Below are 55272 nucleotides of genomic sequence, written 5' to 3'. Positions count from 1 at the left end.
GCGCTCGCCGGAAGGGGTAGCAGCAGCACCCCGACAACACCCGCCGCACCCGCGGCAACCACCTTGCGCCCCCGCCGTCCGCGACCGGCCGCTGATTCGGTGGCCGCGGCAGCGGAAGGAGACTCGGCGCCTTCACATGCCGCATCGACCCCGACGGCTTCCGACCGCGGCATAATGCGCGTCGCATCGACCGCGCCGGCTTCCGACGGTCGCACGGTGTACGTCGCATCGACTGTGGCGGCTTCCGCCGGCCGGGTTGCGCGCGTCGCATCGACTGTGGCGGCTTCCGCCGGCCGGGTTGCGCGCGTCGCATCGACTGTGGCGGCTTCCCCCGGCCGGGGTGCGCGCGTCGCATCGACTGTGGCGGCTTCCCCCGGCCGCGTTGCGCCCACCGGATCGACTGCGGCGGCTTCGAAAGCGCTGGTCGCGACTTCCGACGCCCGACCCGCCCCGGCGAATGCGGATGCCCGGGCAGATCTTGCGGCCAGCATGCCCAGCCGCAACCCCCGCCCGAACATGACGATAGCGGGCACTCCGGTCATCCAGCCTCGCAGCGAGCGAGCAAGCCGGGTCGATTGCGCAAGATCATCCGGTACGGGCGCGGCGCGCGTCATGAAAGTCCTCCCCCAAGGATGCCGCGGCGAGCGGCGTCTACGGGACTGCCCAACGAGGTTCGATGCGGGGGGTTGCGCGTATCTATGTAGTTCTGTGGCGTTTCGCACGCCCGGTCCGTCGCCGTAGGGTGGGTGCATGGGCATGCTGTGCGCGGTCAGCTTCAACCGGTACGGCCGCCTCTACTACCTCGATCCGGGCGAGTTCTCGCCGCAGGTGGGCGACCGGGTGCTGGTCCCGACCGACGACGGACCCGAGGTGGCGGAGTGCGTCTGGGCGGCGCAATGGGTCAGCGAGGACACGAGCGGTTTCCCCAAGGTCGCCGGCCTCGCGGACGATGGTGACCTGCGCCGCGACGAACTCCTGAGGAAAAAGAAGGCCGAGGCGAAGGTCGCGGCCAAAAAGCTGATCAAGGCACACGAGCTTCCGATGAAGGTCGTCGCGGTCGACCACGTCCTCGAGCAGGGCGGCACCGGCGGCGCCCGCACCACGATCTACTTCACGGCCCCGCACCGGGTCGACTTCCGGTCCCTGGTCCGCGACCTGGGCGCCACCCTGCACTGCCGCGTGGAACTGCGCCAACTCTCGGCCCGCGACTCGGCCCGGGTCCAGGGCGGCATCGGCTCCTGCGGCCGAGACCTCTGCTGCGCGACATTCCTGACCGACTTCGAACCGGTCACCATCCGCATGGCCAAGGACCAGGACCTCCCCCTCAACCCCCTCCGCATCTCCGGCGCCTGCGGCCGGCTGATGTGCTGCCTCAAGTACGAACACCCGCTGTACCAGAAATTCCAGGCATCGGCGCCGGCCATAGGCAGCAGAGTCACCACCCCGGAAGGCGACGGACGCGTGGTCGGCCACAGCGTCCCGAAAGACGCGGTCGTGGTACGCATGGACGCGGACGGGTCGCGCTGCTCGTGCAGCCGGGCATCGGTCTGCGGCCCCCGCCAGGCACACGAGGAGCAGTACAACTGACGGCTCAGCCGGTGCGCCGTGATCACTCGGGCTGAGCGCCGTTGGACGCAGCTGGCGGTCTCAGGCGGCCCGGACCGCAGGAACCGACCTCGGCAGTCACCGCTCCTTTCCCTAGGGAGTTGAGCTCTGCGACGGAGTTAGGCTCCCTGCCCGCAAAACACGCCCAGATTGCATTCGCCCGTGTCGCGCCGGCCTGCCCGGAAACCCATTCCGCCCACGTCGACCCGCATCGCTCGACCCGTCGCGCCGGCCGGGCGTGCGCCCCGCGTGGGCGTGCGTCGGGTCGGCCCGCTCTCGGGCCCGCGCCGGCCCCGCGTCGTTTCGACCCCTGCCGGTCCATCTCGACCCGCGTCACACGGGCCGCCGAGCCAGTGCCCGGGGAACCGCGCCGCGCCGGCCCGCGCCGCCCCGCGCCGCGCCGGCCCGCGCCGCCCCGCGCCGCGCCGGCCCGCGCCGCCCCGCGCCGCGCCGGCCCGCGCCGCGCCGGCCCGCGCCGCGCCGGCCCGCGCCAGCCTGCATCGGCCCGCGCTGCGTCGGTCCGCGCCGCGCCAGCCTGCATCGGTCCGCGCTGCGTCGGTCCGCGCTGCGTCGGCTGTCGGCCGTAGGCGTCGGACGGGGATCGGCTTTGATCAGGCGGTTGCCACATCACCTTTCGAGGGGACTGCCCTGCCCGTAGGCCCGTTGAGCACGATGGCCGGCTCGATCAGGTGCGCCGTCAGCGGCTCGTCCGGCAGCAACCACGGGCTGTGCGGCGCACCGTCCGGATCGGCGTGCCACTTCCGGCAGACTTTGTCCACGCCGAACGGGTAGATGGTGAGGGTGCCGTCCGAGGCGATGTGCATTCTCAGGAAGCTCTTCGAGTCCTCGATGCCCTGACCTGCGAACAGCTCGTTCACGTTGACGTCGAAGAGGCTGGCGACCATCAGGTACAGCGCCAGGAGTTGGGTGGCCAGGAATGCGATCACCGGGCCGTACAGGATGGCCGCCAGGATGAGGGGAGCCGGCCAGGTCCAGTCGTGGAACGGGAGTCGGAGCCAGACCCAGGTGCCGCCCACCGCCAGGGCGATGTGGGCGAAGCCGTGCACCAGGCCGATGATCCAGTGCCGGGCGTGTTTGTTCTGGTTGGCGCTGGGCGGCTGGGCGAACAGCACCGTGCCGGCCAGGATCACCACCAGCATGAAGACCAGCGGGATGCTGAAGAGCCGCTGGAAGATGCCGCCCTGACTGGCGGCTCCCGCCATGGCCAGCATGGTGAGGGTATGGATGATGCCGAGCATGGTGGCGAAGCCGGCGTTGCGGGCCGGGACCCTGCGGAAGACACCCCAGCTCATTCGCCGAGAGTCGGCCGCGCTCGGATAACGGGAAGCGATCTGGTACTCCCGGCTGGGGCTGGCACTGCGCGTCAGTGTCTCCTTCGGCGGCACGGTGAGGCTGTCCGGCAACTGGTGGGTTCCCAACAGGTACGCCCCACCGCCACCGCATGTGATGAGCTCGCGGTCAGCGCCGGTGTAGCGGGCGTAGTGGTGCAGATCCCCGGACACCAGCACCCGCACCTGCGCCCCGGTCGGCGCCAGAATCGTCCGGATGAAGTAGTCGACCGAGTCGTATGCCTCCGGCTTGTTCGCCGCTTTCACCCACGTCGGCGACGGCGTCGCGAGAATCACCCGGTCGTCGGGGCCCAGCGCGGCGGCGGCTTTCTCGAAATACAGCAGCTGCGGGTCGTCGATATACGCGCCGAACTGCTCGTCGATGGCGAACAGCCACCAGTTCGCGGGTAGCCGCACGGCGAAGTAGGACCGGCGCTGCTGGGTGCGCCAGCCTCCGATGTGGCCGTCCTTGCGGCGGGCGAAGAGGCGCAGGAACGCGGTCAGGCCGTCGTACCAGTCGTGGTTGCCCGGCAGGGCGAAAAGCGTGGGCCGAGGACCGTCGGCCGGAGGCTCGGGGAGCGCGGCCCGGTAGGGACCCTTGGTCCGGTTCTCGTATCGGTCGCCGCTGGCGACCGGGTAGACCTGGTCGCCGCCCATGAGCAGCACCTGGCCGCGCGGCAGCATCCGGCCACCGGCCTCCAGGCCGGGCTGCGCCAACAGGTACGCCACCGAGTAGGTCGCGTTGAACCCGTCGCCGAGGTCGGCCACGTAGTCCAGCCAGAGCTCGCCGTCGGTGCCCGGCTGCTCGAAGGACTCGCCGGACAGGGCGTTCTGGAGCTCGCGCTTGTCGAGATAAGCCCCGAACAGGATCGCCAGCAGCGTCCGCAGCCCGGTGTTGAGCAGCAACAACGGCGCCAGCCACCCGACCGGCCGCTGCGGCGTGAAGCCCAGCTGCTGCGGATCCATGCTCACCGGCCGGCGCGCCCGGGAGGGCTCGGCCTCGGCGGACCGTGGACGGAGATGCCGGGCGGGGTCGTGATCGGTCACGAGTCGCAGACTAGCCCGGAGGTATGACAAGGATCGTCCGGTTACGGCGCGCCGCGACCCCCACCCGTGGCGGGAACCGGGTCCGGCATGCCGTACACTCAACTACCGTTGCCGCCTTAGCTCAGTCGGCTAGAGCGACGCACTCGTAATGCGTAGGTCGACGGTTCGATTCCGTCAGGCGGCTCCATGATGAGGCCCCGACCAGCGGGAACGCTGGCCGGGGCCTCGCTTTGTCGTGCGGCGTTAATCGCCCCGGAAACGCCATTGCGACCAGGATCGGCCCACCGGCGCCCTCCGGATTGGGTTGACCGGCACCGGGATGGCGATGCGCTCCGAGACAGCGACGTGGTGCCGAGTCACGCGGGGCTGGGGCCGCTGGGCGGTACGGCCGAGGTGCTCATCGAGGCGCTCAAGGCGTCCAGAAGCCTTCACCCGAATGAGATCCGCGCCGGATGGATTCCCGTCGTACCACCGAGTCACCCACCGCGACACCCTGAAGGTGAGCGGAGTGCACGCGTCGACCCATGCGGATCGGGTGTGCCCGGCAATTCGAAGGGATGGCTGATGTCTCCGTCACGGGGGAATGGACCGAGCTTGTCATGGCGGCGGACCGTGCCCGTCAGTAGCATGTCGCCTACCGATGGTCGCGGGTCTGGAGATGCGCCTCCGGCCAGACGGCGGTGCACGGAGGCGAGGCCGCGATGGCGCTGGCGGAGATGGGACTCACGGTTGGCCGCGAAACGGTAAAACTGGCTGTCAAATCTTGGACCGGGTTACGCGGTAAGCGTGTGGAGCGCAACTCCCAGCTGATCGATCTGCTCGTCGACAGCGTTCCGGACGCCGTGAAGCGCCGGCAGCTCGCCCGTCGCTTGGAGGACATCGTTGAGCATGTCGCCGTACGAATCCGCCCCTTCTACGATGTCGAGTTCCACGATCTACCGGAGAATGAGAAGCGTGCGGCCCTAATCGCCGCGACGGACACCCTCACCTCCGCCGACCTGTCAGACACCGCTCTCTTCGAAGCCCGGTTCGACTCGCGAGCCATCGCCCGGACCGTACGTGACCGACTCCCCATCATGGATGACCGGCAGTTCGGCGACCGGGCGGCCGCCATCCTGCAGCTGAGTGACGTGCCGGTCGGTCTGCCCTCGCTGGACTCGAACCAGCACACGGTTTCCGGGCTCAGCACTAAGGCGTTCCAGCTCTACCTGCGGGTCGTGGACGACGCGTGCCTGTCCGTCGTCAAGATCCTCCAGCAGCTGCCGGCCTTCGAACCCCGCGCCTTGAGCCATCTGATCAAGGACGTAGGCGAGGCCTCCGACGCGATCGAGGAGGTGCTCGAGCGGCTTCCCAGAACCACGCTCGATGCTCCGGGCGGCACCGAGGAGGACTGGAACTTCCGCGACCGCTACATCGACCACATCAGCGGGAAGCTCGACGGGCTGGAGATCTTCGGCGTCGACATCCGCCGCTATCGGCCGCACACCCGGGTCAGCGTCGCGTACCTAAGCTTGCGCGTCACCTCCGACACCCCTGAGCATGACTGGGGCCACAACGGGACGGCAATCGGCGTCGAAAGCGCGCTGGCGTTGGCGCCGCGTACCCTCGTGCGGGGCGAGGCCGGCTGCGGTAAGACGACGCTCCTACAGTGGATCGCTGTCAACGCTGCTCGTGGCACCTTCGTCGGTCCGCTGAGCGCATGGAACGACCACACCCCCGTGCTCGTGCGGTTACGCCGCTATGCCGAGGGAGACCTTCCCGTCGGCGATGCCATGCTCGGTGACGTAGCGCCCGTACTTCTGGACATCCAGCCGAAGGGCTGGGTGCACAGGCAGCTCAAGTCCGGGAAGGCGGTGTTGCTCGTCGACGGCGTGGACGAGCTGCCGCCGCGCCGGCGCAAGGCCGTTCGGGGCTGGCTGCAGGACATCCTGCGCGAATACCCGACCATTCCGATCGTCGTCACGACCCGGCCCGCGGCGGTGGACGCCGCATGGCTCACCGCGGAGAGTTTCGCGAGCGTCTCGATCGAGCCCATGACGGTTCGTGACATCGAAGTCTTCTGTGGACGGTGGCACGAGGCCATCCGCGATGCCACCCGCCGCGGCATGACGAATCTGCCCTGCGAGCCGGCCGATCTGGTGCACTACGAGCGTGCATTGCTCCGGCATCTCGACTCCCGCAACCATCTCAAGGCACTCGCCGCCAGTCCGCTGCTGTGCGCCATGCTGTGCGCGCTCAACCTGGACCGCCGGATGCATCTGCCGCCCGACCGTATGCAGCTGTACGAGGAGGCGCTGAAGCTCCTTGTCAACCGTCGCGATCTCGACCGTGACCTGCCCGCCGACACCGTGCTGACCGCGTTGAGCGTCCGTGCCAGGTTGGAGGTGTTGCAGCACCTGGCGTGGTCCGCAATGCTCGCGGGCAAGGCGGAATTCTCGTTGGACGACGCCCGCATCTTCGTGGCGAATGCCTTGCGCCGGATGCCGGACATCGACGTCGAGCCGGGCGTCGTGATGTCGCAGCTTCTCGAACGAAGCGGAGTCGTCCGGCAGCCCACGGTCGGCCAGGTCGACTTCATCCACCGCACCTTCCAGGAGTACCTGGCCGCCAAGCAGGCCACGGATGAGCATCTGATCGACATGCTGATCGCCCGGGCGGGTGAGGACCAGTGGCGGGAGACGATCGTGATGGCGGTTGGTCATGCCACTCCGCCCAACCGCGAACGGCTGCTCGTCGGAATCCTGCGCCTGGCCGAGACGCAGCCACGGCAGGCTCGCCGGTTGCATCTGCTGGCGGCCGCCTGCCTGGACACCGCGACGGTGGTCGCTCCCGAGGTCAGTAGCCAGATCGAGCACGAGATGACCCGTCTCTTCCCGCCCCGGAGCTCGAGTGAGAGCCGCATCGTCGCCTTGGTCGGTGAGCGTGGCCTGAGCTACGTCCCGCGCCTGCTGAGTTCCCATCCCGAGGAGACCGCTACGGCGTGCGTGGAGCTCGCCGGCTACATCGGCGGTGGTGCGGCTTTGGACCTGCTGGCCGGGTACGCGATCGACGAACGGCCGGCCGTGCAGCGTGCGATCATGCGGGCCTGGAAATACTTCGCCGGTGAGGATTTCGCACGGCGAGTGCTGAGCCGGGCCCACCTTGTCGACGGTGGTCTGATCATCGAAACGGCAGAGCAGCTCAACGATGCCGCGGTGATCGACCGGCTGATCCACCTCGAGATCGAGATGCTGAACGGCGCGCCGGTGAAGGACCTGGGGTTCCTCGACGCCGCGAGCAATCTCCGCACCCTGGCCGTCGAGACGTCACACGGGGTCGGCTTGACCTCACTCGGTAAGCACACCGGCCTGCGAAGGTTGGCAATCAAGGGCGCCGGCGTGGTGGACGGCTGGGAGGCGTTGGCGAACCTGACCGAGTTGACCTGGCTCGAGCTCGACGGCGCGCCGGCCGACTGCGTTCTGCGCCACGCCGGAAGCCTGGGGAATCTGAGGGTGCTGCGCCTCGTCCGCGCACATCAGGTGACCGACCTCGAGCCGCTGGCGCACATGCATCACCTCGCCGAACTCTCCCTCAAGGGCTGCGACCGACTGCACGACGTGTCGGCCCTGGCCAGGCTGCCGCGGCTGCGTCGCGTCGAGATCAACCACGCCTTTCTCCCCGGCGGCCTGTACGCCCTGCGCGACACGATCCCCCAGCTGGACACTTTGGTGCTGGGGAACGTGCCGACCATCAACTCCCTCGATCCGCTGCAAGGCAGTCGGTTGCGCCACTTGGAATTGGACGGCAGGCACCTGCGGGATCTCCGGCCGCTCGGTGCGATCGACAGCCTGGAGCATCTTGCTATCCGCGACAATGCCGCCGATCTGGACTGGTCTCCCCTACGTAAGCTCGGGAATCTCCGTGTGCTCGACGTCCGCGACTCCGCCATGATGATCGACGCGCGGCTGTTCCGCGATCGCGCGCGCCGTCTCGAGTTGATCGTGCGTCCGTCCCAGCACGTCGCCTACAGTGACGCCGTCGGCGAGAGCGTCAGGGTTCGCGTGCTGTGATCACGGCCTGAGGGTGACCCTTCGAACTCCGGCCTCGGTTCGACATTGCCTTACGGACGAAATGCCGGGCTCCTGCGGCATCACCGCGTACGCTGCGCACGCGCCATCTAACGGTTAGTAGGCGGCGGCTGATTCGTATCAGGAGTGGCGATGCAGCATCTGTACGCGCGGCGCCTCGTGGGCGCGCTGGGGGTAGCCGGGGTTCTCCTTGCCACCGCGGCCGGGCCGGCGCAGGCCGGGGGGATCAAGAACGGCGATCCGATCTCGGCGGCCTTTCCCGACATCGAGGTCCCCGTAGGTGGCACCGCCGTTGACCCGCTGGGACCGAGCCTCTGGTCCACCAAGGGTCCGATCAAACTCACGGGCGCGAAGGTCAGCTATCGCCTGAGTGGGGTCGCCGGGGTTCGGATCACCCCTGGCGACGGCGGTGGCGTGTGCGTCAAGCCGTCACCGGCCCGGGTGGTCTGCACCGATCCGCGGGTGCTCTCGTTCGAAGGGGAAACGATCGAGCTCTACCTGCCCGTGCTGGTGAAAGCTGCCAGGACCGCCAAGGCGGGGGACACCGGGACGGTGAGCATGACGTTCTCTGCCAAGGGAGTGGCGCCGATCACCGGCAGGAGCAAAGTCCGCGTCGTGGGCGGTCGTCGGAGCCTCGCCACCACCGGCGCGGGGGCTGGTCGGCTCGGTGGGATCGGCCTGCTGGTAATCGCCGCCGGTGTGGTGACCGTGCTGGCCGCCCGTCGCCGCCGCGCCCGCCCGGTCGTCTAGGACCCGAACGAGGACTGTCTCTATTCGAGTGCGTCGTCCGGAAAGGTATACCTCAGGAACGCCGGGGGATCGGTCCGCCAGCGCGGTATGTCCAAGGAGTCGAGAACGCTCCGCAGCTTCTTCTCCTCGTACCGGAAATGGGTTTCCATGATGGCGGTCATCGAGTCGAGCTCGGCGCGGAAGCGGGTGGCGTCCGCCGGGCTCGGCTCGTCCGGCAGCTCCTGCAGCAGCTTCTCGAGGTTGTGCATCGTCCACTCGATGCGGTTGTGGTCGGTGCGCAGCTGGACGATGAGCCCGTGCAGCTCCGGGAAGTGCGTGAGGATCTCGGGAAACGCCTCCTGGTCCTCGCCGGTGTGGTGCCGGCGCAGGCCGGCGCAGAAGGCGAGGCAGTGCGTCCGCAGGTCGCGGGGTGGCCCCCCACGGCCGGCGAAGTAGGCGTCGACGTTGTCGCGCAGGTCGGCCAGCTCGTCGCGCAACAAGATGTGCACTTCCATGAGCTGGTTGCCGAAGGCAAGCAGTCGGTCGTGCGGCTCGGGATCCGGCATGGTCCTCCTCGTCGAACGGCGGTGGGGGCCCGATGCGCCGGGCCCGCACCATGATGCCCAGCCGCCACCGCGACGGCGCCCGACTACTCGTGATCCGGATGACTTGAAACGGATCGAGGCAGGACGGGGATCAGGCAGGACCGGCTGTGACCGCGGGTACGCGATGAGCCCCGGCCGACCGGGCAGCCATGGCGGCCATGGCGTCGATCCGCTCGACGAAACGGTCGCCGTGTGCCGCGTACAGCGCGCGGATGACGGCTCCGGTGGAGCGGTCGTCGAACCGGTAGCCGCGCCGCCGAAGGTCGCACCGAAGCTCGTCGCGGTTGTAGATCTCGCCGTCGAAGACCGCGCTGGTCCGCGCGTCGAGCCCGTCCGACCGGGGTCGTGCCGCCGCCGTCGGCGGTCGTCAGGAGGTTGGTGCCGAGCCCCCAGTCGGGACCCCGGGTGAGGACCGCTCACCACCGGTGGCCGGCACGTCGTCGTCGGGGTGACCGCCAAGCACACGAGCGGTCCGCCGAACTTCGTCGAGACCGGCCACCTCTTCCCCGCGCCCGTACGCGACGACGAGCGCGCGGCGATGGAGGCGGCGGTGATCGCGTTGCTCGACGCGACCGGCTACCGCTTCGGCCCCGGACACACGGAGGTGATCCTCACCGCGGCCGGGGACCGGATACCCGTGCTCGTGCACCCGCACGCGTCGAGGGAGGTTCGGTGGTGCTCAGGCGTGCTGTTCCTGATGAGCGCCCTCGGCGATCTCTTCGAGGAGCTTGTCGCAGAACGCCGGCAGGTCGTCCGGCTTGCGGCTGGTGACGAGGCCCTGGTCGACGTAGACCTCCTCGTCGACCCAGGTCGCGCCGGCGTTGGCCAGGTCGGTGCGGAGGCTGGGCCAGCTGGTCAGGGTGCGGCCGTCGACCACTCCGGCCTCGATCAGCGTCCAGGGGCCGTGGCAGATGGCTGCCACCGGCTTGCCCGCCGTGAAGAAGTCGCGGACGAAGCGGACCGCGTCGGGGTCTGTGCGCAGGAAGTCGGGATTGGCTACGCCGCCCGGCAGAACAAGGGCGTCGTAGTGGTCGGCGTCGGCGTCCTTCACCTTCTTGTCGACCGGGTACGTGCCTGCCTTGTCCATGTGATTCACGGCCTGGATCTTGCCGTTCTTGAGGGAGACGAGGTCGGCTGAGCCGCCTGCCTCTTCGACGGCCTTGCGGGGCTGCGTGTACTCGACTTCTTCCACGCCGTCGGTCGCGAGGAAAGCGACACGCTTGCCTTTGATCGAGGTGGGCATGATCGGTCTCCTTTCAGTACGTGCGGTTCCCGGCCTGGGCGCGGGCAAACGTGGCGGCCCGGCGGTTGACGAGCTCGCCGCCGTACCAGGCGCCGAAGACCGCGCCGGCGAGGGCGAGGAGTTCGACGGCGAGGAGGCCGCCGCCCGCCACCCGGTCGGGGGTGCGCATGCGCAGCATGAGGATGACCGCGAAGAGGATCAGGACGCCCATGTTGGCGAGGCCCTGCAGGACGCCGACGCGCTTCGCCGGGGTGCCGTTGCGGACGAACATGAGGTCGACCGCCCCGGCCAGGGCGGCCAGGATGCCGCCGATCAGGCCGGCGAGGATGTTCCAGTACGCGAGGGCGCCGAGGATGTCCGGTCCGCCGAGCAGATTGCCGACGTCGAAGAGGACGGCCATCGCGAAGAGCCCCAGCGGGAACATCACCAGGACGGGCTGGACCGCCTGGCCGGCGATCTTGAGTCGGCTCTCCATGCTGGTCTTCACCCTCCTTGAGCTGCTTTTTGTCCGGTTCTCGGTTGGCCTACCCGGTCGTTGTGCCGGTGAAACGCGTCGATGGGCGAGTTGATCGCCAGGGTGAGCCGCATGAAGCCGGTCGCGCAGATCCTGGTGGGCCTGGTGGCCCTGATCCACGTCTACATTCTCGTGCTCGAGATGGTTCTCTGGCGGACGGACCGGGTGCGTGCCGTTTTCGGTACCACTGCCGAGTTCGCCGCGGAGAGTGCGCCACTGGCTGCGAACCAGGGTCTGTACAACGGCTTCCTCGCGGCGGGATTGGTGTACGGCCTCATCGCGGACGACCTCGCCTTCATCGTTTTCTTCCTGTGCTGCGTCATCGTCGCCGGAATTTTTGGCGCCGTAACGGCCAACCGCAGGATCCTGTTCGTGCAGGTCCTCCCTGGTGCCGTGGCTCTCGCGGCGGTGCTGGCGGCGCGCTGAGACGCGTACTTGGCTCGTACGCAATCTGCGATATGGCAGGTTGATGTGTGGCGGAGAGCCGGGTGGCGTGCTGTACTGAGGTCAGGCAAGACGAGTGGAGCTGAGGCGAACGGGCAACGGCACCCGGCGGCAACCGGGTGCCGTTGTTGCCTCTGAAGCTCTGCGGCACACGAGCGAGGCGGGGAATTCTCTCTGCGCCAATGGTGGCTCGCCTTTCCTCTCCTCGCAAGGAGTCGGAAGGGGGGAGTTCGTCATGCGCATCTATTACCGTGGGCCCGACGCGACGGTGACCAGCGAGCATTTCGTCCACCGTACGCCCACCACGACGAAGGCCTTTCTGGTGCGGGACCTGCGGAACGTGGGAATCGCCAGTGTGGACGGCGCGGGCCTACCGACGGCCCTGCCGCTGGGTGGCGGCGCGGTCGCTCTGGTGGCGGCGTGGCCATTGTGGAAGCTGTCGCCGCTCTTGGCGATCGGTGTCGTGGGCCTGGCGGGCTTCGGGATGGCGGCGGCCGCGCTGCTGCGGCGGAGCCGCCCGAGGACGTGGTTGCTCCAGGCGATCTACCGAGGTCAAACGGTCGATCTGTACGGGTCGGCCGACGCGCGCATCTTCAACCAGGTCAGTCGCGCGTTGCGGCGGGCCATCGAGGACGCCCGGCCGCCCTCCTCCTGGGACGACTCCGCCGCCGCCTGAGACTGCTTGTTCGCAATCTGCGAGGTGGCATGTTGAGAGGTAGCGCTCAGGATGGTGGCCATGCTGTACTCATCGCAGGCAGTCAGGGCGGACAGAGTGAGGGGAGACGACATCACGGCACCCGGCGGCAACCGGGTGCCGTGCTTGCCTCTCGTGCATTCTCCGGCCCGTTCGAGCGAGACGGGAATTCTCTCCGCAACGCCCTTTCCCTCTCGCGGAAGAGCATGGAAGGGAGTTCGCAATGCGTACCTACTACCGTGGCCCCGACGCACGCGTGACCGACCAGCACTTCATCCGTCGTACGCCCTCGGTGGAGGCCGTCTTCGCCGTTCGTGACCTCCGCAACGTCGTACGGGTGCAGGGTGCTCCCGCCCCCGACGGCATGGGCGGACTGCTCGCCGCGGGCGCCGGGATGGTGGCTCTGACGGCGGCGAGCTGGTCGCTGATCGGCCCGGCTGCCGGTTATGCGGTGGCCGGCGTGGCGGTCATCGTCGCCGTGGTGATGGTGGCGGCGAGACGCCGTAGCGACCGGTGGTGGCACGTACGGGCCACGTACCGGGGTGCGGAGATCATTCTGTACTCCTCGGCCGACCAGCAGATGTTCAACCAGGTGGCCCGGGCTCTCATGCGAGCCATCGAGGATTCGGGTTCGGTTCCCGAGGTGCGCCGTCTCGCGACCGCCTAGGAATCACCGAGAGTTTCGGGTCTGTGACTTGTCTCTTTTCGGAAACACTCGGCCCCGCCTGTCCGGTTCTGATAGGACAGTGGGTAGGCTGATGCGCGACCTCGCTGGGTGCCGTCTGGCAACCAGCGAGGTAGCACTTTGATGCGGTATGACACTGAATCGACGTTGAGGACTCATGGCTGAGGGTGACTCGCCCACGGTTGCACGCAGACGCGTGCGTCTCGTGCTGCGCGAGGCGCGGGAGGCCGCCGGCTACACCCAGCTCGACGTCGCGGAACAGATGGAATGGAGCCTGAGCAAGGTCATCCGGATCGAGAACGGCGACGTCACCATCGCGCCCAACGATCTGCGACCGCTGCTCAACTACCTCAACGTCAAGGACCGTGCGCAGGTCGCCGATCTCCTTGCCACCGCGAAGATCGCCCGTACGCGGCAACGCCAGGCCTGGTACCAGAAGCCTGAGTTCCGCGAGTACCTCACCGACGGACTCCGCCGGCTCATCGAATATGAGACCGAGGCGACGTCGATGCACAGCTACTCGTTGTTCCACATTCCGGCCCTGCTGCAGATCCCGTCGTACTCCAAGGCACTCATCGAGAAGTGGCGTGACGAGATCTCCGAGGAACAGCGCCACTTCCGGCTCGAGGCCCGCAGGATCCGGCGGGAAGCGGTGCTCCAGCGCATCGGTTCCCTGCGGATGACCGCGCTCCTGGACGAGTCGGTGTTCATGCGCGCGGAGGGTGGTCCCGGCATCTTCGCGGACCAGCTGGAAGAAATCCTCCGCCTCGAGGAACAGCGGCTGGTGTCGATCCGGATGTTCCCCTTCTCCGCGGACGCCGCGCTCTCCTACAACGCCGGGTTCGACATCCTCTTCCTCGGCAGCGAGGAGGAGGAGTCGGACGCCGGCGACAAGGTGAACGCCGTCATGTACCGCGAGACCGGGACGACGGACGAGATCGTCGAGGACAAGGCTGTGACCACGCGGCACTTCGCTCGGTACCGGAAGCTCTGGGAAGCGGCACTAAATGAAGATGAAACCGTCGATTTCGTGAGGAAACGCATCAGAGAGCTGCGCTGACGGCGAAAAAAATCTAGCAACTTTCCAGAGGCCGAAAGGTTAATCGACTCGACAGCTGTTTTCATCCGGAAGGTTCAACGGTGAATCCCACTCAGACCGCTCAGTGGCGTAAGAGCAGCCGCTGCAGCACCAACGCTTGCGTCGAGGTCGCCCAGTTCCCGGACCGCGTCATGGTCCGTGACTCCAAGGACCTCACCGCGGCGCCGCTCACCTTCACCCGGGGTGAGTGGACCGCCTTCGTACTCGGCGTCAAGGCGAACGAGTTCGGAGGCGAATGACGTCACTGGCTTGCGTGCGGCCAGGCGTCGTGCGCAACTCAGTGGGATTCACGCGACCGTCCGCGACCCGCATGACGGGACTAACGGAGCTTTTCGCCCCTTAGTCGGCGAAAGGCCCCTCCTGCCATGCTTTCACTCATCTTTCCTCCTGTAGCCGCGAGCGCGAGTCTCGTACCGTGGGTCGGGAAACCGTCACGGAGGAGCAAGCATGACCAAGAGGACGGACAACTCAGTCGTGTGGCGTAGGGCCGGCCGGTGCTCGACGGGCGCATGCGTGGAGGTCGCCAAGGTCGGGGACGAGTTCTGGGTCCGCGACAGCAAGAACCCGGCGGTGGAACCGCTCCGATTCTCCGGGGCCGAATGGGCGGCCTTCGTCGAGGGAGTGGGCTCCGGCGACTTCAGCTTCTGAGATCCCGTCCTCGGCTCGGGCCGGGCGCGGCATACTGCCCAGGTGGGCGACGGGAGGGGACGGCCGGATCACCGCGCCGTCCGGGCCGGTGAGCGTGGGCGGTTCCAGGTGCTCCACGACGCCGCGGAGCGGCTGCTCGACGAGCTGACCGAGCGATACGTCGTGGACCGGCGCGAGGTCAAGGAAGCGGTCGGCCCGCAGCCCGACGCCGAGATCGTCCGTACCGTACGGCTGGTGCCCAGATATCCCGGGGCGGGACCGTTCGCGATCACCTTCACCGACTTCCCGGGGATCGTGCTCCGCCTCGGACGGTGGTTCGTCGAGGCGATGCCGGACTGCGGCTGCGACGACTGCACCGAGGACCCGGACGAGCTGGTGGCCGACCTTCGCGCGCTGTCCGCGGCGCATGTCGAGGGCGGCCTCTGGGAACGCGTACGCCGGGGCATGACCGGCTCGTGGAGCGAGACGCGCCTGATCGGCCCCGGGCTCCGGGCGAGTCGTCAGATCCCGCTGGACAGCCGGGAGGCCCGGGACGCGCGGCGGGAAGGTTTCGCCGCGGCGGTGCAGTGGGCGCCCTGGCCGCTGCGCGCGCCCGAGGATGGGGATCGCGACTCGTAGTCTTGAGGGCTCACCGCGCGGCCGGGAGCGGGCGGATCGCGCCGGCGACGGCGGTGGCGAGCGCGAGCAGGGCAGCCACCGCCGTCAGCGCCTTGAGGACCGTGACGTGGTCGCCGAGGAAGCCGACAAGTGGCGGTCCGCCGAGGAAGGCGCAGTAGCCGATCGAGGCGACGACGCTCACCCGGGGTGCCGCGCGGGACGGGTCGTCCGCTGCCGCGCTCATGCCCACCGGAAAGCCCAGGGAGGCGCCGAGGCCCCACAGCAGCGCTCCCGCGAAGGCTGTCGCGGTCGTCGGGCCGAAGACGAAGATCGCCAGGCCGAGGAAGCTGAGGGCGGCCAGGACGCGTACGACGGGGACGCGGCCGTAGCGGTCGAGGAACGCCGGCCCGAACCAGCGGCCCACGGTCATGGCGGTCAGGAAGAGGGCGAAGCCGAGCGTGCCGGTGGTGGCGGCCGTGCCGTAGCCGTCGATCAGGGCGACGCTGATCCAGTCGATCCCGGCGCCCTCGGCGAAGGCGAACGCCAGGACGAAGAGGCCGATGAGGAGGGTGCGTGGCTCCCGCCAGGTGGCGAACGTCCCGGCGACGGTGTGCTCCTCCGCGACGGCGTGCTCCGCTGCCGGCGGCTCGGCGTTGTCGGGGACGAAGTTGCGGACCGACACGATGACGGCGACGGCCACGAGCGCGGCCGAGACGATCAGGTGGGCGGTCACGGGGATGTGCGCCGCGACCGCTCCCGCTCCGGCGAGGGCGCCGGCGACCGTACCGACGCTGTAGCCGGCGTGGAAGCGGGGCATGATGGCGCGTCCCAGGCGGCGCTCCACGACGGCGCCCTGCACGTTCATGGCCACGTCCCAGGCGCCGTTGGCGAAGCCGAAGAGGAACAGGCCCGCGAGCACAGGGGGTACGCCGTACGGGTAGCCGAGGCCGACGACCGCGAGCGCAACGGCAAGGACGGCGGCCATGGCGGTGACGGTGCGCCGGGAGCCGAGTCGCGCGACGATCTGGCCGGCGAGCACCAGCGACACGATCGAGCCGGTGGCGATCGCGAGGAGGACGAGTCCGAGCCGCGACGGTGTGAGGCTCAGGCCGTCGCGTACCTGGGGGATGCGGGTGGCCCATGACGCCATGGCGACGCCGGCGCCGATGAAGGCGATGTAGACCGCGCGCGTGGCGGCCCGCACGTCGGTGCCGGGCGTGGCGGTGGACATGGGGGTGGTCACGAGTGGCTCCCGGCGGTGGCGGCATCGGCCAGGCGGGCGATGATGTCGTGGGTTTCGGCGCGCGTCGCGCCCGACGTGGTGGCCAGGACCTTGTGCATCACCAGGCCCTCGATGAGGGCGTCGACGCCGCGGGCCGTGGTCGGGTCGATGAAGCGTTCGAGCACCGACCGGCTGGCTCGCATCCACGACTCCGTCACCTGGCGCAGCGCCGGGTCGCGCAGCGCGGCGAGGTAGAGCTCGTACGCCACGGCCCAATCGCGGGAGTCGGCGTCCGCGTCGCTGTGGATGAGATCGGTGACGGCGTCGACGAAGTCCTCGGGGGTGCGTACCTCGGCGAAGGCCGCGGCGTAGGAGACCGACATGCGTTCCGCGTGCCGGCGGAAGGCCTGCGTGAGCAGGTCGTTCAGGCCGTCGAAGTGATATGTCAGCGACCCCAGGGGTACGTCCGCAGCCGCCGCGATGCGGCGGTGGGTGGTTCCGGCGACGCCGTGCTCGGCGATGATGTCGACGGTCACGTCGATGATGCGGGACCTGCGGTCGGGGTCGTGACGGCGCGCGGACCGGGCGGAGGCGGTCACGGCTCGACCTCGCGGATGATGCGGGCGGGGTTGCCGACGGCCACCACGTTGGCCGGGAGGTCGCGGGTGACGACCGCGCCGGCGCCGACCACCGTGTTCTCGCCGATGGTGACCCCGGGAAGGACGATCGCGCCGCCGCCGAGCCAGACGTTGTCGCCGATCGTGATGGGGCGGGCCGCCTCCCACTTGTCCCGGCGGGGGCGGGCGGCGACCGGGTGGGTGGGGGTGAGCAGCTGCACGTTCGGGCCCATCTGCACGTCGTCGCCGATGGTGATGCGAGCGACGTCCAGACATATGAGGCCGAAGTTGGCGAACGTACGGGCGCCGATGAAGGTCTGGTAGCCGTAATCGCACCGGAATGGGGGCCTGATCTCGCTGTCCGTGCCGAACCCCCCGAGGAGCTCCGTGAGCACGGCTCGGCGACCGGCCACGTCGGTGGGGTCCATGGTGTTGAGGCGGTGGCTCAGGGTGGTTGCCCGCTCCATGTCGCGGAACAGTTCCGGGTCGTCGGCGATGTAGAGCTCGCCGGCCAGCATCCGGTCGCGCATAGTCGGCTCCGTCATGTGTACAAGCGTACATATGTTGTGTACGTCTGTACACAACAACGCCTGGATAGACTCCGGTCGTGGTGGCGGAGTGGGACGTGGCCGTGGTCGGCGGAGGTCCGGGCGGCCTGGCGGCGGCCTGTGCGGCGGCGTCGGCCGGGGCGAGAACGATCGTGCTGGAACGCGCGGAACACCCGCGCTACAAGACCTGTGGCGGCGGGCTGATCGGCACCTCGCTGGAGATAGCGGGCCCCCGGATCTCCGTACCGGCGCGGGACACGGTGGACGCGATCACCTTCACCGACCGGGGGAGGCGCGCGTTCACCCGCCGGAGCGCGCATCGCCCGCTGCTCACCATGGTGCGTCGCGACGACTTCGACTTCGCCTGGTACGGGACCGCCGTCGCCGCCGGCGCGCACGTCCGCCAGAACGCCCAGGTCCGCGCGGTCGACCAGGACGCCGGCGAGGCGCGGGTGACCCTGGCCGACGGAGAGGTGATCACCACGCGGACGGTGATCGGCGCGGACGGCTCCGCTGCGGTGACCTCACGGTACGTCGGCGTCACGTTCGACCAGCAGGATCTCGGGCTGGAGGTCGAGCTCGCCGCGACGCCGGAGGACCGCGCCGCCTATCGGGGGCGGGTGCTGCTCGACTGGGGGCCCGTACCCGGGTCGTACGGCTGGGTCTTCCCCAAGGACGACGAGCTGACCGTCGGCGTGATCATGGCCAAGGGCCGGGGCGCCGACACGAAGCAATACCTCTCGGACTTCCTGCGGCAGCTCGGACTCACCGACCGCAAGGTGGTCCGCGACTCCGGCCATCTGACCCGCTGCCGCAGCGCGGACGCGCCGGTACGCCGCGGGCGGGTGCTCGTCGTCGGCGACGCGGCGGGCCTGGTCGAGCCGTGGACGCGGGAGGGCATCAGCTACGCGCTGCGCTCCGGTTCCTGGGCAGGGGAGGTGGCCGCCCGGGCCCGCACTCCGGAGGATCTCGCCGAGTACGAGCGGCTGGTGGAGGCGCGTCTCGCCCCGGAGATGGCGGCGGGGCGCCGGCTGCTGGGCGTGTTCTCCCGGTATCCCGGGCTGATGCACACGGCGATGCGGATGCCGCTGGGCTGGCGGGCGTTCCAGGCGTTCTGCCGCGGCGAGCTGTCGATGGCCGAGGTGCTGCAGCGCAAGCCGATCCGGCTAACCGTCTCCCTTGTCGGCGGCCGCGCCTGAGAAGGAGCGGGATGCCCAGGCCTCGTCCTCGGCCTTCTTGCGTGCCATGCCGTCCTTGCCGTCGTACCGGACGAACCTCGGCAGGCTGAGCGCCAGTGCGGCCGTACCGATGATGCAGAGTGCGCCGCCCACCCAGATCGAGCCGCCCACCCCCAGGCGGGTGCGGGCCATCAGGCCCGAGCGCAGCTGCCCGAGCAGCGGGCCGGTGGTGTAGGAGAGCATCTCGATGCCGGCGAGGCGGCCGCGGAGGTGGTCGGGGATGGTCTGGCTCCAGATGATCGAGCGGAAGATGCCCGACACCATGTCCGCCGCACCGGCGAAGGCCAGGCAGCAGAGCGTCAGCCAGAGCGTTTCCGACAGGCCCACGCCGACGATGCCGACGCCCCACAGGGCCGCCGCGACGATCACCATCAGGCCGTGGCGGTGGACGCGGCCGGTCCAGCCGGAGCTGAGGGTCGCCAGGAGGGAACCGACCGCCGGGGCCGCGTAGAGCAGGCCCAGGATCCGCGGGCCGCCGAGCTGGGTGGCGAGGAACGGGTAGAGGGCCTGGGGCATGCCGAAGAACATGGCGTTGATGTCGACCAGGTACGTGCCGAGCAGCTCGGGGCGGCTGCGGGCGTAGCGCAGGCCGGTGACCACGGACCGCAGCGACGGGCGGTCGGCGTCCGGTGGCGGCGGCACCGCCTTCACCAGGGTCAGGCAGGTCACCGAGACGGCGAAGGTGAGCAGGTCGAACGCGTACACCAGGGACAGGTCGACCGACGCGATGAGGACGCCGGCCAGCGCGGGGCCGCCGAGCTGCGCGATCTGCATGCCCAGCGAATTGAGGGCCATGGTCGCCGGCAGCTCCTCCGGCTGCACCAGCCGCGGGATCATCGCCTCGAGCGCCGGGCGTTGCAGGCCGTCGACCGTGGCCGTCAGGGCGGCGATCACGAACAGCAGCCACAGGTGCGGCTCGGCGGACAGCGCGTTGAGCAGCAGCACCCCGCAGAGTGCCGCGAGCGCCAGTTCGCCGCCGCGCACCAGCAGACGGCGGTCCAGGAAGTCGGCGAGGGCGCCCCCGACGAACGCCATGACCAGCAGCGGTACGAGCTCACACACGCCGAGCAGCCCGACCATCAACGGGTCGTCGGTCAGCGCCGCCACCTGGTACGGGATGGTGACGTACGTGATGAACGACCCGAAGCCGGAGACCGCCCCGCCGGCGAAGACGAGGCGGAAGTCGCGGGAGGTGCGCAGCGGGGTGAGGTCCATCGAGCGTCGATCCTGCCCCGGCCCGCCGCCGGGCGCGACGCTATTTCAGGACCATGCGGCCCGTGCTCTCGAACGTCGCGAGGTCGGCCAGGGTCTCCTCGATGATCCGGGACCGGGGGCCGGGCAGCGCGTCCAGCGGGAAGAAGCCGGCGTCCACCGACTCGTCCGTCACCTTCTGCAGTTCGCCCTCCCACTCGTGGATCCGGAACGACATCAGGATCTGCTGGTAGGTGTGCCCCCACTCGTTGGTATACGTGTACGCGCTGTAGAACGCGAACGGCGTCAGTGAGGTGGCCCGCAGGCCGGTCTCCTCCCAGACCTCGCGGATCGCGCAGTCCTGCATGCTCTCGCCGAGTTCCATCGCGCCGGCCGGAATGGCCCAGCGCCGGTTGTCGGAGCGCTGGATCAGCAGCAGCCGCCCCTGCTCGTCGAGGATCACGCCGCGCGCGCCCACGAACAGCAGGGTGTCGGCGTCCCCGACGCTCGTGCGAACCCGACCCAGATAAGACTCAGCCCACGTCAATCCCACGCGGACCAGTTAATCAGGCGGTTTTCTTCGTCGCCTTCTTCGCCGGCGTTGCCTTCTTCGCGGAAGCCGTCTTCTTCGCAGGCGTCGCCTTCTTCTTGGGCATCGGCGTCGCCTCGACGGCGCGCGCCTGGTCCTCCGGCTTCTCGCCGCGGGCCTTCTTCGCCCGCTCGACGGAGGCCTTCAGCGCGGCCATGAGATCGACGGCGGCCGCCGGAGCCTCCTCGGCCTCTTCGGGCGCGACGATCTCGCGGCCCTCCACCTTGGCGTCGATGACCTCCTGCAACGCCGCCCGGTAGTTGTCGGTGAACTCCTCGGGCTTGAAGCTGCCGGCCATCGAGTCGATCAGCGACGACGCCATCGCCAGCTCGGCGGGGCGGGTCTCGATGTCGTCGTCCAGGAAGCCGAAGTCGGGGGTGCGTACCTCGTCCGGCCACAGCATGGTGTTGAGCACCAGGACGTCGTCGTGAACCCGCAGGGTGGCGAGCTGCTCGCGCTGACGCAGAGCGATCTTGACGATCGCGACCCGGTCGGCCTCGGTCAGGGCGTCGCGCAGCAACACGTACGGCTTGGCGGCCTGGCCCTCGGGCTCGAGGTAGTACGCCTTGGCGAACAGCAGCGGATCGATCTGGTCGGCCGGCACGAACTGCAGCACGTCGATCGCCCGGGACGTGGTGAGCGGCAGCTCGGCGAAGTCCTCGTCGGTGAGGATGACCATCTCGCCGCCGCCGATGTCGTACCCCTTGGCGATGTCGTCGTAGCTGACCACCTCGCCGTCGATCGAACAGGTGCGCTGGTACTTGATCCGGCCGCCGTCGGTGCGGTGCACCTGGTGGAACCGGATGTCCTTCTCCTCGGTGGCCGAGTACAGCTTGACAGCGATCGACACCAGGCCGAACGAGACCGCGCCCTTCCAGATCGCCCGCATTGTCGCCTCCTACCCCCCGTGAGCAGCCGCTCGATCAAGGATTGCATCACCGAGACGCCTGCGTAAGGTGTTCGTGCCTGCCTATGGTGATCAGGTGCCGGGTGCGCCGTTGTCTCCCATGCTCGCGACGGCGGGGCCGCTCCCGCTCGGCGCGGGCTGGAGCTATGAGTTCAAGTGGGACGGCGTCCGGGTCCTCTCCTCGTTCTCCGGCGGTGCGCCGCGGCTGTGGGCCCGTTCGGGCACCTCCGTGAGCCTCGCCTATCCGGAGATCGCCCCGCTCGCTTTGCCGCCCGATTCACTCCTCGACGGCGAGATGGTGGTCCTCGACGCGGCCGGACGGCCGTCCTTCACCTCGCTCGCCGAGCGCATGCACGTCCGGGATCCCGGCAAGGCGGCGCGCTTGGCGGTCACGTTGCCGGTCACGTACATGATCTTCGACCTTCTTCGGTACGGGGGTGAGTCGCTGCTCGACCTCCCGTACGAGCAGCGGCGCGCCCGCCTCGAGGAGCTCGACCTGGGCCCGGGCCCGTGGATGGTGCCGCCGGCTTTCACGGACGGGCCGGCCACCGCCGCGGCCGCGCGCGAGAACAGCCTCGAGGGCGTCGTCGCCAAGCGCCTGGACACGCCGTACGTGCCGGGCCTGCGCTCGCCCGACTGGATCAAGGTGAAGTTCGACCGGACCGGCGACTACGTGATCGGCGGGTGGCGGTCCGGGGCCCGGCGTCTCGGCGGCCTGCTGGTCGGCCTGCCGGGACCGGGCGGCCGGCTGCGCTTCCGGGGCCGGGTCGGCGGCGGGATCGGCGGGGCGGCGGAACGCGAGCTGCTGTCCGTGCTGGCGCCGCTCGCCACCCGGGAGTCCCCGTTCGCGGCGGGGGCGGTGCCCAGGGAGGATGCGCGCGGCGCCCACTGGGTAAGCCCGGACCTGGTGGTCGAGGTGCGCTACGGCAACCGTACGCCGGACGGCCGGTTGCGGTTCCCGCGCTTCCTGCGGCTGCGCCCGGACAAGACGCCGGACGAGTGCGTGGAGGAGGACGACGATGGCGGGTGAGCGCTTCGCCGTCCAGATCGAGGGCCGCGACCTCGAACTGTCGAACCTGGACAAGCTGATGTACCCGGCCGCCGGCTTCACCAAGGGTGAAGTGATCGACTATTACACGCGCATGGCTCCGGTGCTGCTGCCGCACCTGCGCGACCGCGCGCTCACCCGGATCCGCTATCCCAACGGTGTCCAGGGCGCCCACTTCTTCGAGAAGAACGCTCCGGGCGGAACCCCTTCATGGGTACGCCTGGAGACGCTGCCCGTACCGGGGTCCACCAAGTCCCGGGAGACCATCGACTTCGTGGTCGTCGACGAGCTGGCCACCCTCGTGTGGGTCGCGAACCTGGCGTCGCTCGAGCTGCACACCCCGCAGTGGCGGATCGGCGAGCACCCGGACCTGATGGTGGTGGACCTCGACCCAGGTGCGCCCGCCGGGCTCCAGGAGTGCTGCGCGGTGGCGATGCTCATGCGTGATCGGCTGGCCGCGGACGGGCTGAGCGCGTACCCGAAGACGTCGGGCAAGAAGGGCATGCAACTGTGCGTGCCGATCTCCGGCACCCAGGACTCCGAGACGGTCTCGGGATACGCCAAGAAGGTGGCCGAGGAGTTGTCCGCGCAGGTGCCGGGCTCGATCACGGCGAAGATGGCCAAGGCGATCCGGCCCGGCAAGGTGTTCATCGACTGGAGTCAGAACGCCGCCGCGAAGACGACGGTGGCGCCGTACTCGCTGCGGGCCCAGGAGGCGCCGACCGCCTCCACGCCGCTCACCTGGGACGAGGTGGCCGCGATGGCGCTCGGGGACGAGCCCGCGCGGCAGTTCGGCGCCGCGGAGGTACTCGAGCGCGTCGATACGCACGGTGATCTGCTCGAGGATCTGCTGGAGCCCGGCCCGGCGCTGCCGTGACTTCTTGAGGTACCTTGCGACGCAAGGTACCGTGTGCCGCATGGCAGACGTGGCGCAGCTCTCGACCGGCCTCCGGCGCGGGACCCTCGAGTTCTGCGTGCTGGCCATGGTCGAGCACGAGGACCGGTACGGCACCGAGATCGTGCGGCGCTTCGGCGACGAGGTGAACCTCGCCGCCTCGGAAGGCACGATCTACCCGTTGCTGTCCCGGTTGCGCCGGGTCGGCTGGCTGGACAGCAAGTGGAGCGAGTCGCCGTCGGGCCCACCCCGGCGCTACTACGCCCTCACCGACAGCGGCCGGGCGGCGCTGGAGCACTTCCGCACGGAATGGGTTTCGTTTCGACAGACCGTCGACCGTCTCGTAGGGACCGGTGGGGAATGAGCAGCGACAGAATCGACGACGTCGTCGCCGAGTACCTGACGGAGATCGAGCAACGCCTGCACGGCCTGCCGGTCCTCCAGCGCCGCGAGCTGCTGGGCGACCTCGAGGCGCACATCGTCAACGAGCGCGCCGAGCGCGGGGTGTCCTCGGAGACCGAACTGCTCGCCGTGCTGGAACGGCTCGGCAGCCCGGAGGTCGTGGCCGCGGCGGCGTACGAGGAGGCCGGGCTGCCGCAACCGGCCGACCCGGTCGACCGGGTCTTCGCCGGGACGGTGACCTTCTCGTCGTCGCGCTTCACCGGACGGGCCGAGCGGACCGCGCCGGTGGACACGTCGGAGGTGGCCGCGATGGTGGCTGCCGCGGGTGCGCCGACCGCCGGTCTCCCGGCCTCGGCGCCTCCGGTTCCGGCCGCGGCCCCGGGCCTCGCGGCTTCGGCCCCGGGCCTCACGGCGGCGGCTTCAGCCGCGGGCCTCGCCGCTGCGGGCGCGGCTCCGGCATCGGCCGCACCGGCTTGGGTGCCGCCGTCGGCGCCCGCGCCGCAGGCTTATGTGCCGCCGGCGCCCGCGGCGGTGATTCCGCCGCCGGACGATCTGCGGCGGACCCGGCCGGGACCGTTCCCGCCGAGCGGGCCGGGTTTCCGCCCACCGACGAGCGCGCCACCGCCGTTCGTGGGCGGACCGCCGATGGCCCCGCCGCCGCTGCCCCGCCGGCCCGGGACCGGCGGCGGTTCGTGGGCGCGGGCGCTGATCGCCGGGGCGGTCGCCCTCGCGTTCGTGGTGTTCCTGGGCTGCCTCGGCGGCGCATTCCTGGTCAGCAGGGACGGCGGCCCCGCTTCGGAGCCCGCCGTGGTCGTGCCCGCGCCGGTGTCCTCGGAGTTCCCGCCCGACCCGCCCGCTGTCCCCGATGAGCAGGCCACCGAGGCAACGCAGCAGGCCCCCGAGCCGACTGATGCGCCCACCGGGCGGCCCACCGCGCCCACCAGGCCGACAGCGGTCGCGACGGAGTAGGCGCCGGCGGGTCAGTCGATCTGGGGGAGCGGCGGGCCGAGCACGTCGTCCGCGTCGACAATCGTGTACGCGTACCCCTGCTCCGCGAGGAACCGCTGCCGGTGCGCCGCGTACTCGGTGTCGATCGTGTCCCGGGACACCACGGTGTAGAAGTGGGCCTGGCGCCCGTCCGCCTTCGGCCGCAGCACCCGGCCCAGCCGCTGCGCCTCCTCCTGGCGGGAACCGAACGTGCCGGACACCTGGATCGCCACCGCCGCCTCGGGCAGGTCGATGCTGAAGTTGCCCACCTTGGAGATGACCAGCGTGCGGAGCTTGCCCGCGCGGAACTCGTCGAAGAGCCGTTCCCGCTCCTTGTTGGTGGTCGAGCCCTGCACGATCGGGGCGTCGAGATACTCGCCCAGCTCGTGCAGCTGGTCGATGTAGCCGCCGATGACCAGGGTCTGCTCGCCCGCGTGCTTCTCCACCAGGGCGCGGACCACGGGCAGCTTCGTACGGGCGGTGGCCGCGACCCGGTAGCGCTCCTCGGCGTCGGTCACCGCGTACGCCATGCGCTCGGCGTCCGTCAGCGTGACCCGGACCTCGGTGCACTCGGCCGGGGCGATCCAGCCCTGCGCCTCGATGTCCTTCCAGGGCGCGTCGTAGCGCTTCGGGCCGATGAGCGAGAAGACGTCGCCCTCGCGGCCGTCCTCGCGGACCAGGGTCGCGGTGAGGCCCAGGCGGCGGCGGGCCTGCAGGTCTGCCGTGAAGCGGAAGATCGGCGCGGGCAGCAGGTGCACCTCGTCGTAGATGACCAGGCCCCAGTCGCGGGCGCCGAAGAGGTCGAGGTGGGTGAAGGCGCCGCCGCGGCGGGAGGTGAGCACCTGGTACGTCGCGATGGTGACCGGGCGGATCTCCTTGCGCTCGCCGGAATACTCGCCGATCTCCTCCTCGGTGAGCGACGTGCGGGCGACGAGCTCGCGCTTCCACTGCCGGCCCGCGACCGTGTTGGTCACCAGGATCAGCGTCGTCGCCTTGGCCGTGGCCATCGCGGCGGCACCGACCAGCGTCTTGCCGGCGCCGCACGGCAGCACCACCACGCCGGAGCCACCGGCCCAGAAGCCCTCCACCGCCTCCTGCTGGTACGACCGCAGCGTCCACCCGTCCTGCGCCAACTCGATCTCGTGCGCCTCGCCGTCCACGTACCCGGCCAGGTCCTCGGCCGGCCAGCCCAGCTTGAGCAGCGCCTGCTTGAGGCGGCCGCGTTCGGAGGGGTGCACGACGATCGTCTCGTCATCGATGCGGGCGCCGAGCATGCCGGCGAGCTTCTTGCTCTTCGCCACCTCCACCAGCACGATCTTGTCCAGCCCGCGCAGGACGAGCCCGTGCGTCGGGTCGTTGACGAGCTGGAGGCGGCCGTACCGATCCATGGTGTCGGCGACATCGACCAGCAGCGCGTGCGGCACCGGGTAGCGGGAGAACTTGATCAGGGAGTCGACGACGCCTTCGGCGTCGTGACCGGCGGCCCGGGCGTTCCACAGGCCCAGCGGGGTCAACCTGTAGGTGTGGACGTGCTCGGGCGAGCGCTCCAGCTCGGCGAAGGGTGCGATGGCCATCCGGCAGGCCTGGGCGTCGGGGTGGTCGACCTCCAGCAACAGGGTCTTGTCGGACTGCACGATCAGGGGTCCGCCGCTCACCAGGGTGCCCTTCCACGAACGAGAGAAGACCCTCCAGTCTGACACGGCCGGGCGGAAACCTTGACCGGTCGTGCAACCCTGCTGCACAGGTAGGCGTTTATCGATAAAGGACACGGCGGCGGATCGCGCGCAGCGGGGGAAACGGGGGCGCGCGGTCCCGGCCGTCACTCCTCCAGCACGGCCGCGGTCACCCGGTGCAGGGCGAACGTGTGCAGCGTCTCCGTTCGTTCGTCCTCGGCGCGCAGGTAGCCGGCGCTCAGGGAGACCGCGCGTACCAGCCGGGACAGCGTCGCGCCGTGCGCGTCCACGTACCCGACCCAGACCCGGGCCTTGTCCCGGACCGCCTGCTGCAGCACCGCCATCGCCTGCGTGTGCGCCTGCACCGAGGTGAGGCCGGGAACACTCTGCCCGTTCGCGGCCCGCACGGTGACCGGCGCGCGGCGGGCCGCCCGGGTGGCGATGTCGCCGCGGCGGATCTGCTCGACCACCCCCGCCAGGCGGGGGCCGGTCAGCAGCGGTCCGGCGGGCTCGGCGATCCGGGCCGAGACAGGGGTACGGCTGGCAGCCCGGCGGACCTTGGGCCGCGACAACACGGCAGCACCCGCGGCATCCTCGGCGACCGGGGCGAAACCGGCCTCCCGCAGCGCACCGAGCAACCGGGTCAGCTGCAGCGGGCTGACCAGCACCGTCGGGGCGAGCCGGCGCAGCGAGGCGGTGCTCAGCCGCTTGTCCGCGAGCACCTCGGCGATCAGCGCCTCGTCGTCGCTGCGGACGTACGAGCCGGCCGAGCCGCCGCGCAGGCCGCCGTGCTTGCGGGCGGCGTCGTCGATCAGGTACGTGAGCGCCTGCGGGATGGGGGTACGGGACCGGCGCTGGAAGAGGGCGTGCAGGTCGGTGGCCGCGTACCCGACGTCGAGGGCGCGGCGCACGCTCGCCGCGGTGACCCGGTGGACGCTGGCGCCGCCCGCCGACTCCAGCTCGGCGATCACCTCGAGCTCCGCCGCCAGCTCCGGCTCGGGCGGGCCCGGCACCACCACGGACAGGTCGGCCTGCACCAGCACGTGGTCGACCGGCGCGGGCAGGAGGGCGTCGAGGGCCCGGACCGCCTCGGACGCACCCGGCAACCGCTCGCCGCCCGGCCCGGCGCCCAGCGGGTCGGCCTCGGCCCGGTCGTCGCCGGACTCCAGCAGCCGGCCGTACGAGGTGAGCGCCCCCCGCCCGGTCAGGCCCAGGGTCGCCGCGCCGGCGAGGGCGTCCCGGTGCGTCTGCTCCCGGCCCCGCGCCCGGCGTGGTGCCTGCCAGGCGAGCAGGGCGAGCACGTCGCCGGCCTCGGGCGCGGTGCCCGGCGCCAGCTCGGCGAGCGCGGCCAGCACCTCCCGGCGGGCCTGCGGCGCGCCCGCCCGCTCGGCGTCCGGGGAGAGGGCGTTGATCGGCTTGTCCCGGTCGTCGCGCTGCCCGACCAGCCCCGGCTGGCGGGTCATCACCAGCCACCCGGTGGCCAGCGCCCACCAGCGCTGGGCGACGCTCAGCGCCCGCCAGAGGTCGTACGCGCCGGTGGGGAGGAAGATCTCGTCGGCTGTGCCGGTCGCCCGGCTGGTGGTCACGCCGCGGCCGGTGCCGGCCGCGTCGGACTCGCCGAGCAGGCCGGCGGCATACGCCACCTCGAGCAGCAGGGCGGCGACCGGTTCGTCCACACCGGCGGCGCGGGCGAGGCGCTTGAGATCCCGTACGCCCAGACCACCGGTCTTGAGCACCGGGGCCGGCTCGGCGCTCAGCGCCTCCAGCAGCGCCTCCGTGGTGCGTACGGCCTCCATGACCTGGCCGGCGCCCGCCGAGTCGACGGACTTGACGTCCCGGACCGGGCCCTGCGGCGACGGCGGGAACGGGCGCAGCTCGCCCAGCGGGCCGGACTCGCGGCGCAGCAGCAGCCCGACCTCGCGGGGCAGCTCGACCAGCTCGCCGTCGGGCCGGGGCGCCCGGCCGGCCTCGGTGACCGGCACCAGGATGTGATGGTCGATCAGCCACTGCACCGGCTCGGCGACCGTGCCGCCCGAGCTGAGGGCGCCGACCGGGGGGCCCGCCGCGAGGCGGTCAAGCACGGCGCGGGCGCCCGGGGGCGCGGCCATGACCGTACGCCGAAGCTTGGCCCGATCCGCGCAGAGAGCCGCCGCCTGTGCGTCCAGGTAGTCGGCGGGGCGGCCCAGGCCGGCCGGGTACGGCGAGGTCACCTCGTCGACCGCGCCGACCACCTGCAGCGCCTCCTCCGGCCCGTGCAGCAGGAAGCGGGCCCGCAGCCGGCCGATGGCCACCCCCACGTCGTCGGGCGAGACCCCGGAGGCGAGCGCCACGATGGCGGTGACCGAGGTCAGGGCGGTCTCCTCGCCCCGGCTGAGCCGCGCCGCGTCCAGCACGGCGAGCGTGAACTCGTCGAGCGCGTCCAGGCAGCGGGCCACCGAGCCGCGGGACTGGGCGCGTACGGCGAGGGCGGAGATGTCGGCCGGTACGGGCACGACAAGATCGGGACGCAACTGGATGAGCGCGCCCAGGGCGTCGTCGGACAGTGACCGGAGCTGGTCGGCGAATGCGGTGGCCATCGTCATCAACGCTAACCGCCGTGGGACGATTGGCGGGGGCCCGGGGCGTGGCCGGGCCGACTGAGCGACCAAGGGGAGTGTGCTGTGGGGGCGAGCAACAAGATGCCGGGTACGGCGGTGGAGGCCGGCCGGGCCACCGGGAAGCCGGGCCGCGAGTCTTCCATCAAGGAGGGGCATCTCGCCGTGTCCGAGCTGGTCAGCGACCGTGCGGCCGCCCCTTCGCCGTTCGGTGACGACCAGACCTTCCCGCTGCCGGTGGAGCGCCTGACGTACACGCCGACCACCACTCCGTGAGTGGGGCGGTCGGGTTCGACCTCGACATGACCCTGATCGACTCCCGGCCGGGCATCCGGGCGGCCTACCGGGCCCTGACGGAGCAGACCGGGGTGCATGTCGACGCCGATCTGGCCGTCACGCGGCTGGGGCCGCCGCTGCGGGCCGAGCTCAGCCAGTGGTTCCCCGAGCCGGACGTCGAGCAGGCCGTGACCACCTACCGGGCGCTGTATCCCGAGCACGCCATCGCGCCCACCGTTCCCATGCCGGGGGCGGTGGCCGCGCTGGCCGCCGTACGGGAAAGCGGGCTCCGGGTCGTGGTCGTGACCTCCAAGCTGGGCCGGCTGGCGGCGCTGCACCTCTCTCACCTGGGCATGGAGTACGACGAGCTGGCCGGTGACCTCTTCGCGGAGGGCAAGGCCGCGGCGCTCACCGAGCACGGCGTGCGGTGGTACGTGGGCGACCACGTGGCCGACATGATCGCGGCGCGGACGGCCGGCATCCCCGGCATCGGCGTGGCGACCGGGCCCTGCTCGGCCGAGGAGCTGGCCGAAGCGGGCGCGGCGCACGTGCTTCCGGACCTGACCGGCCTCCCGGTTCTGCTCCGGGAGATAACGGTTGGGTCCTGACGGGCTCGGTCGATAACCTTGCGTTGAGCAATCAATCCATTGAGTGAAGTCGAGGTCCAGCGGTGCCCACGGGTCGAGTGAAGTGGTACGACGCGGCGAAGGGGTTCGGGTTCGTCACCAGCGACGAGGGCGGGGACGTGTTCCTGCCCAAGGGCGCCCTGCCGTCCGGGGTCGCCGACCTCCGGGCGGGCCAGCGGGTCGAGTTCGGGGTGGTGGACAGCCGCAAGGGCGCCCAGGCGCTGGGCGTGAAGGTGCTGGACGCTCCGCCGTCCGTGGCCGAGCTGCGCCGCCGGCCGGCCGACGAACTGCACGGCCTGGTGGAAGACATGATCAAGGTGCTGGAGGCGAAGGTCCAGCCGGACCTGCGCCGCGGGCGCTACCCGGACAAGCGTACGGCTCAGAAGATCGCTCAGCTCGTGCACGCGGTGGCCCGCGAGCTCGAGGTCTGAGCCCCGGTTCTCGTGCGAAGGCCGCCCCGCGGGGCGGCCTTCGTCATGCTTGCAGGTTCGCGACCGGTGGGGTCAATCCGGCCGCGGCGGCCCGGCCCAGCAGGGCGTCCGCCGCCGCGAACCCCTCCTTGCCCAGGTCCAGCGTGAACTCGTTGACGTAGAGCTCGATGTGCTGCTTGACCACGTCGGGTTCCATCTCCTGGGCATTGGCCAGCACGAACTCCCGGCTCGCGGCGGGATCGGCCCACGCCATGCTCACCGAGGTGCGGATCCAATCGGCGGCCGTCTGCGGGTCGACGGCGCCCCGGCGCGCCAGGATCGCGCCGAGAGGGATCGGCAGGCCGGTGTCCGCCTCCCACCACTCGCCGAGGTCGGCCAGCGCGGTCAGGCCGTAGCGCGGGTACGTGAAACGGGCCTCGTGGATCACCAGGCCCGCGTCGTACGTGCCGTCGGCCACACCCGGCATGATCCGGTGGAACGGCACGACCTCGATGCGGGCCGGCTGGTTCTGCTGCGACCAGAGGCGGAAGAGCAGGTACGCCGTCGTACGGTCACCGGGCACGGCCACGGTCGCGCCGCTCAGGTCCCCGTCGTGGCCCTCGCGGGTCAGCACGAGCGGGCCACAGCCGCGGCCGAGGGCTCCGCCGCAGGGCAGCAGCTCGTACGCGTCCAGCAGCCACGGCAGCGCCGCGTAGCTGACCTTGACCAGGTCGAAGTCGCCGCGCTCGGCCGCGGTGTTGGTCACGTCGACGTCCGCGAACGTGAGGTCGACCGGCTCGGCGCCGGGGATCAGCCCGTGCACGAGGGCGTGGAAGACGAAGGTGTCGTTGGGGCAGGGCGAAACCGCCAGAGAAAGCGCCACGTCCCCACGGTAGCCAGGTCAGCGGCGGGTCGCCCTGTTCGCATCGCCACACGCGCGGCGCTCGTCCACAGGTTTATCCACAGGCCTTCGCGGCGGCGTCGGTGAGGGCGGAGAATGCTTCTGCGAGACGCCAGGAGGTCCGGTCGCGGGGGCCGATCGGGTTGGAGATCGTCCGCAGCTCGGCGAAGGGCACACCCGCGTCCCGGGCGGCGCAGGCCACGCCGTATCCCTCCATCGCCTCGGCCACGGCGGTGGGGAAGCGGTTGAGCAGGGAGGTGGCGGTTCGGGCGGTGCCGGTGACGGTGGCGAGGGTGAGCACGTCACCGACGACGGCGTGCGGGAGGGCCGTGGAGAGGGATTCGAGAAGGGACACGTCGGCCTCGGCGATGCTGCTGCCGAAGCCGAGTTCCTCGACGGGGAGGAATCCGTCGGGGGTCTCTGCGCCGAGGTCGGCCGCGATGCTGCGGGCGCCGAGGACGGTCGCGCCGACGTCCGCCCGCCCGGCGAAGCCGCCGGCGATTCCTGCGCTGAGCACGGCCCGGTAGGGGATGCCGCGTGCCTCGGCGAGGGCGAGCAGGCGGGCAGTGCCGGCGGCGGCCGCGGCCGGGCCGACGCCGACGGGCGCGACGTGGACCGTCGTGGCGTCGGCACCGGATCTGACGGCCTCCGCCTCGGCCTCGACGGCCGTGACGACGAGCAGCCGGTTGATCGCGGTCACGGGGTGGTCTCCTCCCGGCCGGGGTCGGTGTGGTTCGTGGCCGACGTCGGGCGGTAGATGTGGAAGCCAGGCGGCGCGAGGTGATCGTCGTTTCCTGAGGTCTCGGGTTGCCTCGGGGCCGGTGCGGCGGCCGAGCCGGGGCCGGGAGCCGAGCCAGGGTCCGGAGCCGAGCCACGGCCGGGAGCCGAGGCCGAGGTTGGTGCCGGTGTTGATGCCAGGGCCGGGGCTGCCGACTCCGGTGCTGACTCCGGTGCGGCGGGCGGATGGGAGCCGCCGGCCGCCGTAACCTTCCCGGCCTTCTCAGCCTTCGCGCCGGAGCGGGAGAAGAGACGGCGCTTGGCGGCGGCCGGAGGCGGCGGTGCCGCGGTATGAGGCTTCCCGGCCGTCGGGCCGCCCGGCGCCGGGGAGGTCGGGATGGTCTCAGTGGGTGGCTCCGCTGCCGTCGGGTCCTCCACGGCGACGTCCGGGCGGCCGTGCAGCCGCTCCTTGTGCAGGCGGCCGGCCACGATCGTGCCGCGTACCGCCGCTGCCACCGAGAACGCGGCGGCGATCGCGATGCCGATGCGGCCGTCCAGGGGGATGATGCCGACCGCGCCGCCGACCACCCAGGCGATCATCAGCACCGTCTCCGAGTGCGCGAATGCGCTGGCTCGCAGCCGCTCCGGGACGCGTTCCTGGATGCTGGCGTCCACCGCGAGCTTGGAGATGCCGCTGAAGATCGAGGCGACCAGCGACAGCAGGGCCACCATCGGGAGGGTGAAGAAGATCGCGGCGAGCACCGCCACGCCGGCCGTGATGGTCAGGCCGCTGGACTGCAGCGCCGCGGGGCGGCGGATGCGCAGACGGGTGCCGACGGCGGTGGCGAGGAACGTGCCGACCGCCAGTGCGCCCCCGACCAGGGCCACTGCGCCCTGGCTGCCGATGTCGCGGCCGAAGACCTCGGTGTCCAGGCCCTCCGCTTTGACGGCGAACGCCAGGTAGAGCAGGAGGAAGCCGTACAGGCAGCGGAAGCTGGCGCTGCCGACGAGCGTGTTGATGACCAGGCTGCCGGACAGCGGGCGGTCCGGGCCGCGGCGCAGGCGCAGCATCGTGCGGAACGGCCGGGGCACCTCTTCGGGCGGGTCGGAGTCGGCGCGCGGGGGCAGCCGGAGCGAGATCACCATGCCGACCACGAAGATGATCGACGCGACGCGCAGCGGCCACTGCGGACCGAACTCGAAGGCGAGCAGGCCGATGGGGGCGACCACCGCGCCCGCGAAGGTGCCGTAGACGCTGGCCCGGGCGCCGACCTGGGACAGGCCGACCCCTTCCGGCAGAAGGCGGGGCACGGCCGCGGAGCGGGCCACACCGTACGCCCGGGAGAGGGCCAGCACGCCGAACGCGGCGGGATACAGTCCCCAGCCGAGCAAATTGCCCGCGATCACGTACGCCAGGAACGCGCGCCCGAGCATCGTGACGGCGAGTGCGTACCGGCGGCCGTGCCGGAAGTGGTCGAGCAGCGGGCCCACCACCGGGGCCAGCAGTGCGAACGGCACCATCGTCACGAGCAGGTACAGCGCCACCTTGCTGCGGGCCTCGCCGAGCGGCACGTTGAAGAAGATCGTGCCGGCCAGCCCGATCGCGATGAGGGTGTCGCCGGCGCAGGAGAGCGCGTGCAGGTCGAAGAGGCGGATCATGCCGATCTCGTTGGCCGCGCCGCGGGCGCGGGCGTCACCGACCCGGCGGGTGGCCCACGCGCTGCCGCGCAGGCCGCCTCGCACCAGCATCCGCATCGCCTTGACGCCGGTGCCGACGGTGCGTCCGAGAGTGGGAAGCAGCGGCATCGCCCCATCCTGTCGCATGGAGGCGAGCCGCGTCGCGTCCGCGACCGCGGTGTGCCGGAAAACCGGCGGCCCCGACCCGCGTACGCGGATTCGGGGGACTCGTTGCCACCGGGGTTGGCGCGTGGGGGACAATGACCCCGTGACGACCAGGACCACCGGGAACCGTGCCGCCCGACTCGATCAGGTCTGTGCCGATGCGGTCGGCGTCGCCCGGGGCGCCATCACCGATGTGGACGCCGCCGACATCGGCGAGCACCTCGAGGCGGTGGCCGAGGGCGACCGGGTCGTGACCCACTTCTTCGAGAGCCACCTCGCCGGCTACCGCGGCTGGCGCTGGGCGGTCACGGTGACCCGGGTGCCCCGGTCGCGGCACGTCACCGTCTGCGAGACCGTGCTGCTGCCCGGGCCCGACGCGCTGCTCGCCCCCGGGTGGGTGCCGTGGAACGAGCGGGTGCAGCCGGGCGATCTCGGCGTCGGCGACCTCATGCCGACCGCGCCCGACGACGACCGGCTCGCGCCCGGCTACGTGCTCAGCGATGACGCCGCCGTGGAGGAGGTCTCCTGGGAGCTCGGCCTGGGCCGCTCCCGCGTGATGTCCCGCGAGGGCCGCATGGAGACCGCCCAGCGGTGGTACGACGGCGAGTCCGGCCCGGAGGCACCGATCTCCGCCGCGGCGCCCCGCGCCGCCCGCTGCGGCACCTGCGGGTTCTACCTGCCGCTCGCCGGGTCGATGCGGGCGATGTTCGGCGTCTGCGGCAATCTGTACGCCCCTGACGACGGTCGCGCGGTCAGCGCCGACCACGGCTGCGGTGCGCACTCGGAGGCGCTGCAGGGCACGTCGGAGCAGCCGGTCGAGGAGCTCCCGACCGTCTACGACGACAGCGAGGTCGAGGCGGTGGCGGTCAGCCGGGCGCACGGCTCCGTCGAGGCGAGCGAGCCCGCCGAGGACTACGGCCACAGCTGAGCCGGTCCGTCAGCCTCAGTCGGTCACCGTGAACTCGGGGTGGCTGAGCGCGCGCCGGCGGCGCCGGTTGGCGTCGTGGCGCAGCATGGTGATCAGGCCCGGGATGCCGGAGAGCAGGCCGGCGAGGCAGGTCCAGAGCCAGTCGTCCGGGGCATCGGCGACCAGCAGGATCACGCCCGCCACGGCGAAGGCCGCCATGCCGGCGAGCGCGAACGGCACCATGGGCGGATCGAGCGGCTCCGGCCTCGGCTTCGTGCCGGTCACCGCGTCCAGCCCGGGTACGTGCCGCTCCGGGCCGGTGCCGGGCGTGGTCGCGTGCGGGGTGGGGGAGAGGTCGGCCACCTGATGAGCGTACGTCTCCCGAGATGGCCCGTGGGGACGCGTGACGGTTGTAACAGTTCCGATCTTTTGCCGAGGTCAATGGTCTGATTCGATGCCCGTAACACCCGCCGCACGTCCCGCGTGGAAGGGCTCCGATGGCCACTACTGCCGCCGATGCGAATGTCGGCTCGTCCGGGCGTACCCCCCGGAATGGTTTTGATCGTTTCTTTCAGATCTCGGCCCGGGGCTCGACGGTCGGCCGGGAGATCCGGGGCGGGTTCGCCACGTTCTTCACGATGGCCTACATCGTCGTGCTCAACCCGCTGATCCTCGCGGCCGGCGTCGACGCCACCGGCGCGAAGCTGCCCCTCACCGCGCTCGCTGCCGGTACGGCCCTGGTCGCCGGCGTCATGACGATCCTCATGGGTGTCGTCGCGCGGTTCCCGCTGGCGCTCGCTGCCGGCCTCGGCGTGAACGCGCTGGTCGCTTACGAGATCGCGCCGGAGATGACCTGGGCCGACGCCATGGGTCTGGTGGTCATCGAGGGCGTCGTGATCGGCATCCTGGTCCTGACCGGGCTGCGGACGGCGGTCTTCCGGGCGGTGCCGACCGAGCTGAAGACGGCCATCGGCGTCGGCATCGGCCTCTTCCTCATGATCATCGGCCTGGTCGACGCCGGGTTCGTGCGGCGCATCCCGGACGTCGCCGGCACGACGGTGCCGGTGGAGCTGGGCATCGGCGGCAAGCTCACGAGCTGGCCGCTCCTGGTCTTCTGCCTGGGACTGTTGCTCACGCTGATTCTTTTCGTACGCCGGGTGAAGGGCGCGATCCTCATCGGCATCCTGGCGACCACGGTGCTCGCGATCGTGGTCGAGGCCATCGGCAAGATCGGTCCGTCTTTCGTCGACGGCAAGCCGAACCCCGCCGGCTGGTCGCTGAACGTGCCGAAGCTGCCCGAGAAGATCGTGGACACGCCCGACCTGTCGCTGCTCGGCAAGTTCAACGTCCTGGACTCCTGGGGCCGGGCCGGCTGGCTGGTCGTGCTCATGTTCGTCTTCACGCTGCTGATCACCGATTTCTTCGACACCATGGGCACGATGGTGGCCGTCGGTCAGGAGGGCGGACTGCTCGACGCCGAGGGCATGCCGCCGCGCACGCGGGAGATCCTGCTCGTCGACTCGGTCGCGGCCGCGGCGGGTGGCGCGGCCAGCGTCTCGAGCAACACCTCGTTCATCGAGAGCGCGTCGGGTGTCGCCGAGGGTGCGCGTACCGGGGTCGCGAACCTGGTCACCGGGGTGCTGTTCCTGCTGGCGATGTTCCTCGCCCCGCTGGTCACGGTGGTGCCGTTCGAGGCGGCGTCCACCGCGCTGGTCGTGGTCGGCTTCCTCATGATGATGGCCGTACGGCAGATCGACTGGACCGACTACGAGATCGCCATCCCGGCGTTCCTGGCGATCACGCTCATGCCCTTCACGTACTCGATCTCGAACGGCATCGGCGCGGGCATCATCTCGTACGTGATCATCAAGCTCGCGGTGGGCAAGGCCCGGATGGTCCACCCCCTGCTGTACGGCGTAGCCGTGCTGTTCGTCCTCTATTTCCTGCGCGGCCCGCTGGAGTCGGTGCTGCTCTGACGGACGCGGCGGTCACCGGGTGCGTTACCGTGCCCGGTGACTACGGTCATAGGCGTATTCGATGTCGTTAGCCAAGCTCATTAGCTAGGCTAATTAACGTGATGGAGCGGTCGGTGGCGGAGCGGACTTCAGCCGAGCAGCTGGCCGTCGGGTTGCGCGAGGCGATCACCCGGCTCAACCGGCGGGTGCGTCAGGAACGCCCGGTCGGCGATCTGACCTTCAGTCAACTGTCCGCCCTGACCAGCCTCCAGCTGGCCGGGGCACTGACGCCGCGGGAGCTCGCCGACGTCGAGCGGGTGCAACCGCCGACGATGACCAAGATCGTCGGCAAGCTCGAGGACCGCGGCCTCGTCGCGCGCACGCCCCACCCCACCGATCGCCGCCAGGTCATCCTGGCCGCGACCGAGCAGGGCCGGGTCGTGTTCGCACAGTTCGAGAAGGCGCGCAACGAGTGGCTGGCGAAGCAGCTGGCCGAGCTCACCCCGGACGAACGCGACACGCTCGAACGGGCGGCGCAGATCCTCCAGCAGGTCGCCCGGGCCTGACCCGCCCCCGCCTCCTGTCGTTCCGTCACACGGCGATGACGCGTACGACCGAGGAGGAGGCGCACCCGAGTGCGGGCAGTGCTGAGCACGACGTTCCGGTCCCTGCAGATCCGTAACTACCGAATCTTCGCGACCGGTCAGCTGGTGAAGCTGATCGGCGTCTGGATGATGTTCACCGCGCAGGACTGGCTGGTGCTCGACCTCTCCGGCAACTCGCCCGGAGCGCTCGGCGTGGTCACCGCCCTGCAGTTCCTGCCCGTGCTGCTGCTCACGCTCTGGGGTGGCAGGCTCGCCGACCGGTACGACAAGCGCAAGCTGCTCATCCTCGCCAACGCGGTCTTCGCGATCACCGCGATCGTATTCGCGATCCTGGTGGCGGCCGGGATCGTCGCGCTCTGGCATGTGTTCATGTTCGCCTCGCTCCTCGGCGTGGCGAACGCGGTGGAGACGCCGGTCCGGCAGTCGTTCGTCTCGGAGCTGGTGGAGCTCCCGCTGCTGCCCAATGCGCTGGCCCTGTCCGCGGCGACCTTCAACACCGCCCGGATCGGCGGGCCGGCGCTGGCCGGCGTGGCGCTCGCGCTGTTCGGCACCGGCCCGGTGTTCCTCATCGCGACGGTTCTCGCCATCGCGCCGGTCTTCAGCTACTGGCGCATGCGCCCCGCGGAGCTGCATCGCGCCGACCGGCACCCCAAGGCGGGAGACACGAGGATCATCGACGGGCTGAAGTACGTCCGGAAGCGCGACGACCTCCTGCTGCCCATCGGGCTCATGGCGGCCATCGGCATGATCGGCTTCAACTTCCCGGTCACGCTGGCCGCCCTCGCGAAGATCGACTTCCATGCCGGGCCGTCGTCCTTCGGCCTGCTCACCACCGCCCTGGCGGTGGGCGCGCTCTGCGGTGCGCTCGCCGGCAGCGGCCGTCGCAGCCGGCCGGGTGCCTACCGCGTGCTCGGCGCGGCGCTGATCTTCAGCGCCTTCGAGGTCGCGGTGGGGTTCGCGCCGACCTTCGTCGTCGCGATGATCCTGCTGGTGCCGACCGGATTCTTCTCCATGTACCTCGCCCAGGCGGCCAACCACCGCGTCCAGATGGGCGTGGACGCGCAGTACCGGGGCCGGGTGATGGCGCTCTACGTGCTCGTGTTCCTGGGCACGACGCCGGTCGGTGCGTCCCTGGCCGGCTGGTGGGGCCAGCACTTCGGGGTGTCGTCCAGCATCTGGGCGGCCGGCATCGTCTGCCTGGTGGCGTCGGTCACAGCTCTGCTCTGGCAGCTGCGGGTGAGCGGCGACAAGGTCAGCGTCAGCGTCGGGTCGCGGCCCCGCCTGACCCTGGTCCGCAGCGAGCCCGAGGAGGCGCCGGCGCCCTCAATCGCCGCCTGAGATCAGCGACGCCTCCGCGGTGGCGGCCGCTGCGTCGCCGGCGCGGATGGCCTCCAGCAGGCCGTGGTGCTCCATGTATTCCTCCGGCCTGAGCGCCGCGCCGAAGTGGCCGCTCAGCGACTCGCGGATCACCTCGCCGAGATCGGCGTAGAGCTCGGTCAGCACCTCGTTGTGCGAAGCCGCCACCACCGCCCGGTGGAAGGCCGCGTCGGCGTCCACGAACGCGTCCCGGGCACCCGTGGACCAGGCCTGCTCGCGCTGGGCGTACAGGGTGTCCAGGCGGTGCAGGTCCTCCTCGGTGCGCCGGCGGGCCGCGAAGCCGGCGGCCGCTGCCTCGAGCGTCCGGCGCAGCTCGCGAACCTGCCCGGGATCGGCGGCGGCGAAGCGGCGTTGCATCACGCCGGCCAGCTCACTGGTGGCCGCCACGTAGGTGCCCGAGCCCTGCCGGATGTCGAGCAGCCCGTTGTGGGCCAGGGCGCGGACGGCCTCGCGAACGGTGTTGCGCGCGACACCGAGCCGGGCGACCAGCTCCGGCTCGGTCGGGATGCGCGAGCCGACCGGCCAGGCCCCGGAGGTGATCTGGTGGCGCAACTCGGCGATCACCCGGCCGGCGAGCGGCTCGGCACGGGTTACCGGACCCAAATTCATCCCATGATTCTATGATGGGCTCATGACGATGACCAGCGTGGCCCGCGACCGTGCCGTGGCGACCGCCGCGCTGGTCCTCGCGGCGATCAACCTCCGGCCCGCCGTGACGAGCCTGGGACCGGTGCTGGCCGAAGTGCGCGAGAGCCTCGGCATGAGTGCGACGGTCGCCGGCCTGCTGACCTCCGTACCCGCGGTCTGCTTCGCGGCCGTCGGGTCCGTCGCGCCGCTTCTGGCCCGCAGATGGGGCACCGGCGGCGCCGTCGCGATCGGGGCCGCGGCGCTCACGCTGGGGCTCGCCGTACGGCCGTGGGCCGGCGGCACACCGCTCTTCATCGCCCTGACCGCGCTGGCTCTGGCCGGCATCGCCCTCGCCAACGTGCTGCTGCCAGTAGTCGTCAAGCAGCGGTTCCCGGACCGGGTCGGCGCGATGACGGGCCTCTACTCGGTGGCGCTGAACTTCGGCGCGTCCACGGCGGCCGCCGTGACCGTGCCGCTCACCGCCGGGTTCGGCGGCGACTGGCGGCTCGGGCTCGGCGTGTGGGCCGTCGTGGCGGCGCCGGCCGTGCCGCTGTGGGTCAAGCTCGCACGCGACCGGGACGGCGAGACGCCGCCGGGTGCCGCGGCCACCGTCGAGCCGGACCTGCGGCTTCGGCATCAGCCGGTGGCCTGGGCGCTGGCCGTCTATTTCGGGCTCCAGTCCACCGCCGCGTACGTGATCATGGGCTGGCTGCCCCAGGTGTTCCGCGACGCGGGTATCCCGGCGACCAAGGCCGGGCTGCTCTTCGCGGTGACGGCGCTGCTCGGCGTACCGCTGTCCTTCGTGCTCTCCGCGGTCGCCGGGCGCCTGCCCCGGCAGAGCGGGATCGCCGTCGGCGTCGGGCTCTTCGGCGTCGCCGGGTACGCCGGACTCTGGGCCGCCCCGGCCGCGGCCCCGTGGGTGTGGGCGGTGCTGCTGGGCGTCGCGAACTGTTCCTTCCCGCTGGCGTTGACGATGATCGCGCTGCGGGGACGAAACGCCGTGGTGGTCGTACGGCTGTCCGCGTTCGCCCAGAGCACGGGTTATCTGCTGTCGATCCCCGGTCCGATCGTCGTCGGCGCCCTCTATCAGCACAGCGGCAGCTGGCGGGTGCCACTGGCCCTGATGACGGTCCTGATGCTGCCGCAGATGGTGGCCGGATTCCTCGCCGGCCGGGACCGGCAGATCGGCTGACGCCGGATCCTGGCAGACCGAGTCATCCGAACGGCTGTCTCGCTTCTCTTTCCGGAAGGCTTAGCGTCATCGACGTGGCAATCACGCACATCGCGGTACTCGCGATGGCGCTGGTGGCGCTGCTGTGCCTGCCGTGTGCCGTCGCGGTCCTCGTCTGCACGGACGCCGTGGCCGCCCGCCGCCCCTGGGCGCGGGCCCGGCGGCGCGAGCACCGTGCCCTGCGCTGCCTCGACCGCAGGCTGAGCAGCGCCGACCCGTTCGTCCGGCCGCCGGTGCCCGGTCCCGGCATCGAGGAGCTGGCCGCCGATCTGCGCCGGCTGGCACGGCAGCGGTCCAGCGGTCCGACGCTCGAGTCCGCCGCGTGGCTGAACGCCGTGGTGCGGGCGTACGACCATCGCCTCGTGGTCGCCAGCGAGGCGCTCGGGGTGCGGCACCACCTGGCCGGGCTCGACGGGATGGACCGGGACCTGGAACGGATCCGGGTGGAGGAGGAACTGCGCGCCGCGGGGTTGCGCCTTCGCTAGGGTCTCCGCGTGCGGCTTTTTGTGGCGGTGTACCCACCGGATCACGTACGCCGGGATCTACGCCGGCGGCTGACCGAGGCGCTGGCCGGCCGTCGGCTTCGCCTGACCGAGCTCGAGAAGTGGCATGTGACGCTGGCGTTCCTCGGCGACGTGACCGGCGAGCAGCTTCCCGGGCTGGAGGCCGCCCTCGACCGGGTCGCCGTGCCTCGCGGCCGGGAGCTGCGGCTGCGCGGCGGCGGCGGCTTCAGTGGCCGGGTCACATGGGCCGGTGTGGAGGGTGACCTGCGCGACCTCAGCGACCAGGTGCGCGGGGCGGCGAAGGAGGCCGGAGTGTCGTTCGACGAGCGACCGTTCACCGCGCACCTGACCGTCATGTACGCCCACGACGATGCCGTGCGCGCGGCCCTGGAGGCCTACTCCGGCCCGCCGTGGACGGTGGACGAGATGGCTCTGGTCCGCAGCGATCCGGGCGGCGCCTACACCACCCTGCGGACCTGGTAGCTCAGGAGCTCTCGCGAGCCGCCGGGCCGCCGCCGAAGAGGACGTCGTCCCAGCTCGGCAGGCGCTTGCGCGGCTTCGCGGCCTCCTCCGACTCGGCCTCCCCGGGCTGGGCGCCGACCGTGCGGCGCGGCCGGAGGACGGCCAGGCTGGGCACCGCCGGCACCTCCTTGGGCAGGTCGGCGTCGTCGTCGAAGGCCGAGCCGGCACCGCCGCCGAGCAGCGCCGCCGCGCCGCCGGCCACCGGGCGGCGGGTCTCCTGCGCGGCCGGCTCCAGGCCGCGGCCGGGACGGTCGCTGCCGAGCGGGCGGTCGAGGGAGGCGAGCAGCGCGTCGCGCCCGGCCCGGATCGGGTCACGGGTGGGACGCGGGGAGTCCGTGGTGGGCAGGCCGCGTCCGCCGCGGGTGGGCTCGGCGGCACGGGCCGGGCCCGGCAGGCCGTGACCCCCGCGCTCGTGGGCGCTGCGCTCGGGCGCCGGCTCCTGGCCGAGGATCTGGGTGGGGCGCTCGGCGCACAGGTACTGCGCCATGTCGTCGTGGGGCGAGACGACCTGGCGGCCCTTGTCGAGGTCCCAGACCGCCTGCGCGGTGGCCTTGCCGGACGGCCAGGTGGCTACGATGCGCCAGGTGCCGTCCTCGCGCCGGAACGCGTCCCAGGAGATCTTCTCGGTGTCGATGCCGTGCTGGGCCAGCCGGCTGTCGACCACCTCGGCCAGCGGCGCGCCGGAGTCCGAGGTCTTGAGCCGGGTGCGGCGGGCGTGCTGGGCGAGCATGGCCCGCTCCTGGAGCACGGGTCCGGCGTACCGGAGAACCCGGTCGACCGGGACGCCGGCCACGCGCGCGACGTCCTCGGCGGACTCGCCGGAGCGGATCCGAGCCTGGATGTCGCGGGGCGACAGCGTCGCCATGGACTCGGCGTTGGACACGGCCAGCGCGTTGGTCGTCGTGGCCACGGCCACGGCGCCGCCCTCGTGGTGCAGGGCGCCGCTGACCCGGTCGTCGATGGGGAGTGCCAGGAGCCGGCCGACCTCATCGGCGAGCACCAGGGCCTGACCGTCCTCGGAGAGGGCGACGAAGCGTACCGGCCGCATGCGTTGCCTCCGTCCCGTCGCTGCTCGGATTTCGATCGGATATGGGCCCCGAGAGTCAGCCACCCGGGCACGTTTTGGAACACGGTACGCGTTGCGATCACTCGATGGTGGTAGCCACGCCGTTCCAACTTGCTGACCTGCGAAGATGATCTTCACTGAATAACCCGTTGCCCGGGCTGGTCATCCACCCTACAAAGACGGTATGGCAGTCGAACTCCGCCCGGTGACCAAGGACGACTTCCGCGCCGTCATCAAGCTGGAGGTCGCGCCCGATCAGGCGGGCTTCGTCGCGCCGAACGTCATCGGGATCGCCGAGACGCACATCTACCCGGAGGCCGAGCCGCGTGCCGTCTATGCGGACGGCGAGCTCGTCGGCTTCGTACTGCTCCACCCCGGCGAGCGCGCCGGCGAACACGTGCTGGTCCGACTGATGATCGACCACCGGTTCCAGGGCCGGGGGCTCGGCCGGCAGGCCCTCGAGGCCGCCGTCAGCCATGCGGCGCACGAGCACAAGGCTGATTCCGTACGCCTGAGCTTCGTCCCGTCGAACGACCGGGCCCGCGCCCTCTACCTGTCCGCCGGCTTCCAGGAGACCGGTGAGGTCGACGACGGCGAGATCGTCATGGTGCGGCACCTGGGCTAACCGTTGGCGGCGCGGCGCGCGGTGTACTCCGTCGACCGGTGGGACGGGTACGGGATGAGGTTGTCGGGTTCCTCGTCGGCGGTGTTCCAGCTGCGGCGGGTGTCCAGCGGGTCGTCCTCGTAGGCGGGGCGGACCCGGAACTGGCGTCCGTAGTCCATCATCCCGTCGATCAGCCGGTCCACGTCCCGGGCCGGGCGCACGACCAGGCGCATGAACTGGCTGGTCATGCCGAGTTTGTTGCCGCATTCGCGGGTGTAGACGCCGTGGTTGGCCACCAGGTAGTCGCGCAGGGCCACCCCGGACCACTCGGTGGGCAGCTTGACCAGGATGAAGTTGCCCTGGGACGGGAAGACGGTCAGGCCGGGGACGCGGGCCAGCTCGCCGGCCATGGTACGGCGGTCGCGGCTGAGCAGGCGCAGGCTGTCGTCGTACTCGGCGTCGTGCTCCTGGATCATGTAGACGACCTTCTCGGCCAGCGAGTTCAGGTTCCACTTGGGCAGCGCCTTGCCGATCTTGCCGGCGATGGCGGGGTTGGCCAGCAGGTAGCCGAAGCGGATGCCGTGCAGGCCGAAGTTCTTGCCGAGGCTCTTGAGCACGACCGCGTTGGGGCGGATGACCGCGTCCGGGCCGACCGACGGGTACTGCTCCGCGTCGGAGAAGTCGATGAAGGACTCGTCGATCACGACCAGGTCCAGGTCGCCGAGCGCGTCCATGAAGCGGATGACGTCCCGGCGGGCCAGGTAGCCGCCGTCCGGGTTGTTGACGTTGCAGACCACGGCGACGCGGGAGCCGCGTTCGCGGATGAAGCGTACGTAGTCGTCGAGGTTGAGCCGGAAGGCGTCGCGTTCCTGCAGCGGAAACATGTCGACGCGCTTGCCGGTCTCCAACGGCTGGTCGGTCCAGCGGCCGAACGTGGGGATCGGGATCGCCACGCTCTCCTTGATCAGCAGGTGGTCGATCCAGGTGATCAGCTCGGTGGAGCCGTTGGCCATCGCCACCGTCTGCGGGTGCAAGCCGAGCACGCTGGCCAGCTTGTTCGTGATGCTGTGGGAGTCGCTGGGGTAGTACTTCAGGATGTTCTTGAGGTCGCGGGAGAGCTCGTCGAACATCTCCGGCGTCGGGAAGTACGGGTTGCACGGGATGCAGAAGTCGACGATCTCCGCGCCCTCGCCCATGCTTCGAGAAAGATCGAAATAAGAGGCGCTGTGCGCTCCCTTGTGCAGGATCGAGGGGTCGAAACCGGTCCGGGCCACGGCGACTCCTTCTCATCCAGCGACATTGCCGCCCATCAGTACGGGCGGTAGCCAAGGATCGTTCAGAGTCGTTCGATGACGTAGTCGATGCAGCGGGTCAGAGCCTCGACGTCCGCGGGGTCGACGGTGGGGTAGAGGGCCACGCGCAGCTGGTTGCGCCCCAGCTTGCGGTAGGGCTCGGTGTCCACGATGCCGTTCACGCGGAGTGTCTTGGCGATGGTCGCCGCGTCCACCCCGTCGGCGAAGTCGATCGTGGCCACCGCGTGCGACCGAAGTGCCGGATCGGCCACGAAGGGTGATGCCGTGGCCGAGCGGTCGGCCCAGCCGTAGATCGCCGCGGCACTCTCCGCGCTGCGCTTCGCCGCCCAGCCCAGGCCGCCCTGAGCGTTCATCCAGTCCACCTGCTCGGCGGCCAGGAAGACGGTGGCCAGCGCGGGCGTGTTGTACGTCTGCTCCAGCCGCGACTGCTCGATCGCGGTCACGAGGTCGAGGAACTGCGGGATGTAGCGACCGGACGCCTTGACCTCGTGAGCCCGCTCGATCGCGGCCGGCGACATCAGCGCGATCCACAGCCCGCCGTCGGAGCCGAACGCCTTCTGCGGGGCGAAGTAGTAGACGTCGGTCTCGGTGAGGTCCACGTCCAGGCTGCCGGCGCCCGAGGTGGCGTCGGTCAGCAGCAGGGCGCCGGCGTCGGCGCCCGCGACCCGCTTGACCGGCACGGCCACGCCGGTCGAGGTCTCGTTGTGCACGCTCGCGTACGCGTCGACGCCCGCCTCGGCGGTGAGGTAGGCAGCGCTGCCGCCCGCAGCCTTGTGCACGGTCGGCTCGGCGAGGAACGGCGCGTCCTTCACCGCCTTGGCGAACTTGGCGCCGAACTCTCCGAACTCGGCGAACTGGGCCTTGTCGCGGATCAGCCCGAACGCGGCCGTCTCCCAGAACGCGCTGGTGCCGCCGTTGCTGATGATCACCTCGTAGCCGTCCGGCAGGGAGAAGAACTCCGCGATGCCGGTACGCAGGCGGGCGACCTGATCCTTCACCGTCCGCTGCCGGTGCGACGTACCCATGAAGGTCTTCGCCACCCGGGAGAGCGCCTCGACCCCCTCCGGCCGCACCTTGCTGGGACCGGAACCGAACCGGCCGTCGACGGGCTTGAGGTCGTCGGGGATGCGGATCGGGTCAGTCACGGGGGGTCCTTCCGGGCGGTGGCGAAGCGACTACAGATTATGCGGTACGGCGTCCCAGCCCTCGACGTCCTGAGGCTTGCGGGCCGACGGTCCTACATAACGCGCACTGGGCCGCACGATGCGACCGAGTTTCTTCTGCTCCAGAATGTGCGCGCTCCAGCCGGCCACCCGGGCGCAGGTGAACATCGAGGTGAACATGTGCGCCGGAACCTCGGCGAAGTCGAGCACGACCGCGGACCAGAACTCCACGTTGGTGGCCAGCACGCGGTCCGGCTTACGGGCCTGGAGCTCGGCCAGAGCCGCCCGCTCGAGCGCCTCGGCCACCTCGAAGCGGGGCGCGCCCAGCTCCTTGGCCGTCCGCCGCAGCACGCGGGCCCGCGGGTCCTCGGCCCGGTAGACCCGGTGGCCGAAGCCCATCAGCCGCTCACCGCGGTCGAGCACGCCCTTGACGTAGCCCTCCGCGTCGCCGCTGCGCTCGACGGCCTCGATCATGTGCAGCACCCGGGAGGGAGCGCCGCCGTGCAGCGGGCCGGACAGCGCCCCGATGCCGGAGCTGATGCAGGCGGCCGCGTCCGCGCCGGTGGAGGCGACGATCCGGGCCGTGAAGGTGGAGGCGTTGAGCCCGTGCTCGGCGGCGGAGATGAAGTAGGCGTCGACCGCCTTGACGTGACGCGGGTCGGGCTCGCCGCGCCAGCGCTTCATGAACCGTTCGACGATCGTCTGGGCCTTGTCGATGTCCTTCTGCGGCACGGCCGGCAGGCCCAGCCCGCGGGCGGCCTGCGCCACGAACGACAGTGCGGTGACCGACACCCGCGCCAGGTCGGTCCGGACCTGGTCGTCCTCGATGTCCAGCAGCTGGGAGAGCCCCCAGTACGGCGCGAGCATGGCGACCGCGGACTGCACGTCCACCCGGATGTCGCCGGAGTGCACGGGCACCGGGAACGGCTCCGCGGGAGGCAGCCCGGGGCCGAACCGGCCGTCCACCAGCAGCGCCCACACGTTGCCGAAGGACACCTGGCCGATCAGGTCCTCGATGTCGACGCCCCGGTAGCGCAGCGAGCCGCCGTCCTTGTCGGGTTCGGCGATCTCGGTCTCGAAGGCGACGACGCCCTCCAGGCCCGGCTTGAAATCGGACACGACGCCTCCTGGGAGTTCCGGCTGGACGAAAGCCGTGGATGCTTCATCTTGCCCGCCGGTGACCGGCAGGTCGACCCGCGGAAATGTGCTGTCTGCGACACCTATCCTTCCTGAGCGGACGTGGCGGCGTACGCCACTTAGGTTCGTTGGGTCGATCTCGGAAAAGGAAAGCCTGTGACGTCCGAACAACCGTCGCCCGCCGAGATGCGGCGCGACTACACCGAGCGCGGCGCGCTGCTCGAGGCGGACCTGGCGGCGACCTGGCCGGAGCAGTTCGCCCGCTGGTTCACCGAGGTCCTGGAGTTCGCGCTCCCCGAGCCCAACGCGATGATCGTGGCGACCGCCGACGCGGCGGCCCGGCCCAGCGCCCGTACGGTGCTGCTCAAGGGCTACGACGAGCGCGGCTTCGTGTTCTTCACCAACTACACCTCCCGCAAGGGGGCCGAGGCACTCGAGAACCCGCAGGCCAGCCTGGTCTTCCCGTGGTTCCCGATGCAGCGCCAGGTGATCGTCTGCGGCGCCGTGGAGAAGGTGTCCCGGGCGGAGACCGAGGCGTACTTCGCCACGCGGCCGCGCGGGTCCCGGCTCGGCGCCTGGGCCAGCCCGCAGAGCCGGGTGGTGCCGGACCGCGACGCCGTGGACGCGGGACTCGCCGCCGCGGTCGAGCGCTTCGGCGAGGAGGGCGAGGTGCCGGCGCCGCCGCACTGGGGGGGTCTGCGGGTCGTGCCGGAGACCGTCGAGTTCTGGCAGGGCCGCAGCAATCGCCTGCACGACCGGCTGCGCTACCGCCGGGCCGGGGAGACCTGGGTCGTCGAGCGGCTCGCCCCGTGAGCCAGGAGCCCGTGGAGGCCGCCGAGAAGATCGTCGAGGAGCGGAAGCGGCGGAGCTGGGTGATCGACGTACGCCCGCTGCGCGAGGTCGCGTACCGGCGGATGTGGATCGGCAACGGGGTCTCGTACTTCGGTTTCCAGTTCACCTCGGTGGCCGTGCCGGTCGAGATGTTCGCGATCACGCACTCGTCCGCGTGGGTGGGCCTGCTGGGCATCGCGGGGCTCGTACCCCTGTTGATCTTCGGGCTGTGGGGCGGTGCCGCCGCGGACGTGGTCGACCGTCGCAAGCTGCTGCTCGCCAGCTCGACGCTGGCCTGGCTGTCCACCGTGGGGCTGCTGGTCCAGGCCTTGCTGGGGGTCCGCAGCGGCGTGCTGCTGCTCGTGCTCACCGCCGTGCAGTCCGCCGGTTTCGCGGTCAGCTCGCCGGCCCGGCAGGCGATCATCCCGCGGATCGTGCCGGCCGGCCTGGTCCCGGCGGCCAACACCCTCGCCTACACGACCACCACGGCGGGCGGCGTTCTGGGCCCGCTGGCCGCGGGTCTGATCTTCGGCGCCTGGTCCACGGGTACGGGTGTCACGATCGCGTACGCGGTGGACGCCGCCCTCTTCACGGTCTCGTTCTGGGCGACCTACCGGCTCCCGCCCATCCCGCCGGTGCACGACGAGGACCACGCCGAGAAGCCGACCGCCGGCCTGCGCGGCATCGTCGACGGCCTGCGCTTCCTCGCCACCCAGCCGGTGCTCCTGCTGTCGTTCGCGGTGGACATCATCGCGATGGTGCTCGCCATGCCGCGGGCGCTCTTCCCGGAGATCGCCGCGAACCGTTTCGGCGGAGGGTCCGCGGTGGGCTGGCTCTTCGCCGCCATCGCGATCGGCTCGGTGGTCGGCGGCCTCACCTCCGGCTGGATCGGCCGGGTGAAGCGGCAGGGCGTCGCGTTGGTCCTGGCCGTGGTGGGCTGGGGCGTGGCGGTCGGCTTCGCCGGCCTGGCCACCTCGCTGTGGACGATGGTGCTGCTGCTCGCCGTGGGTGGCGCGGCCGACCTGGTCAGCGCGGTCTACCGGCAGTCCATCCTGCAGGTGTACGCACCGGACCGGCTGCGTGGCCGGCTCCAGGGAGTCTTCACGGTGGTGGTGGCGGGCGGCCCGCGCCTGGGTGACCTGCGGGCGGGCGCCACCGCCGATCTTGCCGGGCCGACCGCGTCCTGGGCGGGCGGTGGCTTTGCGGCCGCCGGTCTCGCGGTGGTGCTGGCCCTCGCGTTCCCTGCCCTCGTTCGATACCGCCCTCCGGCTGGTACTGACGCGAACCGATAATGTCGTGCTCATGACTGACGTGGTGTCGGCGAGATCCGGGACTCAGTGGACGATCGAGGCCGACGGCCACCGGGCCACGGTCGCCGAGGTCGGTGGCGTGTTGCGCGAGTACACCGTGGGCGATCGTGCGGTGCTGGACGGCTTCGGGCCGGACGAGATCTCGCCGGCGTCGGCGGGTCAGATCCTCGCGCCCTGGCCCAACCGCATCCGCGACGGCCATTACACGTTCGATGGCACGACCTACCAGCTTCCCCTGACCGAGCCGGACAAGCACAACGCGATCCACGGGCTCGTCAACTGGTCCCGGTGGCGGCTCGCCGAGCAGGCCGCGGGCTCCGTCACCCTCGAGTTCGACCTGCCGCCCCAGGTCGGTTACCCGTGGCCGCTGACGGTGCGCATCCGGTGGAGCCTCTCCGCCGACGGTCTGCGCGCCGATCAGGAGGTCACGAACACGGGGGAGGCCGCCGCGCCGTGGGGCTTCTCGGTCCACCCGTACGTGCAACTCCCCGGCGTAGCCGTGGACGACACGCTGCTGCGGGTGCCGGGGCGCAGCAAGATCCTGGCGGACCAGCGGCTGCTGCCGATCGGCGCCGTCCGGGTCTCCGGCACGGAGTTCGACTACACCGAGCCGCGCCGCATCGGTGCCGCTGTCCTCGACACCACCTGGGGCGATCTGGCCACCGACGCCGACGGCGGCTCGTCGGTCACGATCGCGGCGCCCGACGGCAGCCAGGCGGTGACCGTCTGGGGTGACGACGCGTTCAAGTGGTGGCAGGTGTTCACCGGCGACACGCTCCGCGGCGAGCGGTTCCGGCGGTCGCTGGCGATCGAGCCGATGACCTGCCCGCCCGACGCCTTCCGCTCCGGCCGGGACCTGATCGTGCTGGCACCGGGCCAGACCTGGCGGGCGTCCTGGGGCATCCGGCCCTCGGCGGCCTGAGCCGTGGAGTTCGACGAGGTCCTGCGCCGGCGCCGGATGGTGCGTACGTACGACCCGGATCGGCCGGTGCCGCCCGAGATCGTCGACAAGCTGATCAAGCATGCGCTGCGGGCGCCCTCGGCCGGGTTCTCCCAGGGCTGGGGCTTCCTGGTGCTGCAGGAACCGGAGGACCGCGAGCTCTACTGGTCCGTCACGGCTCCGGGCGGCCAGGAGGACTCCTGGCTGCAGCGGATGCGCACCGCGCCGCTGATCATCGTGGCCCTCTCCAACAAGTCGGTGTACCTGGATCGGTACGCCCAGCCCGACAAGGGCTGGACCGATCGCGGGGAGAGCCGGTGGCCGGTGCCGTACTGGCACATCGACACCGGGTTCGCCGCGTTGCTCATGCACCTGACCGCCGTCAACGAGGAGCTCGGTTCCCTGTTCTTCGGCGTACCGGCGGATCGGATCGGTGCTTTGCGGGAGGCTTTCGGCATACCGGACGAATTCTCGCCTGTCGGGGTCCTGACCGTGGGCTATCCGGCACCGGACAAGAGGTCACCGTCACTGCGCCGGGGGCACCGCCCCGTGGACGAAGTGGTGCATCATGGCCGGTGGACCGCCGGAGGGACGCCGGCGGCTCGCTAGGCTGGCAGGCGTACAGGCCCGTCCGCCGGGTATGGCCAGAGTGAGGGACCGAGGGGAGCGTGCCGTCGTGATCTTCAAAGCGGTACGGGACGGAGCGCCGTACCCCGACCATCACACGACGCTGAAGATGTGGGCCGAGATCCCGCCCCGGCCGATCCGGCTGGCCGACCTCATCACCACCAAGCGGGAGCTCGCCCTCGACAAGCTCCTCGCGGAGGATTCGACCTTCTACGGCGACCTGTTCCCGCACGTGGTGGAGTGGAACGGCGGCCTCTACCTGGAGGACGGCCTGCACCGGGCGCTGCGGGCCGCGCTGCAACAACGCAATCAGATCCACGCGAGAGTGCTCGTCATCGCCAACTAACGCTGTTAGTTTAAACGGCATGGCCGTCTCACCGCTGGATCTGCTGGACCTCGATGACCTCCTGACCGACGAGGAGCGCGACGTTCGCGAGCTCGCGCGCCGGGTCGCCGCGGACCGGGTCCGCCCGCACGTCTCGGACTGGTACGAGCGCGGCGAGGTGCCCGTCCGCGACCTGGCCCGCGAGTTCGGCAAGCTCGGCTTCCTCGGCATGCACCTGACCGGCTACGGCTGTGCCGGCGCCACGGCGGTGCAGTACGGCCTGGTCTGCCTGGAGCTGGAGGCCGCCGACTCGGGCGTCCGTTCGCTGGTCTCGGTCCAGGGCTCCCTGGCCATGTACGCCATCTGGAAGTTCGGCAGCGAGGAGCAGAAGCAGCAGTGGCTGCCCGGCATGGCCGCCGGCGAGCTGATCGGCTGCTTCGGCCTCACCGAGCCCGACCACGGCTCCGACCCGGCGAACATGGCGACCCGCGCCCGCCGCGACGGCGACGACTGGGTGCTGCACGGCGGCAAGATGTGGATCACCAATGCGCCGCTCGCCGACGTGGCCGTCATCTGGGCCCGTGCCGAGGAGGGGGTCGTCGGCTTCGCCGTGCCGACGACGACGCCCGGCTTCTCGGTGCGGGAGGTCAAGAAGAAGCTGTCGCTGCGCGCCTCCGCCACCGGTGAGATCACGCTGGACGACGTGCGCCTGCCCGACTCGGCGCGCCTGCCGCTGGCCCGCGGTCTCAAGGCCCCGCTCTCCTGCCTCACCGAGGCCCGCTTCGGCATCATCTGGGGCTCGCTCGGCGCGGCCCGGGACTGCCTGGAGACGGCCATCGCGTACGCGACCGCCCGGGAGCAGTTCGGCCGCCCGATCGCCGGCTTCCAGCTCACCCAGGCCAAGCTCGCGGACATGGCCCTCGAGCTGCAGAAGGGCTACCTGCTGGCGCTGCACCTGGGACGCCGCAGCGACACCGCGGGGCTGCGGCCCGAGCAGGTCAGCATCGGCAAGCTCAACAACGTGCGCGAGGCCATCAAGATCGCCCGGGAGTGCCGCACGATCCTCGGCGGCAACGGCATCAGCGGGGAATATCCCGTGCTCCGGCACGCCAACAACCTCGAGAGCGTGCTCACGTACGAGGGAACTTCGGAGATCCACCAGCTCGTCATCGGGCAGAAATTGACCGGTCTGAACGCATTCGGCGGTTGAGCGCTGCGGTTGTCGCACCCCCGCCGTACCGTAAGGAGCATGGCCAACTCACACGATGTGGATGAGCCGACCAGGGAGTATCCGGCCGTGACCGAGCCCGGGCCGGCCACCGCCGAGCCCGCGGCGCCGGAACGTCCGCCCGGCATCGGCGGCTTAGCCCGGGTCGTCATCTTCATCGGCGTGGTCTTCGCGCTGATCGTGGCGCTCTGCCTCGGGCTGCGGGCGCTCAACGTACTGCCCGGCTTCGACAACCCGTTCGCCGACAAGACGACCGACCGCAGCCAGCCGGTGCTGCTGCAGTCGATGCGCGACCTCAGCCGGTACGTCGCCGCCGACGGCACCTTCCAGGTGATCGTCGACCTGCAGGAGAACAAGGAGAACGTCCCCGACTTCCTGCTGAACAAGCGCACGCTGTTCGTCGGCGCCGGCACGGTCGAGGAGTACGTCGACTTCGGCCAGCTGGCCTCCAGCGCCCTGACGGTCGACGAGGAGAACAAGTCGGTGCAGATCAAGCTGCCGCCGCCGGAGCAGGGCCAAGCCGCTCTGGACATGCAGCGCAGCTACGTCGTGGCGGAGGAGCGGGGACTGCTCAACCGCATCGGCGACGCCTTCTCCAAGGATCCCAACCAGCAGCAGCGGGTCTACCAGCTGGCGCAGCAACGGATCACGGAGGCGGCCCGCGCCAGCGGCCTCGACCAGCGGGCGCGGGAGAACACCGAGAAGATGCTCACCAGCCTGTTCGAACGGCTCGGCTACACCAAGGTCACCGTCGAGTTCGCCAACCCCTGACCCGGTGGACAGCCGTCACTCGTTGGGCAGCAGCACCCAGAGGATCAGGTAGATCAGGACCTGCGGGCCGGGCAGCAGGCAGGAGAGCACGAAGACCAGCCGCATGATGCCCGGGGACACGCCGAAGCGGCGGGCCAGGCCGGAACACACGCCGGCGATCCAACGGTCGTCGCGGGGGCGGGCCAGTCGGCTAGCCATGTCATCCACTCCTTCGGTGTCGGTCCGGCGGGTGCCCGACCTGCGATCAACGGTAGGAGCGCGGAGCGTCTGCGCCCTCGGCCGCCAGGGGGAGAAGGCGGCTCGCATTCCCGTAAGGGCTCCCCGTACCCCCCACCCATCCGCTGTTAACATCGGGGCAATTCCGCCCCCGGGCGGCTTCTGGTGGGAGGGATGCCGCGGTGACGCTCGCCGTGTTGTGCGGCAGCACCGGCAATGACCTCGAACCGGCCGCCGCCGGCCGGCTTGCCGACGAGCTGACCGTCGCCCTGACCGCCGCCGGCGCCTCGGCGGTGCTGACCGCCGACGGCGCCGACATCGCGGCGCAGCTGCGCGACATCGCGCGCATCGCGGCGGGCGCGCAGGAACCCTTGCTGCTCTGCGCCGACGACCTGGTGGCACACCGGAGTCTGCTGTGGACGCTCGCCACCGAGCCGGCCGGGCGCAGCACCGCCCTGGTCGCGACCACGGACAGCGGCACCGGCGGCGACCTGCGCGAGGAGCGCGGCCGGCTGGTTCCCGCGGCCGACGGCCCCACCCGCTTCCTCGGCGCCCTCTGCATCGCGCCGGACGACCTGCGCCTGGTGGCGGCCGCCGCCGAGGAGGCCATCCTCGCCGGCGAGAACAGCGGCGGCACCGACCTCATCACCCGGACGCCCCGGACGGCCGGCAACGCGCTGGATGCCCTGCTGCCCACGCTGCTGGCGAGCGGGCTGGTGCCGATCGCGACCCGGGTACGCCTGCTCCACGCCGAGCGCGTCCACACCGACGCCCAGCTGACCGCCGCCCGGGCCGCGGTGGCGGCGGTCGACGAGGACAAGGCCCTGCTGCGGCTCGCCGTCAAGGAGAAGGACGACTTCTTCACCACGTACGCGGTCAGCTCCTGGTCGCCGCTGGTCACCAAGCTGTGCGCCCGCGCCGGCCTGACGCCCAGCGGGGTCACGGCGCTGTCCGTGCTCTTCGCGGTGGCGGCGGCGCTCGCGTTCTGGCAGGCGTCGCGGCCCGCGATGGTCGCCGGGGCGGTGCTGCTCTACCTCGGGTTCGTGCTGGACTGCGTCGACGGGCAGCTCGCCCGTTACACCCGGCGTTTCGGGGCCTTCGGCGGATGGCTGGACACGATGGCCGACCGGGCGAAGGAGTACGCGGTCTACGCCGGTCTCGCGGCCGGCGCCGAGCGGGTCGGGCTGCCGTACGCCTGGCCGCTGGCGATCACCGCGATCGTCCTGCAGACCGTCCGGCACATGACCGACACCTGGTACGGCGCGCTGCACGACGAGGCGGCCGCCCGCCAAGCGGTGGGCACCGCCGGCAACACCGATGCGGGCGGCGGGATGGGTGCCCGGCTCAGCCGCGCCTCGAACAAGGTGCAGGCGGACACCGGGTCGGTCGCGTACTGGCTGAAGCGGATCGTCGTCTTCCCGATCGGCGAGCGCTGGGCGCTGATCGCGGTCCTCGCGGCGCTGACGAACGGCCGGGTCGCGCTGGCGGCCGTCGTGGTCTGGGGGCTGTTGGCCGCCGCGTACACGTTGGGGCTGAGGTCTCTGCGCTCGGTCTCGATGCGCGTCGGGGTGCTGAACACCGTCGACACGTCGCGGCACCGCGACGACGGCCGGCTGGTGCGCGGAACGGTGAGCGCGGCGGACCTGTCCTGGCCCTTGCTGTGGGCGGCGGTGGCCGCCCTGGCCCCGCTGCTTCTGATCGGAGCGGTCGCGGCCGGATGGGTGCCCCGCGGGACACGGTGGGTCGCCGGCACCCTCGAGCTGGTCCGTGCCGGCGATGCCTCCCTTCCGCTCGTGGTGACCGGGCTGCTGGTGCTGAGCGCCGGTCTGGCGGCCCGGACGGCGCACGACGGCCCCCTGGACTGGCTGGTCCCGGCCGGGCTGCGGGCCGCGGAGTACCTGACGGCGGTCGCCGTGGCGATGATCTGCTCGGTGCCGCCGCCGGTGCTGTTCGCCCTGCTGTTCGTGCTCGCGCTGCACCATTACGATCTGACGGCCAGGATGGA

57 protein-coding genes, 1 tRNA gene and 1 pseudogene (2 of these 59 cut by a window edge) are annotated in these 55272 nt (G+C 71.0%); 35 read left to right on the top strand and 24 right to left on the bottom strand.

Annotation, left to right across the window (positions count from 1 at the left end):
• A protein-coding gene (locus tag ACIBO8_RS33320; protein ID WP_396119406.1) for a hypothetical protein crosses the window boundary here: on the bottom strand, positions 1-614 show its 5' portion. Its footprint begins 1273 nt before the window's first position; the window shows 614 of its 1887 coding nt (coding positions 1-614); the start codon lies at positions 612-614; its stop codon lies off the left edge, out of view.
• 136 nt (positions 615-750) lie between these two features.
• Here ACIBO8_RS33320 and ACIBO8_RS33315 point away from each other — a divergent pair, with 136 nt between their 5' ends.
• Complete coding sequence (locus tag ACIBO8_RS33315; protein ID WP_396119404.1) at positions 751-1587, top strand: stage 0 sporulation family protein; 837 nt, start codon at positions 751-753, stop codon at positions 1585-1587.
• Positions 1588-2216: 629 nt separating this feature from the next.
• On the opposite strand, the gene ACIBO8_RS33310 is transcribed toward ACIBO8_RS33315, so the two are convergent.
• Complete coding sequence (locus ACIBO8_RS33310; RefSeq protein WP_396119584.1) at positions 2217-3920, bottom strand: metallophosphoesterase; 1704 nt, start codon at positions 3918-3920, stop codon at positions 2217-2219.
• 191 nt (positions 3921-4111) lie between these two features.
• Here ACIBO8_RS33310 and ACIBO8_RS33305 point away from each other — a divergent pair.
• The 3 genes from ACIBO8_RS33305 to ACIBO8_RS33295 all read left to right on the top strand — a co-directional run bounded on the left by ACIBO8_RS33305 (position 4112) and on the right by ACIBO8_RS33295 (position 8818).
• Positions 4112-4188, top strand: a tRNA-Thr gene (locus ACIBO8_RS33305).
• Between the two features lie 514 nt (positions 4189-4702).
• On the top strand, positions 4703-8050 hold the full coding sequence (locus ACIBO8_RS33300) for an NACHT domain-containing protein (RefSeq protein ID WP_396119403.1): 3348 nt from the start codon (positions 4703-4705) through the stop codon (positions 8048-8050).
• A gap of 150 nt (positions 8051-8200) precedes the next feature.
• Positions 8201-8818, top strand: a complete 618-nt coding sequence (locus ACIBO8_RS33295) for a hypothetical protein (RefSeq protein ID WP_396119402.1) — start codon at positions 8201-8203, stop codon at positions 8816-8818.
• Positions 8819-8838: 20 nt separating this feature from the next.
• Here the strand turns inward: ACIBO8_RS33295 and ACIBO8_RS33290 are convergent, their stop codons facing one another.
• The 4 genes and pseudogenes from ACIBO8_RS33290 to ACIBO8_RS33275 all read right to left on the bottom strand — a co-directional run bounded on the left by ACIBO8_RS33290 (position 8839) and on the right by ACIBO8_RS33275 (position 11120).
• Positions 8839-9363: a hemerythrin domain-containing protein gene (locus ACIBO8_RS33290; protein ID WP_396119401.1), complete on the bottom strand. Its 525-nt coding sequence runs from the start codon at positions 9361-9363 to the stop codon at positions 8839-8841.
• 130 nt (positions 9364-9493) lie between these two features.
• Positions 9494-9718: pseudogene (locus ACIBO8_RS33285) on the bottom strand (hypothetical protein); the annotation flags it as partial.
• A 363-nt stretch (positions 9719-10081) separates the two neighbouring features.
• On the bottom strand, positions 10082-10645 hold the full coding sequence (locus ACIBO8_RS33280; RefSeq protein ID WP_396119400.1) for a type 1 glutamine amidotransferase domain-containing protein: 564 nt from the start codon (positions 10643-10645) through the stop codon (positions 10082-10084).
• A gap of 13 nt (positions 10646-10658) precedes the next feature.
• Positions 10659-11120: a DUF2231 domain-containing protein gene (locus ACIBO8_RS33275; RefSeq protein WP_396119399.1), complete on the bottom strand. Its 462-nt coding sequence runs from the start codon at positions 11118-11120 to the stop codon at positions 10659-10661.
• 81 nt (positions 11121-11201) lie between these two features.
• On the opposite strand from ACIBO8_RS33275, the gene ACIBO8_RS33270 reads away from it, so the two are divergent.
• From ACIBO8_RS33270 to ACIBO8_RS33240, 7 genes are all read left to right on the top strand, one after another.
• A complete protein-coding gene (locus ACIBO8_RS33270) occupies positions 11202-11585 on the top strand; it encodes a DUF1304 domain-containing protein (protein WP_396119398.1) in 384 nt (127 codons plus the stop codon).
• A gap of 253 nt (positions 11586-11838) precedes the next feature.
• Positions 11839-12279: a DUF6232 family protein gene (locus ACIBO8_RS33265; protein WP_396119397.1), complete on the top strand. Its 441-nt coding sequence runs from the start codon at positions 11839-11841 to the stop codon at positions 12277-12279.
• Between the two features lie 241 nt (positions 12280-12520).
• A complete protein-coding gene (locus ACIBO8_RS33260) occupies positions 12521-12964 on the top strand; it encodes a DUF6232 family protein (protein WP_396119396.1) in 444 nt (147 codons plus the stop codon).
• A gap of 214 nt (positions 12965-13178) precedes the next feature.
• The gene (locus tag ACIBO8_RS33255; RefSeq protein ID WP_396119395.1) at positions 13179-14042 is read left to right on the top strand and encodes a helix-turn-helix domain-containing protein; all 864 of its coding nucleotides are present in this window, start codon (positions 13179-13181) and stop codon (positions 14040-14042) included.
• 80 nt (positions 14043-14122) lie between these two features.
• Complete coding sequence (locus ACIBO8_RS33250; RefSeq protein WP_396119394.1) at positions 14123-14320, top strand: DUF397 domain-containing protein; 198 nt, start codon at positions 14123-14125, stop codon at positions 14318-14320.
• Positions 14321-14528: 208 nt separating this feature from the next.
• The gene (locus tag ACIBO8_RS33245) at positions 14529-14729 is read left to right on the top strand and encodes a DUF397 domain-containing protein (protein WP_396119393.1); all 201 of its coding nucleotides are present in this window, start codon (positions 14529-14531) and stop codon (positions 14727-14729) included.
• Positions 14730-14771: 42 nt separating this feature from the next.
• Positions 14772-15347, top strand: coding sequence for a DUF6226 family protein (locus tag ACIBO8_RS33240; RefSeq protein ID WP_396119392.1), 576 nt, complete (start codon positions 14772-14774; stop codon positions 15345-15347).
• A gap of 10 nt (positions 15348-15357) precedes the next feature.
• Here ACIBO8_RS33240 and ACIBO8_RS33235 read toward each other — a convergent pair whose 3' ends face one another.
• Genes ACIBO8_RS33235 through ACIBO8_RS33225 form a run of 3 tightly spaced genes read right to left on the bottom strand, consistent with a single transcriptional unit; the run spans position 15358 to position 17710 of the window.
• Complete coding sequence (locus ACIBO8_RS33235) at positions 15358-16569, bottom strand: MFS transporter (RefSeq protein WP_396119391.1); 1212 nt, start codon at positions 16567-16569, stop codon at positions 15358-15360.
• Positions 16566-17147: a TetR/AcrR family transcriptional regulator gene (locus ACIBO8_RS33230; protein ID WP_396119390.1), complete on the bottom strand. Its 582-nt coding sequence runs from the start codon at positions 17145-17147 to the stop codon at positions 16566-16568. Before ACIBO8_RS33230 ends, ACIBO8_RS33235 begins: the two co-directional genes overlap by 4 nt.
• On the bottom strand, positions 17144-17710 hold the full coding sequence (locus ACIBO8_RS33225; RefSeq protein ID WP_396119389.1) for a sugar O-acetyltransferase: 567 nt from the start codon (positions 17708-17710) through the stop codon (positions 17144-17146). Before ACIBO8_RS33225 ends, ACIBO8_RS33230 begins: the two co-directional genes overlap by 4 nt.
• A gap of 65 nt (positions 17711-17775) precedes the next feature.
• Between ACIBO8_RS33225 and ACIBO8_RS33220 the strand changes: the two genes are divergently transcribed.
• On the top strand, positions 17776-18912 hold the full coding sequence (locus tag ACIBO8_RS33220) for a geranylgeranyl reductase family protein (RefSeq protein ID WP_396119582.1): 1137 nt from the start codon (positions 17776-17778) through the stop codon (positions 18910-18912).
• Here ACIBO8_RS33220 and ACIBO8_RS33215 read toward each other — a convergent pair.
• The 3 genes from ACIBO8_RS33215 to ACIBO8_RS33205 are packed head-to-tail and all read right to left on the bottom strand — an operon-like array spanning position 18880 to position 21620.
• A complete protein-coding gene (locus ACIBO8_RS33215) occupies positions 18880-20166 on the bottom strand; it encodes an MFS transporter (RefSeq protein WP_396119388.1) in 1287 nt (428 codons plus the stop codon). The genes ACIBO8_RS33220 and ACIBO8_RS33215 overlap by 33 nt on opposite strands.
• 40 nt (positions 20167-20206) lie before the next feature.
• Complete coding sequence (locus ACIBO8_RS33210) at positions 20207-20695, bottom strand: NUDIX domain-containing protein (protein ID WP_396119386.1); 489 nt, start codon at positions 20693-20695, stop codon at positions 20207-20209.
• A gap of 13 nt (positions 20696-20708) precedes the next feature.
• A complete protein-coding gene (locus ACIBO8_RS33205) occupies positions 20709-21620 on the bottom strand; it encodes a Ku protein (RefSeq protein WP_396119385.1) in 912 nt (303 codons plus the stop codon).
• A gap of 94 nt (positions 21621-21714) precedes the next feature.
• Between ACIBO8_RS33205 and ligD (ACIBO8_RS33200) the strand changes: the two genes are divergently transcribed.
• Genes ligD (ACIBO8_RS33200) through ACIBO8_RS33185 form a run of 4 tightly spaced genes read left to right on the top strand, consistent with a single transcriptional unit; the run spans position 21715 to position 24952 of the window.
• Complete coding sequence (ligD, locus tag ACIBO8_RS33200) at positions 21715-22668, top strand: non-homologous end-joining DNA ligase (RefSeq protein ID WP_396119581.1); 954 nt, start codon at positions 21715-21717, stop codon at positions 22666-22668.
• Entirely contained in the window at positions 22658-23563 is a 906-nt protein-coding gene (gene ligD, locus ACIBO8_RS33195; RefSeq protein WP_396119384.1) for a non-homologous end-joining DNA ligase, read from the top strand. The genes ligD (ACIBO8_RS33200) and ligD (ACIBO8_RS33195) overlap by 11 nt, the downstream gene beginning before the upstream one ends.
• A 40-nt stretch (positions 23564-23603) precedes the next feature.
• Positions 23604-23945, top strand: a complete 342-nt coding sequence (locus ACIBO8_RS33190) for a PadR family transcriptional regulator (protein ID WP_396119383.1) — start codon at positions 23604-23606, stop codon at positions 23943-23945.
• Positions 23942-24952: an HAAS signaling domain-containing protein gene (locus ACIBO8_RS33185; protein ID WP_396119382.1), complete on the top strand. Its 1011-nt coding sequence runs from the start codon at positions 23942-23944 to the stop codon at positions 24950-24952. Before ACIBO8_RS33190 ends, ACIBO8_RS33185 begins: the two co-directional genes overlap by 4 nt.
• A gap of 11 nt (positions 24953-24963) precedes the next feature.
• On the opposite strand, the gene ACIBO8_RS33180 is transcribed toward ACIBO8_RS33185, so the two are convergent.
• Positions 24964-26625 (bottom strand): DNA repair helicase XPB, encoded by a 1662-nt coding sequence (locus ACIBO8_RS33180; protein ID WP_396119579.1) that lies wholly within the window; start codon positions 26623-26625, stop codon positions 24964-24966.
• Positions 26626-26789: 164 nt separating this feature from the next.
• Positions 26790-29219, bottom strand: a complete 2430-nt coding sequence (locus ACIBO8_RS33175) for a helicase-associated domain-containing protein (RefSeq protein WP_396119381.1) — start codon at positions 29217-29219, stop codon at positions 26790-26792.
• 84 nt (positions 29220-29303) lie between these two features.
• Between ACIBO8_RS33175 and ACIBO8_RS33170 the strand changes: the two genes are divergently transcribed.
• The 3 genes from ACIBO8_RS33170 to ACIBO8_RS33160 all read left to right on the top strand — a co-directional run bounded on the left by ACIBO8_RS33170 (position 29304) and on the right by ACIBO8_RS33160 (position 30570).
• Positions 29304-29513: a hypothetical protein gene (locus ACIBO8_RS33170; protein ID WP_396119380.1), complete on the top strand. Its 210-nt coding sequence runs from the start codon at positions 29304-29306 to the stop codon at positions 29511-29513.
• A complete protein-coding gene (locus ACIBO8_RS33165; RefSeq protein WP_396119379.1) occupies positions 29510-30121 on the top strand; it encodes an HAD family hydrolase in 612 nt (203 codons plus the stop codon). The genes ACIBO8_RS33170 and ACIBO8_RS33165 overlap by 4 nt, the downstream gene beginning before the upstream one ends.
• A gap of 62 nt (positions 30122-30183) precedes the next feature.
• Positions 30184-30570 (top strand): cold-shock protein, encoded by a 387-nt coding sequence (locus tag ACIBO8_RS33160; RefSeq protein WP_396119378.1) that lies wholly within the window; start codon positions 30184-30186, stop codon positions 30568-30570.
• Between the two features lie 43 nt (positions 30571-30613).
• On the opposite strand, the gene ACIBO8_RS33155 is transcribed toward ACIBO8_RS33160, so the two are convergent.
• From ACIBO8_RS33155 to ACIBO8_RS33145, 3 genes are all read right to left on the bottom strand, one after another.
• Positions 30614-31432: a 1,4-dihydroxy-6-naphthoate synthase gene (locus tag ACIBO8_RS33155; protein WP_396119377.1), complete on the bottom strand. Its 819-nt coding sequence runs from the start codon at positions 31430-31432 to the stop codon at positions 30614-30616.
• Between the two features lie 73 nt (positions 31433-31505).
• Positions 31506-32141, bottom strand: coding sequence for a futalosine hydrolase (locus ACIBO8_RS33150; RefSeq protein ID WP_396119577.1), 636 nt, complete (start codon positions 32139-32141; stop codon positions 31506-31508).
• 5 nt (positions 32142-32146) lie between these two features.
• The gene (locus tag ACIBO8_RS33145; RefSeq protein WP_396119376.1) at positions 32147-33973 is read right to left on the bottom strand and encodes an MFS transporter; all 1827 of its coding nucleotides are present in this window, start codon (positions 33971-33973) and stop codon (positions 32147-32149) included.
• 139 nt (positions 33974-34112) lie between these two features.
• Between ACIBO8_RS33145 and ACIBO8_RS33140 the strand changes: the two genes are divergently transcribed.
• Positions 34113-34937, top strand: coding sequence for a DUF3027 domain-containing protein (locus tag ACIBO8_RS33140; protein WP_396119375.1), 825 nt, complete (start codon positions 34113-34115; stop codon positions 34935-34937).
• Positions 34938-34952: 15 nt separating this feature from the next.
• On the opposite strand, the gene ACIBO8_RS33135 is transcribed toward ACIBO8_RS33140, so the two are convergent.
• Positions 34953-35159: a DUF2530 domain-containing protein gene (locus ACIBO8_RS33135; RefSeq protein ID WP_396119576.1), complete on the bottom strand. Its 207-nt coding sequence runs from the start codon at positions 35157-35159 to the stop codon at positions 34953-34955.
• Between the two features lie 254 nt (positions 35160-35413).
• On the opposite strand from ACIBO8_RS33135, the gene ACIBO8_RS33130 reads away from it, so the two are divergent.
• The 3 genes from ACIBO8_RS33130 to ACIBO8_RS33120 all read left to right on the top strand — a co-directional run bounded on the left by ACIBO8_RS33130 (position 35414) and on the right by ACIBO8_RS33120 (position 38814).
• The gene (locus ACIBO8_RS33130) at positions 35414-36892 is read left to right on the top strand and encodes an NCS2 family permease (RefSeq protein ID WP_396119374.1); all 1479 of its coding nucleotides are present in this window, start codon (positions 35414-35416) and stop codon (positions 36890-36892) included.
• A gap of 101 nt (positions 36893-36993) precedes the next feature.
• Entirely contained in the window at positions 36994-37437 is a 444-nt protein-coding gene (locus ACIBO8_RS33125) for a MarR family winged helix-turn-helix transcriptional regulator (protein ID WP_396119574.1), read from the top strand.
• 69 nt (positions 37438-37506) lie between these two features.
• Positions 37507-38814 carry an MFS transporter gene (locus ACIBO8_RS33120; protein ID WP_396119373.1) on the top strand — a complete coding sequence of 436 codons (1308 nt, stop codon included), beginning with the start codon at positions 37507-37509 and terminating at the stop codon, positions 38812-38814.
• Here ACIBO8_RS33120 and ACIBO8_RS33115 read toward each other — a convergent pair.
• Positions 38800-39462 carry a FadR/GntR family transcriptional regulator gene (locus ACIBO8_RS33115; RefSeq protein WP_396119372.1) on the bottom strand — a complete coding sequence of 221 codons (663 nt, stop codon included), beginning with the start codon at positions 39460-39462 and terminating at the stop codon, positions 38800-38802. The two genes, ACIBO8_RS33120 and ACIBO8_RS33115, sit on opposite strands and share 15 nt — an antisense overlap.
• Before the next feature lie 22 nt (positions 39463-39484).
• Here ACIBO8_RS33115 and ACIBO8_RS33110 point away from each other — a divergent pair, with 22 nt between their 5' ends.
• The 3 genes from ACIBO8_RS33110 (at position 39485) to thpR (ending at position 41697) form a co-directional block, all read left to right on the top strand.
• On the top strand, positions 39485-40672 hold the full coding sequence (locus tag ACIBO8_RS33110; RefSeq protein ID WP_396119371.1) for an MFS transporter: 1188 nt from the start codon (positions 39485-39487) through the stop codon (positions 40670-40672).
• Between the two features lie 74 nt (positions 40673-40746).
• Entirely contained in the window at positions 40747-41196 is a 450-nt protein-coding gene (locus ACIBO8_RS33105) for a hypothetical protein (protein WP_396119370.1), read from the top strand.
• 9 nt (positions 41197-41205) lie between these two features.
• Positions 41206-41697 (top strand): RNA 2',3'-cyclic phosphodiesterase, encoded by a 492-nt coding sequence (gene thpR / locus ACIBO8_RS33100; protein WP_396119369.1) that lies wholly within the window; start codon positions 41206-41208, stop codon positions 41695-41697.
• A 1-nt stretch (position 41698) separates the two neighbouring features.
• Here the strand turns inward: thpR and sepH are convergent, their stop codons facing one another.
• Positions 41699-42784, bottom strand: a complete 1086-nt coding sequence (sepH, locus tag ACIBO8_RS33095) for a septation protein SepH (protein WP_396119367.1) — start codon at positions 42782-42784, stop codon at positions 41699-41701.
• 202 nt (positions 42785-42986) lie between these two features.
• On the opposite strand from sepH, the gene ACIBO8_RS33090 reads away from it, so the two are divergent.
• Positions 42987-43427, top strand: coding sequence for a GNAT family N-acetyltransferase (locus ACIBO8_RS33090; protein ID WP_396119365.1), 441 nt, complete (start codon positions 42987-42989; stop codon positions 43425-43427).
• On the opposite strand, the gene ACIBO8_RS33085 is transcribed toward ACIBO8_RS33090, so the two are convergent.
• From ACIBO8_RS33085 to ACIBO8_RS33075, 3 genes are all read right to left on the bottom strand, one after another.
• Positions 43424-44680 carry a pyridoxal phosphate-dependent aminotransferase gene (locus ACIBO8_RS33085; protein WP_396119364.1) on the bottom strand — a complete coding sequence of 419 codons (1257 nt, stop codon included), beginning with the start codon at positions 44678-44680 and terminating at the stop codon, positions 43424-43426. The genes ACIBO8_RS33090 and ACIBO8_RS33085 overlap by 4 nt on opposite strands.
• 62 nt (positions 44681-44742) lie before the next feature.
• Positions 44743-45864: a phosphoserine transaminase gene (serC, locus tag ACIBO8_RS33080; RefSeq protein WP_396119363.1), complete on the bottom strand. Its 1122-nt coding sequence runs from the start codon at positions 45862-45864 to the stop codon at positions 44743-44745.
• Positions 45865-45894: 30 nt separating this feature from the next.
• A complete protein-coding gene (locus ACIBO8_RS33075) occupies positions 45895-47001 on the bottom strand; it encodes a citrate synthase 2 (protein ID WP_396119362.1) in 1107 nt (368 codons plus the stop codon).
• A 204-nt stretch (positions 47002-47205) separates the two neighbouring features.
• Between ACIBO8_RS33075 and pdxH the strand changes: the two genes are divergently transcribed.
• The 7 genes from pdxH (at position 47206) to ACIBO8_RS33040 (ending at position 53051) form a co-directional block, all read left to right on the top strand.
• The gene (gene pdxH / locus ACIBO8_RS33070; RefSeq protein WP_396119573.1) at positions 47206-47832 is read left to right on the top strand and encodes a pyridoxamine 5'-phosphate oxidase; all 627 of its coding nucleotides are present in this window, start codon (positions 47206-47208) and stop codon (positions 47830-47832) included.
• Positions 47829-49142, top strand: coding sequence for an MFS transporter (locus ACIBO8_RS33065; protein WP_396119361.1), 1314 nt, complete (start codon positions 47829-47831; stop codon positions 49140-49142). The genes pdxH and ACIBO8_RS33065 overlap by 4 nt, the downstream gene beginning before the upstream one ends.
• Positions 49143-49152: 10 nt before the next feature.
• Positions 49153-50082 carry an aldose 1-epimerase family protein gene (locus ACIBO8_RS33060; RefSeq protein WP_396119360.1) on the top strand — a complete coding sequence of 310 codons (930 nt, stop codon included), beginning with the start codon at positions 49153-49155 and terminating at the stop codon, positions 50080-50082.
• Between the two features lie 3 nt (positions 50083-50085).
• Positions 50086-50709: a nitroreductase family protein gene (locus ACIBO8_RS33055; protein ID WP_396119359.1), complete on the top strand. Its 624-nt coding sequence runs from the start codon at positions 50086-50088 to the stop codon at positions 50707-50709.
• 67 nt (positions 50710-50776) lie between these two features.
• Positions 50777-51073 (top strand): type II toxin-antitoxin system VapB family antitoxin, encoded by a 297-nt coding sequence (locus tag ACIBO8_RS33050; protein ID WP_396119358.1) that lies wholly within the window; start codon positions 50777-50779, stop codon positions 51071-51073.
• A gap of 19 nt (positions 51074-51092) precedes the next feature.
• Entirely contained in the window at positions 51093-52262 is a 1170-nt protein-coding gene (locus ACIBO8_RS33045) for an acyl-CoA dehydrogenase family protein (RefSeq protein WP_396119357.1), read from the top strand.
• A gap of 39 nt (positions 52263-52301) precedes the next feature.
• Positions 52302-53051, top strand: a complete 750-nt coding sequence (locus ACIBO8_RS33040) for a DUF4230 domain-containing protein (RefSeq protein WP_396119356.1) — start codon at positions 52302-52304, stop codon at positions 53049-53051.
• Between the two features lie 15 nt (positions 53052-53066).
• Here the strand turns inward: ACIBO8_RS33040 and ACIBO8_RS33035 are convergent, their stop codons facing one another.
• Positions 53067-53249 (bottom strand): PspC domain-containing protein, encoded by a 183-nt coding sequence (locus ACIBO8_RS33035; protein ID WP_396119355.1) that lies wholly within the window; start codon positions 53247-53249, stop codon positions 53067-53069.
• A 200-nt stretch (positions 53250-53449) separates the two neighbouring features.
• On the opposite strand from ACIBO8_RS33035, the gene ACIBO8_RS33030 reads away from it, so the two are divergent.
• Positions 53450-55272 carry the 5' portion of a DUF5941 domain-containing protein gene (locus tag ACIBO8_RS33030; protein WP_396119354.1) on the top strand. Its footprint extends 184 nt past the window's final position, so 1823 of the gene's 2007 nt are visible here — the first part of the coding sequence; it begins with the start codon at positions 53450-53452; its stop codon lies beyond the right edge, outside the window.

Origin of the sequence: Actinoplanes sp. NPDC049681 (assembly GCF_044465265.1) — a bacterium.
Taxonomy (GTDB): domain Bacteria; phylum Actinomycetota; class Actinomycetes; order Mycobacteriales; family Micromonosporaceae; genus Actinoplanes.
The sequence above is the reverse complement of the archived record's forward strand: the minus strand, read 5'-3'. Positions and strand labels throughout refer to the sequence as shown.

Excerpts from the sequence above, each read along its gene's own strand:
- ACIBO8_RS33315 (WP_396119404.1), top strand. The coding sequence starts at position 751 with ATGGGCATGCTGTGCGCGGTCAGCTTCAACCGGTACGGCCGCCTCTAC.
- ACIBO8_RS33310 (WP_396119584.1), bottom strand. The coding sequence starts at position 3,920 with ATGGATCCGCAGCAGCTGGGCTTCACGCCGCAGCGGCCGGTCGGGTGG.
- ACIBO8_RS33300 (WP_396119403.1), top strand. The coding sequence starts at position 4,703 with ATGGCGCTGGCGGAGATGGGACTCACGGTTGGCCGCGAAACGGTAAAA.
- ACIBO8_RS33295 (WP_396119402.1), top strand. The coding sequence starts at position 8,201 with ATGCAGCATCTGTACGCGCGGCGCCTCGTGGGCGCGCTGGGGGTAGCC.
- ACIBO8_RS33290 (WP_396119401.1), bottom strand. The coding sequence starts at position 9,363 with ATGCCGGATCCCGAGCCGCACGACCGACTGCTTGCCTTCGGCAACCAG.
- ACIBO8_RS33280 (WP_396119400.1), bottom strand. The coding sequence starts at position 10,645 with ATGCCCACCTCGATCAAAGGCAAGCGTGTCGCTTTCCTCGCGACCGAC.
- ACIBO8_RS33275 (WP_396119399.1), bottom strand. The coding sequence starts at position 11,120 with ATGGAGAGCCGACTCAAGATCGCCGGCCAGGCGGTCCAGCCCGTCCTG.
- ACIBO8_RS33270 (WP_396119398.1), top strand. The coding sequence starts at position 11,202 with ATGGGCGAGTTGATCGCCAGGGTGAGCCGCATGAAGCCGGTCGCGCAG.
- ACIBO8_RS33265 (WP_396119397.1), top strand. The coding sequence starts at position 11,839 with ATGCGCATCTATTACCGTGGGCCCGACGCGACGGTGACCAGCGAGCAT.
- ACIBO8_RS33260 (WP_396119396.1), top strand. The coding sequence starts at position 12,521 with ATGCGTACCTACTACCGTGGCCCCGACGCACGCGTGACCGACCAGCAC.
- ACIBO8_RS33245 (WP_396119393.1), top strand. The coding sequence starts at position 14,529 with ATGACCAAGAGGACGGACAACTCAGTCGTGTGGCGTAGGGCCGGCCGG.
- ACIBO8_RS33225 (WP_396119389.1), bottom strand. The coding sequence starts at position 17,710 with ATGACGGAGCCGACTATGCGCGACCGGATGCTGGCCGGCGAGCTCTAC.
- ACIBO8_RS33215 (WP_396119388.1), bottom strand. The coding sequence starts at position 20,166 with ATGGACCTCACCCCGCTGCGCACCTCCCGCGACTTCCGCCTCGTCTTC.
- ACIBO8_RS33205 (WP_396119385.1), bottom strand. The coding sequence starts at position 21,620 with ATGCGGGCGATCTGGAAGGGCGCGGTCTCGTTCGGCCTGGTGTCGATC.
- ligD (WP_396119384.1), top strand. The coding sequence starts at position 22,658 with ATGGCGGGTGAGCGCTTCGCCGTCCAGATCGAGGGCCGCGACCTCGAA.
- ACIBO8_RS33190 (WP_396119383.1), top strand. The coding sequence starts at position 23,604 with ATGGCAGACGTGGCGCAGCTCTCGACCGGCCTCCGGCGCGGGACCCTC.
- ACIBO8_RS33185 (WP_396119382.1), top strand. The coding sequence starts at position 23,942 with ATGAGCAGCGACAGAATCGACGACGTCGTCGCCGAGTACCTGACGGAG.
- ACIBO8_RS33175 (WP_396119381.1), bottom strand. The coding sequence starts at position 29,219 with ATGGCCACCGCATTCGCCGACCAGCTCCGGTCACTGTCCGACGACGCC.
- ACIBO8_RS33145 (WP_396119376.1), bottom strand. The coding sequence starts at position 33,973 with ATGCCGCTGCTTCCCACTCTCGGACGCACCGTCGGCACCGGCGTCAAG.
- ACIBO8_RS33135 (WP_396119576.1), bottom strand. The coding sequence starts at position 35,159 with ATGGTGCCGTTCGCGCTCGCCGGCATGGCGGCCTTCGCCGTGGCGGGC.
- ACIBO8_RS33130 (WP_396119374.1), top strand. The coding sequence starts at position 35,414 with ATGGCCACTACTGCCGCCGATGCGAATGTCGGCTCGTCCGGGCGTACC.
- ACIBO8_RS33125 (WP_396119574.1), top strand. The coding sequence starts at position 36,994 with ATGGAGCGGTCGGTGGCGGAGCGGACTTCAGCCGAGCAGCTGGCCGTC.
- ACIBO8_RS33115 (WP_396119372.1), bottom strand. The coding sequence starts at position 39,462 with ATGAATTTGGGTCCGGTAACCCGTGCCGAGCCGCTCGCCGGCCGGGTG.
- ACIBO8_RS33110 (WP_396119371.1), top strand. The coding sequence starts at position 39,485 with ATGACGATGACCAGCGTGGCCCGCGACCGTGCCGTGGCGACCGCCGCG.
- sepH (WP_396119367.1), bottom strand. The coding sequence starts at position 42,784 with ATGCGGCCGGTACGCTTCGTCGCCCTCTCCGAGGACGGTCAGGCCCTG.
- ACIBO8_RS33090 (WP_396119365.1), top strand. The coding sequence starts at position 42,987 with ATGGCAGTCGAACTCCGCCCGGTGACCAAGGACGACTTCCGCGCCGTC.
- pdxH (WP_396119573.1), top strand. The coding sequence starts at position 47,206 with ATGCGGCGCGACTACACCGAGCGCGGCGCGCTGCTCGAGGCGGACCTG.
- ACIBO8_RS33060 (WP_396119360.1), top strand. The coding sequence starts at position 49,153 with ATGACTGACGTGGTGTCGGCGAGATCCGGGACTCAGTGGACGATCGAG.
- ACIBO8_RS33045 (WP_396119357.1), top strand. The coding sequence starts at position 51,093 with ATGGCCGTCTCACCGCTGGATCTGCTGGACCTCGATGACCTCCTGACC.
- ACIBO8_RS33040 (WP_396119356.1), top strand. The coding sequence starts at position 52,302 with ATGGCCAACTCACACGATGTGGATGAGCCGACCAGGGAGTATCCGGCC.
- ACIBO8_RS33035 (WP_396119355.1), bottom strand. The coding sequence starts at position 53,249 with ATGGCTAGCCGACTGGCCCGCCCCCGCGACGACCGTTGGATCGCCGGC.